Consider the following 56,030-nt stretch of genomic DNA (forward strand, 5'->3'; position numbering starts at 1 on the left):
CCGGGTCGGCCAGCGCATTCTCGCGTTGACCGCCGCGGTCTGGAACAACCACCGCATGGGCCATCCCGTCCTCCGATCACTCACCGGATACGACCATTAACAGCCCTACAAGGAATCACTCGTCTAGGCGAGCGCCCTCCGCCCGCGGGGAAAGGCCGCGGCGCGGACGGCCACTACTGGTCCCGTGATTGATCCTGACCGGAACCACCTGCCATGCGCTTCCCCCTCGTCGGCAATGCGCGGGGCATATCGCGACATTTCCCGCCCTGTCCGACGCCGCGCACCAGGGTGAAAGCAAACCCCAAGTGCGCTGAAAGCCGGATCAGGCAAGCTCTAGTGCTGAGAGCGAGGCACGGCCGGTACTTCCCCGCGGCCGTGCACGCTCACAGCACGCGGGCCGGGTCCCTCCGCGGGTCCCGGATCCCCGGGGGCCGGAGGACGGACGGTCCGCGGGGATAGTGGGGCGAACCCCTCCCGGGGTCGCCGGCGCCTGGCGGGATCGGCGGGGATGGTCACTCTCGCCAGGCGCATCCGCTCGGCGGCGGATCACCGAGCAGGAAGCGCGGGTCGCCGCCCAGCGCAGCGGCCACGCGCTCCACCACGTCGGCCTCGCGGCGGGCCTCAATCTCTGCGGCCAGCTCCGCGATGCCGCTGTCCGGATGGGTCGTCAGCCATGCGGCCACCATCCGGATCGGCAACGGGAGCCGCTCCGCCGCCTCGGCCAGCCGACGTACGGCCCCGGTCTCCGCTGCGGCCCGCCGCGCGCCGACCAGGTCGCGCAGCAGCTCCACCGCCTCTTCCTCGGAGAGCGCGCCGACCGCCAGCGCGGGCATGCCATCGCGCGCGATGAGGTCGGCCAGCCAGTACCTGCTGGTGACGATGACCCCGCATGACGACGCCCCCGGAAGCAGCGGGCGCACCTGCGCCGCGCAGTTCGCGTTGTCCAAGACCATGAGCACCCGGCGCGACGCCAGCACCGAACGCAGCAGCGCCGCGCGCTCGTCCGTGTCCACGGGAACGCCCTCGACCACGCCGAAAGCGCCCAGGAAGCGCCGCAGCACCATCCCCGGCGGCAGCGGTGCCCCGCCCTCCCCGCGCAGGTCGACATAGAGCTGGCCGTCAGGAAAGCTTCGAGCCGCCCCATGCGCCCAGTGCACCGCGAGCGCCGTGCACCCCGCGCCGCGCGGCCCGCTGATCAGTACCCGGCCCGCCGACCGCGGCCCCCCGCCGACCCGCCGCTCCACCTCCACCAGCTCCTCCGCGCGCCCCACGAAACCGTTCGTGTCGGCCGGAAGCTGCGCCGGGACGGAACGCTGCCCGCGCCACGCCCGCCCCCGCACCGCCGTGATCCGCGCCGAACGCTGGCGCGGCACGCTCGGCGCTTCAAGCGTGCCCCGGAGCACGCCGTGGAACGTCTCCCGCAGGCCCCGCCCCGGGTCCACGCCGAGCCGGTCGGCCAGAACCCGGCGCGTCTTCTCGTAGGCCTCCAGCGCCTCACTCTGCCGTCCGCACTGGTAGAGCGCCGTCATGCGCAGCCGGACGAGCTCCTCGCGCTCGGGGTGCCGGGCCGTTACCCCCGCGAGCAGGTCCAGCACCTCCCCCGGCCGCCCCCGTGCTATTTCGGCCCCGCACCGCTCCTCGGTCGCGCGCAGAAGCTCCTCCCGGACCTGGGAGACGTCCTGTTCGTGCAGCGTGTCGGAGGAGATGTCGAGCAGCACCGGCCCCCGCCACAGGTCAACGGCCTGTCGCAGCGCGTCGCACCGGCGCGGGAGATCGCCCTGGTGCTCGGCCTCCCGCGCGGCCAGCATCAGCTCACGGAAGCGCAGCAGGTCGAGCTGGTGGGCGGCGAGTTCGATGCGATAGCCGGACGCCGAACTGGTGATCAGGGGGCTGTCGTGGATCTTCGCCAGTGCCGCTCGCAGCCGTGCCACCTGGACCTGCAGGGCGCCGATGCGGGAGCCCTGAGGTCGCGGGCCCCACATGCGCTCGACGATCTCCTCCACCGGGACGGTGCGATTGGCGCGCAGCAGGAGGGTGGCCAGCAGGATTCGGCGCTTTCCACCCCGGAGGCGGAACGGGGCGTCCGCGACCTGAGCGGTGAGCGGTCCTAGCACTCCGAACGAGATATCCGCCAAGGCGACACCCCCGTAGGCTCGGCTTTTCCCTCCCCTCACATTCCCCCGGGGTGTTGTGGGATCGGTGCAGGCCCTTCTACAGTGCCGGTCGGTCCGGCGGGGTCGCAAACGACACCGCATCACCCCCTCCACTTGTGTCACCGCCGGAAACCACCAAAAATTCATCCGCTTCGTACATTGACTCCGGCGCTGGACCGAAAGAAACTTTCCAACATGGCGAAAAAGGCGAAGCCCTGCCTGGTCCGAACGGCCGCTGCCGGACGGAGCGGCCGACTTCGCCCCATCGCGACAGCCGATTCACGTCGGCCGAGAGGCGAGTGAGGACTATGACGGCGGAGGGCGACGCCACCGCGAACGGCACGGGGAGACCGGACGACGCCACGGCCAAGTCGCCGCCGTCGACAGTACTGCGTGTCAGGTCACTCCTGCCATCCCTCGCACCCGCCGAACAGCGCGTGGCGGAGCGCATCATCGACGACCCCGAGCGCGTTGCCGCCTCCTCCATCACCCAGCTCGCCAAGGACTGCGACACCTCCGAGGCGACCGTCATCCGCTTCTGCCGCACCATCGACTTCACCGGCTACCGCGAGCTCCGACTCACCCTCGCCACCGAGGTCGGGCAGGCCCGGGGCGCGGGCATCAGCGCACGCGAGGTCGCCAGCGATATCAACCCCGACGACACGCTGGTGACCGTCGTGGAGAAGATCGCCTACACCGACGCCCGCGCGGTCGAGGACACCGGGGCGCAGCTCGATGTCGGTACGCTGGAGACCGTCGTCGAGGCGCTGGCGGCGGCACGGCGCATCGACGTGTACGGGGTGGGCGCGAGCGCCTTCGTCGCCGCCGACTTCCAGCAGAAACTGCACCGGATCGGCCTCGCGTCCTTCGCATGGTCGGACAACCACGTGATGCTGACGAGCGCGGCGCTGCTCAGCGAGGGCGACGTGGCCATCGCCATTTCGCACAGCGGAACCACCATCGATACGATCAACGCGCTGGCCGAGGCCAAACGCCGCGGCGCCACAACAGTGGCCATCACCAATTTCCCCCGCTCCCCCATCAGCCAGAGCGCGGATCATCTGCTGACCACCGCCGCACGCGAGACCACCTTCCGCTCCGGGGCCACGGCGAGCCGCCTCGCCCAGCTCACCGTGGTCGACTGCCTGTTCGTCGGTCTCGCCCAGCTGCGCTACGCGGACAGCCGCACGGCCCTGGAGACCACCTACCAGGCGGTACGGGGACTGCGCGTCGGTGAGGCGCGGCGGCAGAGCCGAGCCAGCGACGGCTGATGCGGAGCCGGTCCGACGGCGCGAGGGAGCACGCGCGGCGGGTCCGGACTCCTGACCAACGAAGAGGGGGCCGCCATGAAGTCGGACCACGAGAGCGCCAGCGCGGAAAGGAGCCCACTGGACATGTCAGCCACTCCCGCGGGACACGTGGAGATCGTACGGGCGCCGACCGAGCGCAGGAACTCCGGCACCTACGACATCGACCTGCTGCCGACAATCGACGTGCTGCGGGAGATCAACGCCGAGGATGCGACCGTCGCGCGCGCCGTGAGCGCGGTCCTGCCGGAGGTGGCGCGGGCGGTCGACATGGGTGTCGAGACGCTGCGCGGCGGGGGACGCATTCACTACTTCGGCGCCGGCACGTCCGGCAGGATCGCCAGCATGGACGCGGCCGAGTTGCCGCCCACGTTCGGCGTCGAAGAGGGGCTGGTGGTGGCGCACCACGCGGGGGGCTCACCGGCACTCGGCCACGCTCTGGAGGGCAGCGAGGACGACGCCGACCTCGGCTACGCCGACGCCGCGGATCTCACGCACGGCGACCTCGCGGTCGGGCTGGCCGCCAGCGGGCGCACGCCCTACATCGCCGGGGCACTGCGCCGGGCGGCGGAGGTGGGTGCGCGCACGGTGCTGGTGTCCGCCAACCCCAACGCTCCGCTCGCCGCCCACGCCGATGTGCACATCGGCGTCGACACGGGGGCGGAGGTCATCGCCGGGTCGACCCGGATGAAGGCGGGGACGGCCCAGAAGCTCGTGCTCAACGCGTTCTCCACGGCGATGATGGTGCGGATGGGCCACACCTACTCCAACCTGATGGTGGGGGTGAACGCGAGCAACGCCAAGCTGCGCGGGCGGGTGGTCACCATCCTCACCGAGGCCAGCGGGCAGTCCGAGGAGGCCTGCGCCGAGGCGCTGGCCCGTGCCCAAGGCGACACCAAGGTCGCCCTGGTCGCGCTGCTGACCGGTGTGGACACCCAGCACGCGGCGGCCGAGGTCGTGGCGGCGGGCGGACAGGTCCGCGAGGCGCTGCGCCGTATCGGTTCCGCCGACCCGCGCTAGGAGGGCGGGCCGACACCACAGCACCGCGGCCGACCGCCACGAGAGGAGCGGCAGACAGGCACAGCCGACACGGTCACCACCACGGCCGCCGTCACCGGCACGGCGCCGTCGCACCGAGAGGGGTCTTTCCGATGTCCCATCCGTCGACGACCGTCCCCCACGCTGGCGGGACCGTGCCGCGCGGCGCGCTACGCCCTCGATCGGCCAGCGCCCGCCACCGGTCCCCCCGGCCGATCACGCTCCTCGCCGCCGCCTTGGCGGCGGTGACCGCGCTGACGGGCTGCGCCCCCGGCACCGACGGCGGCCCGGACGGCGACGGAGGCGGGGAGACCACCCTCACCGTATGGAGCTGGCGGCCCGAGGACGCCGCCGGGTACGAGCGGATCTTCGACGCCTACGAAAAACGCCACCCCGGCGTGAAGGTGGAGTTCACCGGCCACAAGAACACCGAGTACCCCGCCATCCTGCAGACCGGCCTCACCCAGCGTTCCGGCGGCCCCGACATCGTCCAGCTCAAGCCCTACGGCCCCGTTCAGGCGTTCATCGAGGCGGGTCAGCTGGCCGCGCTCGACGAGCATGTGGACCTGTCGTCCTGGCCCGACGAAACCGTCGACGCCGCGCGCGGACGCGAGGACGGCCGGATCTACGGCGTCCCCTTCGCCCTGCAGACACTCGGCGTGCTGTACAACCGGGAGATCTTCGCCGAACACGACCTCGAACCCCCGAAGACCTGGGGCGACATGATCGACGCGGCGAAGACGCTGAAGAAGGCCGACGTCATCCCGTTCGCCACCTCCGGGCAGGAACCGTGGGTGCTGGCCCTCCTGCGCGAGACCATGGGCGCCACCCGCGTGGGCGGCGACGCGTTCGCCCAGAAGGTGCTCGACGGGACGACCGACTTCACCGACCCCGACTACGTGGCGTCGCTGCGGGCGGTCGCGGACCTGAAGCCCTACCTGCCGTCCGACGTCACCGCCGTCGGCTACACGGACGCCCAGACCCTCTTCACCAGCGGAAGGGCCGCGATGTACCCGGGCGGCGCCTTCGAACTGGCCCCGTTCCGGCAGGCCAACCCGGACCTGGACATCGGCTACTTCGACGCCCCGGTCGTCCCGGGGTCGCCGGTCGACGCGCCGCTGACCCCCGGCTTCGCCGACGGCTCCTACGGAGTCAACAACGCCTCCGAGAACAAGGACGCGGCGGTCGAGCTCGTGGCGTGGATGGCCACCGAGGAGTTCGGGCGGGCGTTCGCCGAGGAGCTGCAGCAGATCCCGGCCGTTCCCGGCGTGGAACCGGCCGACCCGCTGCTCGCCGCGATGCTGCGGGGGTACCAGGAGCACGGAACGCCGTACATGATGGGCGTGCACTTCGGGTACGGCGATCCCCTGGGCCGCGACGCCGAGGGGATGGCGCTCGCCTCCCTGCTCCTCGGGGAGATCACGGCGGAGGAAGCCGGCAAGCAGGTGCAGAAGGACGTCTCGGCGTGGTTCGAGCCGACGGGGTGACCCCTCTCCCACGTCGGCGACGGGGATTTTGGGCACGCGCCGCTCGGCCGCTCGGCGAGCGACCGCGTCCGGCGCTGTTCCCGCCCGCCGCGCGGGAACCGGCCGCGGGATCCGAAGCGAGAACGGAGGTCGCTGTGCTGATGACGTGGTGCTCGCCCAGCGCGAAGCGGCCCGACCGCACGGCGCTCGCGCGAGCGAGCCGAGCCGCCCGGAAAGCTGACCGGCGCTGCCGGTCCCGCTGGACGGTACGCCGGACTCCTCCCCGCCCCCTTAGCCTGGGCCTACTCCGGGAGACGGGGTGAGCGGCGGCGCGCGGCGGGTGGCGCGCGACCGGCCCCCGTGGTGGGTTCTGGCACTCTTCCTGCTGCCCGCCGTGGCCCTTTACACCCTGTTCGTCGTCTACCCCCTGGTCAGCGCGCTGCAGTACAGCATGTTCTCCTGGCAGGGCACGCAGCGGCTGGGCTTCGCCGGTCTGGACAACTTCGCCCACCTGTTCGGCGGCGTCTACGGCGATCGGCTGTGGCGCGCGTTCGGGCACAATCTCGCGTTCTTCGCGGGCACGATGCTGGTGCAGACGACGCTGGGCCTCGCGTTCGCTGTGCTGCTGCGGCACACCCGCGCGGGGCGGCGGTTCCTGCAGGCCGCCTATGTGCTGCCGCATCTGGTCAGCCCGATCGTCGTCGGCTACCTGTGGAGCCTCATGCTCAGCCCGCAGTTCGGCGCTGTCAACGCCGCGCTGCGTGCGGTCGGCTTGGACGCGCTGGCCCTGCCGTGGACCGGCGATCCGGCGCTGGCACTGCCCACCCTGATCCTGGTGAACGCCTGGCAGTGGATCGGCTTTCCGATGCTGCTGTTCTCGGCGGCGCTGGCCGCGATACCGCCGGAGTACGAGGAGGCCGCGCGGGTCGACGGCGCGTCCGGGTGGCAGGCGTTCCGGACGGTGACGCTGCCGCTGCTGGTGCCCGCCATCGGCATCGTCACGGTGCTGACGTTCATCGGGAACATGAACGTGCTGGACCTCGTCTACGCGATGCAGGGCTCCCAGGGCGCCCCCGCCGGGGCCACCGATGTGCTGGGGCTGCTGTTCTACCGCACCGCGTTCAACAACCCCGATCCGGGTGCCGTCGGCCAGGCGTCGGCGCTGGCCGTGGTGATGTTCGTGTTCATCTTCGGGGTATCGATCGCCGCCACGCGCGTGCTGCGCCGCCGGGAGGCCCAACTGCGATGACGACGACCCTCCGCCCCTCCCCCACGCCCCCCGCCACCACCCGGGCACGACATCCCCGCCGCTCCTCCGGTCCGCCGCTGGCCGACGTCGCGGTGCGCCTGCTGCTGTGGGGTTACGCGGTGGTGGCGCTCGCCCCCCTCGCGCTCATGGTGCTCTCCTCCCTGCGCCCCGAGGCCGAACTGCGCGCCGACCCGCTCGGGCTGCCCACTGCCCCGGCGTTCGACAACTACGCCCGGGCGTGGGTGGAGGCCGACTTCGGCGGCTACTTCATCAACTCGCTGCTGGTGACGCTGGGTGCGGTAGTACTCGGTACAGGCGTGTCGGTGCTCGCGGCTTACGTACTGGGCCGGTACGCGTTCCCCGGTGCGGCGCTGGTGCTGGGCTATCTGGTCGCCGGGCTCATGATTCCCATCCGGCTCGGCATCGTGCCGGTGTTCTACCTGTTCGACTCGCTGGGCCTGCTCGACTCGCGGTTGGGGCTGGTCCTGGTGTACGCGGCCAGCGGCGTGCCGTTCGCGGTGTTCATCCTGACCGCGTTCTTCCGCCAGGTACCGGGCGAACTGGCCGAGGCGGCCCGGATCGACGGCGCGGGCGAGCTCCGGCTGTTCGCCCAGGTCATGCTGCCGCAGGTGCGCCCAGCGCTGGCCACGGTGATGCTATTCCAGAGCATCCAGCTGTGGAACGACTTCTTCTTCCCGCTGGTACTGATCCGGGACAGCGCGAAGTACACGCTGCCCGTGGGACTGACCGCGTTCTTCACCGAGTACGGCCTGAACCAGTCGCTGCTGTACGCCGGGCTGGTCATCACGACGCTGCCGCTGGTGGTGATGTTCCTGCTGGCCACCCGCCAGGTGGTCGACGGACTGACAGCGGGTATCGGCCGCTGAGCGGTCCCTCGCGCGGGTGCGGTGCCTAGTCCGCTGCGTCGGCGCTACCCGCGGGCTTCTCGGCAACGTAGGTGCCCCGTTGTGGGACCACGAACAAAATGCCCTCGTCGACCAGCACCCGTATCGCCTTGCGGACCGTTGGACGCGACAGGCCGAAGTCCTGAACGAGCCGTTCCTCCGATGGGATGGGGCGCCGTGGTTTGTAGTCGCCACGCTGAATCTGAGCGCGCAGGATCGCCGCAAGCTGGCGATAGGGCGGGATGGGGTCGTCGTGCTCAATCTCGTCATCGGGTCCGAAGTCCATGGTCCCGAAGGTAAATGTGAGCTGACCACCCCCCTCTTTCCGTTACGTCTATTCACGTAAACTCACGTTAAGGGTATCCTCGACAACAAGAAGACCCCGGCGAGTCTGGCCGGACTCCCGGGGCACGGCCACCAGCTACCAAGGAGCTGATGACAGATGAAGACTAACCGTGCCCGGCATCGCTGCGCGAGCCGCGTTCGCCCCTACCTCCGTGTGCTGGAACACCAGCGCGTGGTCGAGAACCACCGTTTCCGCCAGTTCGCCCGGCTGGCCGCCCTGGCCGACACGGGGGTCCACCGATGACACGCGACCGCGACCCCCTGCTGAAGCTTCTCCGGGAGCGATACGCCGACCGGTGGACCATCCGCCGCACCCCGCACCTGTGGATCGCGGTCGCTGTCGATCCCGACACCGACCGCGCTCCCACCGTTATGAACGACGACGTCGAAGAGTTCGTACGCGAGCTGGAAGACCCGCCCGCCCGGGTCGGACGCCGGACGTCACTTCTGTCCACCTCATGGGCGGCCGAGAGATTGGAGGAGATCGGAGACGGCGCCTACCGCGAGGACACCCCGCCCATGACGTGACGTTCAGCGATGGATCGGGTCCGGCCGTCAGCGGCTCAGGCCGGACCTGATCAGCCCCTCTCCAACGCGGTGCCTAGCAGGCCGAGTGGCGGGGCGCCCAAGTCCAGCATGGCTTTATGAAAGCGCCCCAGGCTGTAGTCGCTGCCCCAGCGCCGCCGCGCCGCCTCACGCAGTTTGAGGATCTCCAGCTTCCCCCACGTGTAGCGGCCGTACGTCGGGTCGATGGTCGCGCGGCGCGCCTCAGCGAGCGCGGCCGGACCGGCCAGGGCGGTGTCCTCGGCGAAGCGGCGCGCGGCGTCCTCGACCGTCATGGCCCCCGTGTGCACACCGATGGCTGCGGCCAACCGGGTGACCCGGATCAGCGCCAGGATCCAGACACCGGCTTCGAACTGCGCCGCACTGAACCCGTCGCCCACGGCCTCCTCGGCGTAGGCGCCGAAGCCCTCGTCCACGCACAGTTCCTCGCCGTAGTGCGCCCATCCCTCGCAGAACGACAGGGACAGCAGCGTGCGCCGCACCGGTCCGGCGGCACGGCGCAGCGCGCGACCGTGCGAGAAGTGGCCGGGCGCGACCTCGTGCACGCTGATGGCCGGGAGTGTGGTGGGGCTGAACATCTCCAGCCACTCAGCCGACTCCTGCTCCGACCACGCGGGGTCGGGCGGAGAGACGAAGTAGTAGCTGGGCCCTTCCGGGTCGTCCGGCGCGGCCCACACCAACATCGCGGGTGCCCACCTCTGCGACTCGGGGGAGATCCGCACCTCGCACTCCCCGTCGGGGTAAGGGGCCAAGCCGCGGTCGCGGGCGAACGCGATGGCGTGCTCGGTCCACTTCGCCGCCTCGGCCACCACGCTGTCGGGGTCGGGGTGGTCGCGGACGAGCCCACGCACCACGTCCATCGGGTCGCGCCCCGGCTCGATCCGGGCGGTGGTCTCCGCGAGCCGCTCCTTGAGCCGGTCGCGCTCGGTGTCGGCCTGCTCGGCGAGGCTGCCCAGGTCCGCCTCCAGCCCCTCGGACGCGCCCATCAGCCGGGACAGCGCGGGGCCGCCCAGGGCGGCGCTGGGGTCACCGTGCTCCGCCGCCTTCTCCAGGAACTTGACAAGCCGGCGCTGCGCCGTCAGCGCGGCCGTACGCACATTCTCGGGGGCGTCCGCGGGAACGGCGGCCGCCAAGCCGCGCGCGGAGTCCACAAGCGAGGCGGCGACCGGCGCGCTGAGCCGGTCGAGCGTGGCAAGCGCGGTGTCGACCACGCGCGGCCACTCCGCGAGGTGGCGCTCGCGCGCGGCACGGCGCTCGGCCTCGGGGGCGTACTCGTTGTCGTACCCCATGACATCGAGTTCGTCGAGGTGGTAGAGCGGGTTCGAGCGGTGCAGCTCCAGCTCGCCGAATTCGACGCGCAGCCCTCCCTCGACCACGCGGGCGTGCGCCTCGTCGTGGTCGTCGGCGAAGCGGTCGCCCCGACCCAGGCGCGCCAGCTTGTCCCGTATTCCGTCGGGAGACAGGTCCGCCGGAGCGCCGTCGTACTCGTGCCGCCCGCCCTCGTTTCGCATCGTGGCGACTTTCAGGTCGGCGATGGCGCGCAGGCGCGCCGGGAAATCGTCCATGGGCCGGACCCTATACAGCGCCCAAGCGCCGATCCGAAGGGTTTTTCGACCGATACCGCCCGAACTGGCAGAACCGTTCGCGGTCGCGCCGCGTCGAAGAGGACGTGCAAAACGAGTGGTGGACGCAAGGGCGAACGCGGGTACGGCGGCTGTGGCGGGAACGGAAGAGGCCGATCATCGCGGCGGTGATCGCGCTGCTGATCCTGGTTCCGGCCCCCTTCGCCTGGATCACCCTGTCCACGCAGGACCGCAGGGCCGGGGTGGAGGACGTGCCCCAACGGCCTGTGGCGCTCGTGTTGGGCGCCGGGCTGAGTCCCGAGGGGCGGCCGACCACACTGCTGCGACGGCGGCTGGACATCGCCGCCGAGTTGTATCGGCGGGAGAAGGTCGATGCGGTGCTGGTCAGCGGCGACAACAGCTTCGCTACCTACAACGAGACCGACGCGATGCGCGCCTACCTGGTCGATGCCGGGGTTCCGGACGCGAAGATCGCCGGGGACTACGCGGGGTTCAGCACGTGGGAATCGTGCGCGCGGGCGCACGAGATCTTCGGGGTGGAGGCGGCGACGGTCGTCACCCAGGAGTTCCACCTGGCGCGGGCCGTCAGCCTGTGTGACGCGGCGGGGATCGACGTTCAGGGGGTCGGTGACCCGAGCATGCGGATCCGCACGACCGCCACGGTCTACGGCTATGTCCGTGAGGTTCCCGCCGCGTTCAAGGCGGTCCTCACCGGGCTGTTGCGGCCGGAGCCGACCTTCCTCGGCCCGCGGGAGACGGGGGTCGAGGAGGCGCTGACCGCGCCTCGCTGACGGGCATGTGCCGTGCCGACCTGGGCCCCGGGGTCGGCACGGCACCGCCCAGCGTGGTCACGTCACCGGGCGGAGTCTCCGCCGAAGAGCCGACGGAGCAGTCCGCCACCCGAGGGGGCGGCCGGGCCGGACGGGCTCGGCCGCGGCTCCTCGGCCTCGCCCTCGGTGGGCTCCTCGGTGTCGTCCTCGACCCCGGCGAAGGCCAGGAAGTCGGCGCGCCCGGACGGCAGATCCCAGGCCTCCAGGGTGTCGACGAGCTCGCTGTCCTCCCACGCCGCGGCCGGGATCTCCGCGATCGCCCACAGCACCCGCAGCTGTTCCTCACTGAGGTCGGCCGACTCGTCCCGAGACTCCTCCCCGTCGCCCGCATGCTGGGCGCGGGGCCCGAAGGCCATCTCCAGCGCGGCGCCGACGACCACGGCCCGGGAATCGCCCTCGCTGTGGGCGAGCACGTCCGGCAGCAACTCCAGGCGCGTAGCGGTGGTCGTCGTGCCGCCGCGGCCCAGCGCCAGGAAACCCAGGACCTCCGGCTCGATCCGGCCGCAGTGCGGCCAGGAGTCGCCGAACAGGCCGTGGTAGCCCATGCGCGTCCGGCCGCCCTCGGCGATCCTCTCCAGGGCCTCGCCGGGCGTCTTCTCCCCGTGGACCGTCGCCATGGCGACCGCGGCGGCGAAGGCGTTGTAGAGGTGGCCGGAGCCCATCGCGTGCGTCAGCGTGACCGTCACCGAGGGGTCGTCGGCCGGGGCGAGCATGCCCAGCGCGAACAGTTCCGCGGAGATGACCCCGGGGCCGGACGGAGAGGAGCCGGGCAGGGCGGGCGCGGACGGGGCGGTCAGGGGCGACAGCGCTTTCTCCAGCCGGGTCCGCACGCCCTCGGCGGCCTCCGGGACGAACGCGAGGACGTAGGAGGCCCACTCCGCGGGGGCTTCCAGCCCGCGGCGGTTCGACTCTCCGTCGAGCAGGCCGAGCAGGTCCTCGACGCGTTCGCGCACCGTGTCGTGAACGGCGAGTTCGGCTTGGAGCAGCGCGGGGCCGTTGTCGCGGCTGATGGCGTCGAAGCGGTGCCGCATCCGGCGGTACTGCTGCTCGTCCGGGGCCTCACGCAACCAGGCGGCGTACTGTTCGCGCACCTTGTCGAGGTCGGTGGCGGCCGCCCAGGCGACCTCGTCGCTCCACTGGGCGACGTCGATGCGGTGGGGAACGAGCGCGGGGGCGGCCGGGACGAGCAGCTCCAACAGCAGGCTCAGCGGGCGCCACCGCACCGGGGAGGGGGTCGACGGCGCGCAGGCGATGTCGATCAGGAAACCGGCGACCGCCGGGGCAGCCGGGTATCCGGGGCCGGGGAAGCGCACGATGTCGTACAGCGTCGAAAGGCTTTCGCCGGGACCGGTCGTGGTGCCGTCACCGGCGGCGATGTCGCGCAGGAGGGCGGGGATCTCCTCCCCGCGCGTAGGCGCGAGGGCGCGCCAGTCGATGTCGTCTACTCCCCGCAGGGGGCCGTTGTGCGTCGTCGCGTCCATGGTGAGCCATTATCGCGGCACGTGGCTCCGCATTGACACGCCCCTCGGCTCGGCGCGTCCCCCTGCGTTGATCTCGGCGATATCGACCGAATGCGCGGCGGCATAAGGTCGATATCGCCGAGATCAACGCAGAAGGGGCGGGTCAGGACAGTGCGGACCGCAGGTCGTCGACGGGCGGATCCTCTTTCAGGGGCGGCGGACGGAGGACAGCGTCGCGCACCGCCTTCGCGTTGGCGCCCAGCTCGCGTGCGTAGCCGCGGACGATGGACCGCGTCCGCCCGCCGACGCTCGGGTCGCCCACGCCCACGGCGTCGATGCCTGCCGCCCGGCACAGCGCCACCGCGCGGGGCAGATGGAAGGACTGGGTGACGATGATGGCGCTGTCCACGCCGTAGGTGGCGCGCGCCCGGACGCACGTGTCCCAGGTGCGGTAGCCGTGCGGGTCGGCGACGATCGACGTCCGGGGCACGCCTCGCCCGACCAGGTAGTCGGTCATGGCGTCGGTCTCGAAGTTGGACAGCGCCCGGTTGTCGCCGGAGACCAGGATCGCTCGGACCTTCCCACTGTGGAAGAGCCGGGCGGACAGGTCCAGGCGGCGGGCCAGCAGGGGGCAGGGGCCGCTCGGCCAGACCGCGGCTCCCAACACGATGGCGACCGTGCGCGTCGGCGCCTGCTCGGTGTCGAATCTGCGGCGCGCGGTGGCCATAAGCGTCCATGCCGTTGGCGCCACCGCCAGCGCCACCCCCGCACCTGCGACCGCCGTCCACAGTCCCGGATCCACGCGCATATCCCCTTTGTCTCACAGGCCTCCTCGGCCCATCGAGCCCGACCCTAGCGTCCCGTATCGACATCCGCAGCGCCGATGTGAGGATTCGTCGAGGCGGCGGCTGAACGTGGTCGAGGAAAGTCGGCACCCGTCCTCGTCACTCGCGTGTGTTCGGATCACAGAGCTACAGCCGTCCTACCTGGATCAGCCACCCCGCTTCTCATCGGTGATCCACGCACCGAATCCGGGCCGCGCCACCCGCCCGCATTTTCAGGGGCCCGTTATCCCCTTCGAGCGCACCACGTTGAGTTCCCCACCCCGACCCGGATCGTTGCGGCTCCTCCGCGATTGGCCGGTTCCGGTCGTCATTCAATGGTAATGAGGGGCAAGTTAGTGAAATAAGAAAAGAAAGGGCCGATTTCCCTCCGTTCTGTCTTCACCGCCGGGTAGAACAGCAATGGGAAGGGCGGTCAATGCACGGCTCCTCCGCCGTCAGGAGCGCCGAAAGCAAAGGAGGCTCATGCCCCAACTGGCCATCGACGCGACGTGTCTCCCGCAGTACGAGAAACTCGACCGGCCAACCCGTGAACGGCTGCTCGCCGTCACCCGCAAATTCCGCGAGCTGCCGCTGCACGCCGTGCTTTCCCATCCCGACCTGCGCATTCAACCGCTCCCCTCGGGCCAGGATCCGCGTATCCGCACATTCCGCATCAGCGACGCGTGGACCGGGGTGATGCTCGCGCCCGAGTCAGGCGAGACCTTTCTCCTGGTGCATCTGCTGCCGCGCGGCGCCGCCGAGGAATGGGCGGTCGACCAGCGGCACGACGTGAACCAGGTCATGGGCACCCTGGAGCGGCGCGACGCGACCGCGCTGCGGACCCCGGCACCCGACGCCGCCCCCGCTCGGGAGCCGCGTACCAGCGCACCCGCGGAGCGCTCGGCCCCGTCCGCTCCGTCCGCGACCTCGCCGTCTCCCCCGCTCTTCGAGCACGTCAGCGACCGCGACCTGGCGCGGCTGGGAATCGATCCGGAGATCCGTGAGTTCTGCCGTGCCCTCAGTGGCATCGGGGAACTGCGGAACTGGGGTCCGGCACTGCCCCAGGACCAGTACGAGGTGCTCACCGCGCTCGCTGACGGGCACTCGGTGCAGCGCGTGCTGGAGGAGGTGGTGGGCCCGCGGCGGCCTGTCGTAGGCGCCGTCGCCACCGACGACTACGACACCGCGATCCGGCACACCCGCGAGCGCGTCATCGTCGTCAACGACGACCGTGAAGTCGAGGACATCCTCGCCGGTGAGTTCAACGCGTGGCGCGTCTTCCTCCACCCCAAGCAGCGCGCACTGGCCTACCGGCCGCGCTTCAACGGCCCTGCCAAGGTGTCGGGCGGTCCGGGCACCGGCAAGACGGTCGTGGCGCTGCACCGCGTGAAACACCTGGCGGAGAACCTGCCGCTCGACGGCCGCATCCTCCTCACCAGCTTCACCAACGCGCTGGTGGAGTCGCTTAGGCGCAACCTCGGGCTGCTGCTCCCGCCCGAACTGGTCGACGACGTCGACGTGGTCACCACCGACAAGCTCGCGCTGGACGTCGTCAAGGAAGTCCGCCCCGACGTCCGGCTGCGCACCGACACGCGCGGCTTCTTCGCCAACTACACGCGACAGCACCGCCTGCCCTGGCCCGTCGACTTCCTGTTCTCCGAGTACCGGCACGTGATCACGGCTCAGGGGATCAGCACGCTTGAGGGCTACCTCGACCCCGACGCGCGGCGCGGGCGCAGCACCCCGCTGAGCACCGCCCAGCGGCGCGAGGTCTGGCACGCGATCAGCGACGCACGCGCCCAGATGCGCACCAGCCGCCGCCTCCCGGCCGAGGACCTGCACGCCGAGGCGGAGCGCATCCTCCGCAGCCGGGGCGAGCCCCGCTACACCAGCGTCGTCGTGGACGAGGCCCAAGACCTCCACCCCGCCCAGTGGCGCACCCTGCGCGCCGCCGCGGCCCATGGGCCCAACGACATGTTCATCGCGGGCGACAACCGGCAGCGCATCTACGACAACACCGTCTCCTTCAAGCAGCTGGGGATCGAGGTCGTCGGCCGTTCCTACCCGCTGCGCGTCAACTACCGCACCACCGAGGAGATCCTGACCTGGGCCGACGGCATTATCCGCGGCCACACCACCACCGAGCTGGGAGAGCCGGTGGCCCTCTCGCGCGTCACGGCGCCGTCCTCGAACGGCACGACGCCGACCGCGCACGGTACGGCCGAACCGCCCGGCAGCACCCGCTGCGTCCTGAGCGGCCCACCACCCGAACTCCACGGCGCCGCCGACGAACCCGCCGAGCTCGACGCCCTGGCCGACCGCGTCCGCCGCTGGCTCGCCGACGGTATCGCCCCCGGCGACATCTGCGTCACGGCCAGAACCAACCGCCTCCGCGACTCCGTCGCCGCCCACCTCCGCGCCCGCTCGCTCCCCGCCACCGTCTTCAACCCCCGCGACCACGCCGTCACCGACGCCACCGGCTCCGTCCGCGTCACCACCATGCACGGCGTCAAGGGCCTCGAATTCCGCGCTATCGCCGTCACCGGTGTCACCGCCGACGCACTCCCCCAGATGGACCACGTCACCAGCGCGGACCTCGACGAACACCAACACCTCGCCGACCTCGACGCCCAGCGCTCCCTTCTCTACGTCGCCTGCACCCGCGCGCGCGAAGCCCTCTACGTCAGCTGGCACGGCCAACCGAGCCGCTTTCTGCCGCGATGAGCGCCGACGCGGTGATGTCCGCGTATCCACGTCGAGCTGGATTTCCGTACTGAGCCGCTGCCCGGACCGCGCGAGGACGCGGCGGCCACGGCTGGCTCCGATGGCGGATCGCGGTCGGATGCACTGTCGCCGACCGCGCACGGGTGCGTCCGCTCAACCATCGGCCGGGGTCTCCAGGGCGGAGCGGATCATCGCGACGATCTCACGGGGATGTTGCAGGTCGCTCCAGGTGAAGCGGAGGAGGACGAGCCGGTCGGGTGAGCTGACGATCATGTTCTGGCGGTGGCGGTCGGTGAAGAGCGCCCCCGGAAGGGAGTGGGGGTCGCGGCCGTCGGCTTCGACGATGACGCCGTGGCTGGGCCAAGCGAGGTCGGCATGGCCGGCGAGGTCGCCGTGGGAATCGTAGACGGGGTGCTGGAGGGTTTCGGGTGGGATGCCGGCGTCGGTGCAGATGAGTCGGATACGGGTCTCGAAGGTGCTCTGGGACCGACCGTCGGCCTGGCTCCACCAGGAGCGGGTGCGCGAGGCGCCCAGGCGGCCGGCGTTGGCTGCTTCGAGTTCCGCGAGGTCTTCGGGAGTGACCAGGCCCTGTTGCAGGGCGGAGTCGATGACACTGACGGCGGCGTAGCGGTCGGTCAGGAGGACGGTGTCGCGCAGGGTGCGGCCGGGGGTGCTGAGGCGGATGCCCTTGTACAGAGTGGTTTCGCCGGGTGCGACATCCCATCCGTGAAGGCGCAGCCCGATGGGGGTGGCGCTCGAACGGCCCGGAACCGTGACGTGGACGTGTTCGTAGCCGGGACCCGAAAGCAGGCCCTGCATGCGCCAGAGGCGGGCCGCCGTGGGGCCGACGGCCACGGCACGGGGCCCGTAGGCCAGCTGCACCGCCATCACCCGCGCGGCCAGTGCCGGGGCGGGGTCCCCACGCACGAGGTAGATCCCCGTTCGCAAGCGTCTCCACTGGCCTTTGCTGATGAGGGTGGTGATCTGCCTGCTGGTGAGTCCGCACTCCGCTGCCTGGCGGCGGGAGACGACCCCGTGCTGGGAGGCGGCGAGCGCCCGCACGCTGGAGAGATCCGGCATGCCTCCAGGCAAGTGTCCGCGGAGAGGCCGGGGCAAGGCCGCGCGAGTGGCTGTGGAAAGCCGTCCGCGCCCCGGAGAAAAGTTATCCACAGGGGTGCGGAGTGACTCGACACGCCTTGCGGCGCCTGCCTAGCGTGGAATTCCGCGCCGCTTCCCGGCACCGAGACATGCGAACGCGAAGACGGGCGATTCCGCGCGGAACTTCCGCTTCCAGTGATGGGGGATCGCCATGCCTGACACCACCCGAACGCACGTCACCCCACCGCCCGGTGCCGACGTAGCCCCACCCGACCAGCCACGCGCCTCGGAGTTGCGCCGCGTGGCCGAGGGGGCGCTGCTCGTCGCACTCATGTTGGATTTTCTGGCCTGGATCAGCACCGGCAAGGAGGTATCGCGGGAACGGCTGAACCATCCCTACCGCTCCACGCACTACACGCTGGTCACCCTGGGGCGCCACCTCGGCAAGCATGAGGAAGCGGGCGACCATGTCGCCTGCCCGTTCGACCGCGGGGCCGAACTCCTGACGGTCGCGCTGAAGGCCCACATTCTGAAGCTCGTCCCCGAGCGCACCGAGCGGCGGCGCGGTGATGTGGAGCGGCAGCACGGCTGGGTCATCCCGGGCCCCGACTACAGGCGTCTCCGCCACGATGCGCTGCACCTGGTGTGCGTGCTCCTGGACCACGCCCCAACGCTGTGGCGGTTGCAGGACCCGCGCGTTTTCTACGCTCCGGCCGAGCAGGTCATGCGCAAGGTTCTCGCCCGCCTCATGGAGAGCGGTGGGGACCACGTCTCCTCGGATGCGCTGTGGGAGCGGGTGCGGCACGACGGCGTGCCCATCGCCATGTTTCCCGGTGGGATCGGGGTCCTGAGCGCGCTCGGGGTCATCGAACACCGCGAGGTCGCGGAGGCCGCGGAGGGCTGCGAGCGGTCGGCGGGCACAGACTCCGCTTTCAGCCTCGGCGGGTTCAGCTTCGCCCTGACCCCGGTGGGCACCTATGCGGTCGAGCAGGGCGCCCTGGTCGGTGTGCGTCCAGGTCCTGGGCAGCCGGCGACCGGAGGAGAGTCCTGATGCGCCTCGTGTTCACCCACGCCGATGAGGCCACGTTCGCCGTGTACCGGGAGCGTTTCGTGGAGCGGGCGGTCGACTTCGCGCGGCGGACCGGCCGCGATCTCACCCCCGCTGCCCTGCGCGTGGTCCTCGACTACAAGTACGGGGAGCCGGACGCCGGTGGCGACGGGCTCCTGGCCCGGTGGCACACGTGGGACGTCGCCGCCCTGTTCATGGACTGGGTGCGGCGGCGGGGCGGAACGGCGCCGCCGACCGCTGAGGAGGTCGGCGCGGCGGTCCGTGTGTGGTGGTCGATGCTGGCCGATCACGGGTGGCTCGATCCCCGCTGCTCCCACGCCGATGATCTCCATACGGCGGTCGAGGCGTTCGTCGTGTCCCGCCGCGCGGCGTTCGACCAGCCGGTGCTCTTCGCGGGGCCGGGGCGCCACGGATACCGCCAGCGGGCGGCGCGTCTTCCGACCGCCGAACAGCTGGCGGAATCCATCCGCGCGGTGCCGGCGTTCCGCCGCGATGAGGAAGGGGGAGGCGCGGAGCCGGCCCGGGACCGTACCTTCGAGGCGTCGGCGTGGGTCCCCCGCGCCGCCATGCAGCTGTGGCGGGAGTTCTACGAAGCGATCTCGGAGGACCTGGCGGAACGCCTCTACCTGGCCGACCCGGAGACCTTCGAGAAGGAGTACGGCGTCGCGCCCGACGCCTTCGTGGAGGGCGTCGTTTCCGTGCTCTTCGAGGAGCGGAGGCCGGTGGGGATCTCGTTCATCGCCCGATCTATCGTTAGGACGTATCAGCAGGCTACAGACGATGAGCTGCTGGACGACGGTGCGCCGATGCCGCCTGACGCGTCCGCCACACTCCTCATGGCCGTCCATGTCGTGCTCGACGACCTCCAGCGGCTGGGGGCCGTCGCGCGCGCTGAGCCCGGGACCGGCGGGTGCGTGGAGGCGGGCGGGGTGTTCGAGCTGACAGCGATCGGCGAGTGGGCCGCCTATGAGCGGCTGACCGCCGCCGGTCACGCGCTTCGAACCTACAACGCGCTCATGGCCGAGGAGGCCGAGGTCCTCGTCGAACGCGCGGCGAGCGGTGCGCCGGGGACGGTGGCCGACCTCGACGCATGGATCGCCGCACGCGGGACGAAACGGGCCATGCGCGACCTTGTCGATGTCGCCCGCCGCACCGACGACTGCCTGCACAGGGCGCTGGTGGCCTCGGTGACGACCCGGCACCCGCATGCCGCCGCGTCCGCCTATGGGCGCCTAGTAGACGATCCCGATTTCGGCGCGCGGGCGCGGATGTGGCTCCACGACCGAGGTCTTGGCACCGCGGGCGCCCTCCGGCCCGGTGACCGGGCGTGGGTGGCAACCGACCAGATCGCGGAGATGATCCGTCTGCACCTGATGACCGACGACCGCGCCCGCGCGGTCAGCGCTCCGAGGAGCATTGACGGCGTCTCGTTCTTCGACGTCATGGCCGCGATCGAGCATCCCCAGGCGGTCTCCGTGCTCCACTGGTTCGAGCTGAACCACCCCGATCGCGCCGCCCGCCTCCGGGCCCGCGACGCGCTGGGGCGGCTCAGTCCCGCAAGGCACGGACAGTGCACGGCCCACGCGGACCATGGTTCTTCGGTACGGCTCCGGGCCGACGGACCCGGGAGCCGTCACGGGGCGATGGTGCCGAGGGTGAGAGGGGTGATGTGATCTTCGGGGGCGCCCAGGCGCCCCCTCCCCGTCCGTTGCACCGGTGGCGGGCATGTTCGCCGACGTTCGCGTGCCTCTCTGCGCCGCCACCCGCCCACCGGACGCCATCCACACGCTCGGCTCACACCGGGTGGGCAGGTCGGCCCGGCAGGAGTCGCGTGCGCTCAGCTCGCCTCCCGGCTAGGGTCGTGCCTTGTGAGTCACGCCATCCGCGACACGTTCTCTGGCGTCGGCGCCCTGTTCCGTGGGTTCGGGATGGTGCTCCGGCGGCCCAAATTGTTCCTCATGGGGGCGATTCCGCCCCTGATCACCTCGGTGCTGTTCCTCATCGCGCTGATCACCCTGCTCGTGAACATCACCGACCTCGTCACCTGGATGACGCCGTTCGCCGAGGGGTGGGCCGAGGGATGGGCCACCACGCTGCGGATCGCGGTGGGGATCACCGTCGTCGCCGGTGTCGTCCTTGTCATGGTGGTGGCGTTCACCGGGGTCACGCTTGCCCTGGGGTTCCCGCTCTACGACAAGATCGCCGAGGCGGTCGAGGATGAGCTCGGCGGCGCTCCGCCCGAGGTGGATGAGCCGGTGGCGGGGATGGTCGCGCGGGCGGTGCGCCAGTCGTTGACGCTGATTCTGATCTCGGCCGTGGTGACCGTCCCGCTGTTCGTCGCCGGATTCATCCCGGTGATCGGGCAGACCCTGATTCCCGTGGTCTCGGCCCTGTTCGGCGGGTGGATGCTCGGTATGGAGCTCGTCGGCACGGCCTTCGACCGGCGGGGGTTGCGTCGGCTGCGGGACCGCCGCCGGGCGATGGGGCAGCGGCGGGCGCTGGTTCTGGGATTCGCCGTGCCCTCATACCTGCTGCTGGCGATCCCGTTCGTCGCGGTGGTGGTGTTCCCGGCCGCGACAGCCGGAGGCACGATCGTTGCCCGTGAGTTGTTGCCCGCGGTTCCGCCCCGCGATCTGGGGGCGAGTCCGCAAAACGTCCACGAATAGGGCGCTGTCCGAAAGAGTGATATGCCCGCATTCCGGGCACCCGCGTTCGGTTCGGTCGCGGGTGCCCGGGACGGGCGTGGATCACGGGGTCGGACTCAGCGCAGGCCCGGCTGGCGGTGCTGCGCGGTCTGGATCAGCCGGTCGACCAGGGCGGGGTAGTCCACGCCGGTCGCCTGCCACATCTGCGGGAAGGCCGACGTCGGGGTGAAGCCCGGCATGGTGTTGATCTCGTTGACGTAGATCTCGCCGTCGTCGCCGTAGAAGAAGTCGACGCGGGCCAGCCCCTCGCAGCCCAGCACCTCGAACGTGCGCGCGGCCAGCGCGCGGATGTCGGCGATGACCTGTTCCGGCAGTTCGGCGGGGATGGTGAGACTGCTGGTGGAGAGGTACTTGGCCTCGAAGTCGTAGAAGTCGAAGCCGTCGGCGACGTGGATCTCGGCGGGCAGCGACACATCGGGGAGGCCGCCGTCCATCGATTCCAGCACGCCGCACTCGATCTCCCGGCCGACGATCGCGGCCTCGGCGATGACCTTCGGGTCGTGTTCGCGCGCCGCCTCGATCGCGGCGATGACGGTGTCGGTGTCGGCGGCGTCGGCCACCTTGCTGATGCCGACGCTGCTGCCGGCGCGGGCCGGCTTGACGAAGAGCGTGCCACCGAGCTCGGCGATGTCGTCGAGGACGCGCTTGCGCTCGCGCTGCCACTCCCGCTCGGTGATCGGTACGTAGGCACCGGTGCGAATGCCGTTTCCGGTAAGCAGAGCCTTCATGAAGATCTTGTCCATGGAGGCGGCGCTGGCGAAGACCCCGGCACCCGCGTAGCGGGCGCCCATCATCTCGAACAGGCCCTGGATGGTGCCGTCCTCGCCGAAGGGACCGTGCAGCAGTGGCAGGACGACGTCGACCTTGCCGACGCGCCGCGGAACCTGGTCGGGTTCGACGACCATCAGGTCGGTGGCGGAGTCGAAGGGCAGTGCGAGGGTGCTTCCCGCCCCGTCGACGCTGGGCAGCTGGCCGTCGCGGATGGCCAGCTGCTCGCTCTCACCCGAGGTCAGCACCCATCTGCCGTCGCGGGTGATCCCGATGGGCACGATTTCGTAGCGGTCGGTGTCGATAACGGAGAGCACACTGCCCGCCGTGACACAGGAGATCTCGTGCTCGGAACTGCGCCCGCCGAAAACCACGGCGACCCGAATCTTTTGCTGCTCGGTCATGGGCGTGACCCTATCTTGCATTGGTGCAGGACCAGAACCAAGCAATTTCGGTGCCGGTCCCCCATTCTTCATCCGTCGGACGTGCACCGGTCCAAGGCCGACAACGCGTCCTCGATGAGATCGGCCGGATCCTCGACACCGATGGAGAACCGAACGGCCGCCGGTCCGATCCCCGCGGCCTCCAGCGCCTCGTCGCTCATCTGCCGGTGCGTCGAAGATCCTACGTGGCCAGCCAGCGTGTGGGTACCACCCAGCGACGCGGCGACGGTGGCCACGCGCAGCCCGTCGGCGAACGCCATGCCCGCTGCCCGGCCACCATGCGGCGTGACGGTGACGACCGCACCGTAGCGACCGGGGTCGAACAGCTGCCCGGCGAGCTTGTGCCCCTGGTGGCCAGGTAGCCCGGGATAGTCCACGCGCGCGACCGCCGGATGCTCGGCGACGGCCGCCGCGAACTCCGCCGCGGAAGCGCACTGCCGGGCGACACGCAGCGGGAGCGTCTCCAAGCCCCGGTGCAGCAGGAACGCCTCGTCGGGCGCGAGGCACGGCCCCAGGTCGATGCGGGCCGCCCGGATCGCGTCGACCAGCGCGGGGCGGCCGGCCACCGCACCCCCGGTGGCGTCACTGTGCCCGCCGATGTATTTGGTGGCCGAATGCAGCACCAGGTCGGCCCCGTGCTCCAGCGGGCGGCAGACGGCGGGCGAGGCGAACGTGGAGTCCACGACGAGTACCGCCCCCGCCTCGGCGGCGATTTCCGCGAGCCCGGGGATATCGGACACGGTCATGGTGGGGTTCGACAGCGTCTCGGTGAAGATCACCGCCGTTTCCGGCCGGACGGCGGCGCGGACCGCGTCGAGATCGGTGATGTCGACGAAGTCGGTGCTCACCCCGAACCGGCGCAGGAGCCCGTCCAGCAGCGAGTAGGTGTTGCCGTAGATCGAACGGGCGGCCACCACGTGGGCGCCGACCGAGGTCAGCGCGAGCAGGGTGGTGCTGATCGCCGCCATGCCCGAGGTGAACGCCTGCCCGCGCACTTCGCTGTCCAGGCCTCGGCCCTCCATCGCGGCCAGGGCCCGGGCGAACGCCTCGCTCGTCGGGTTGTCGATCCGGGCGTAGGAATAGCCTTCGCGGCCGCCATCGAGCACATCCGCGTACTCCCGCGAGGTGGCGAACGCGTAGGTGGTGCTGCGGTGCACCGGCATCCGCAGCGGCCGCTCGGCCGGTGCCGGGCCGGTGGGCAGACCAACGGCGCGGGTGTTCTCCCCCTGGTCGGGTCGGCCCGTCATGCGCGGTTCTCCCAAGCTGTAGATCGAATGTCGCCAACGCTGCCACCGCCGCCCACGCAAACCCCTGGTCGACCGCGTGGACGCGCCGGCCGCGCTTCCCGCCCCGGAACGGCGCTCACACGCCGTATCTCTCCGGTTTGGTGCTGCGCGCCATGAACGCCTGCAGCGCCTCCGCCGGGCTCAGGTCGTGGTGCATCATCCCGACCACGGCCTCGGTGATCGGCATCTCGACGCCGTTGGCCCGGCCCAGCGCCAGGATCGACTCCGAGGACTTCACCCCCTCCGCCGTCTGGCGGGTCGCCGCCACGACCTCCTCGACGGTCATGCCCGACCCCAGCTTCTCGCCGAAGGTGCGGTTACGCGACAGCGGGGAGCTGCAGGTGGCGACGAGGTCGCCCAGTCCGGCCAGCCCGGCGAGGGTGTGCTCGTCGGCGCCCAGCGACACCGCCAGCCGCACCGTCTCGGCCAGACCGCGCGTGATCAGCGACGCCTTGGCGTTGTCGCCGAGCCCCATGCCGTCGGAGACGCCGACGGCCAGCGCGATGACGTTCTTGACCGCGCCGCCGAGCTCCGCGCCGACCAGGTCGGTCGTGGTGTAGGGCCGGAAGTAGGGGGAGTTGCAGACTCTCTGCAGCCGCACGGCGGTCGGCTCGTGCGGGCAGGCGAAGGTGGACGTCGCGGGCTGGCGCTCGGCGATCTCGCGAGCGAGGTTGGGGCCGGAGACAACGGCGATCTGCTCGGCGGGCAGCTCCAGCACCTCGGCGATCACCTCGCTCATCCGCAGCGACGTACCGAGCTCGATGCCCTTCATCAGGCTGACGATGACCGCGTTGGCCGGGATGTGCTCACGCCAGGCGGCGAGGTTCGCCCGCAGCGACTGCGAGGGCACGGCGATGACGACGAACTCGGCACCGTTGAGGGCCGTGGCCGCCTCGGTCGTCGCGGTCAACTTCGGGTTCAGCTCGATCCCCGGGAAGTAGTCGGGGTTCTCGGACCGCTGCTGGATCGCGTCGACCACGTCTGCGCGTCGGCCCCACATCTCGACCTCGGCGACGCCGGCGTCCGCCACTACATTGGCGAACGCCGTACCCCATGAGCCGCAGCCCATGACGGCGACCTTCATCGTCTCTCCCATCCCTCATGCGTCCAGATCGGCTGCTACGCCGACCTAGGACGCGTCGTCGTTCTTGCCACCCGCGCCACCGCTGGTGGCGGCGTTCTCCGCCTGTGCCGGCTTGTTCTTTTCGGGCGGCGCGGCGGGGCCGGCGTCCTCCCGACCGTTCTCGGCCGCGTCCGCCGCGCCCTCGGTGAGCTGGTCCTGGCGTGCCGCCTTGGGGTCGAAGGGGATCGCGGGCGGCACCTCACCGCGGATCTCCGCCTGCAGGTCGGTGATGGCCCGCATGATGTCGGCGGTCGCGTCTTTCAGCAGAGACGAGGTGATCGGCTCACCCCGGTACTTGTCCAGGTCCACCGCCGGACCCGCCAGGTACTGGACGCGCTTGCGCGGGAAGGGCCGCACCTTCGTGGTGCCGTACGGCAGCAGCTCCTGCTCGCCCCAGTGGGCGACCGGGACGACGGGCGCGCCCGTGGTCAACGCGAGCCGCGCGACGCCGGTCTTGGCGACCATCGGCCATCCGTTCGGGTCGCGGGTGCAGGTGCCCTCGGGGTAGAAGATGACCGAGCACCCGTCCTCGGTCAGCGCCTTCTCTGCCTCCTGCAGTGCCTTGATCGCCTCGGTGCTGCCCCGCTTCACGCCGATCTGCCCGGTGCTCCGCGCCACGAAGCCCACCACGGGGATGCGGAAGACGCTGTCCTTCGAGGTGAACGTCGGCCACCGGCGCCCCGCCACGTACAGGTAGTGGGCGACGGTCAGCGGATCGGCCAGGGAGAGGTGGTTGGAGGCGACGATCACACCGCCCTTACGCGGGATGTGGTGCTGCCCGCGCCAGTCGACTTTGGTGATGGCCGCCATGATCGGACGGACGATGCTGGCCACGACGAGCTTCACCCAACGCGATTCCCGTTGCTTTGCCACGGACTCCTCCGGATTCGACCCTGGGCACGGCGCGTCCAGGCGACGACGTGCCGACAGTGGGAGGCGCCCGAAACGACCCCCGGGCGCGCGATCGCCCCAGTCTAGGCGGCCACCACGATCACCCACGTCGCACCCTGGGGGGAACACGCCTGGACGGCGCTGTGTTGCGCTTGGTCATACCCTTTCTACGTCCTGGCCGCCATCGGAGTCGAGAGGTGTGCGTGAGCACGAGCAGAGGCGGAGCCGATCACCGGTGGTCGCTCCTCGTCCCGGTGAAACGCCTGGTGGGCGCGAAGACGCGGCTCGCGGGCCTCGCCGGACCGCACCGGGCCGACCTCGCGCTCGCCATCGCCTGCGACACGGTCATGGCGGCCGTCGACTGCCCGGCGGTCGCGTCGGTGTTCGTGGTGACCGACGACGCCCGCGCCTCTGCGGAGCTGCGCGGGCTGGGTGCGCGCGTCATCGCCGGTGAGCCCGGAACCGGGTTGAACCCCGCGCTGGTGCACGGCGCTGCCGAAGCCGCGCGGCGGGAGCCGGGGCAGGGGCTGTGCGCGCTGTCGGCGGACCTTCCGGCGCTTCGCCCGACCGAGCTGGGTGCGGTGCTGGCGGAGGCGGCGCCACACGAGCGCGCGTTTCTCGCGGACGCGCCCGGCATCGGCACCACGCTGTACGCGGCGGCCCCCGGTGCGGCCTTCACCCCCGCGTTCGAAGGGGCATCGCGGCGGCGCCACCTCGACGACGGCGCGGTCGAACTGGCCCCTGCCGGCGTACCGACCGTCCGCAGGGACGTCGACACCCCTGAGGACCTGCGCGGCGCCGTCGATCTCGGCGTCGGCCCGCACACCGCCAAGCTGCTGGATCTGGTGGGACTGCTGGACGCGCCGGGGCGGTGACGACGCTCAGCACGGCGGGCGACGCGGAGTACACCGTGGGGGCGCGGGGCCGGAACGCGCGGTTTAGCCTGTCTCCCGCGCGCAAACACCCCGCCCGGCCCCGGACATAGCGCTGCCCGGGTCTCCGGTGGGAGAACCCGGGCAGCGCCGTGACTGGTCAGGCCCGATAGGCCAGGGCCCTACTTGCCCTTGTTGACCCGCTCCTTGAAGTCAGCGCCAGCGCGGAACTTCGGTACCTTGCTCGCGGGGACGTTGATGGTGGCCCCGGTAGCGGGGTTGCGGGCGGTGCGGGCGGCGCGGTCGGACTTCTCGAACACACCGAACCCAGTGATAGCGACCTTGTCGCCTTTGGCGACGGTCCGCTGGATGGTCTCCAAGATGGCGTTGACGGCCTCGTTGGCCGTCTTCTTGTCTCCCCCCATCTCCTTGGAGACGGCGTCGATCAGGTCACGCTTGTTCATTGTTTCCTCCGGTTCCCCCTTGCCCGCACGAAATTAGGGGACACACGGCCTCCAGCACAAACACCTAGGCCGGGAAATTCAGCGTGTCGGGGGCTCGTCCACCTGCGGAGGAAGCTCCTCAAGCATCCGATCGAGACGTCGGGAGGCGCGAACAGGATCCCTTTTGACCGCTTCCGTAACCGTCAAAAGCCTACGAATAACCGGAATCCGGACGCTCTCGGGGAGCGCGTTCGCCCGGCGATGGGCGTCCCGAAGTCGCTCAGCCAAATCCAGGTAAAATTCCGGCGTCTCGGCCGGATCCGCGCCGGATCCGGCCTCGTCACCGGGGCGCGCGGGCCCTAGCTCGTCACCGGGAGCCATGGCTTGCGCCGCTTCTCGAAGTCGTCGATCGCGTCGGTCCGCCGGAGGGTCAGAGCGATGTCGTCCAACCCCTCCAGCAGCCGCCAGCGCGTGTAGTCGTCGAGTTCGAACGGAACGGTGACGCCCGGCGCGCGCACCTCGCGCTCCACCAGGTCGACCGTGATCTCGGTCGCGGGGTCGGCCTCGACCAGCTCCCACAGCCGCTCGATGACCTCCTGCTCCAGCGCGACAGTGAGCAGCCCGCCCTTGAGCGAGTTCCCACGGAAGATGTCGGCGAAGCGCGGCGCCAGCACGGCCTTGAAGCCGTAGTCCTGCAGCGCCCACACCGCGTGCTCGCGCGAGGAGCCGGTGCCGAAGTCAGGGCCCGCGATCAGCACGGTGCCGTTAGCGAACTCGGGCTTGTTCAGCACGAACTCGGGGTCGTTGGCGCGCCACGCGGCGAATAGGCCGTCCTCGAACCCGGTCCGGCTGACCCGCTTGAGGTAGACGGCGGGGATGATCTGGTCGGTGTCCACGTTGCTGGCGCGCAGCGGCACGGCGCGTCCGGTGTGGACGGTGAACTTCTCCATGGCGGTGTGATCCCTCGTGATGTCGTCGGGGTCCGTGGGGGCTCTGGTTCTACAGGTCGGCCGGGGAGGACAGCGTGCCGCGGACCGCGGTCGCCGCGGCGACCAGCGGCGACACCAGGTGCGTGCGCCCGCCCTTGCCCTGCCGGCCCTCGAAGTTCCGGTTGGACGTCGACGCGCTGCGCTCGCCCGGCTTGAGCTGGTCCGGGTTCATCCCCAGGCACATCGAGCATCCGGCCTCGCGCCACTCGGCCCCGGCGTTGGCGAAGACCTCGCCCAGGCCTTCGGCGTTGGCCTGTTCCTTGACCCGCATCGAGCCGGGGACGACGAGCATCCGCACGCCGTCGGCGACCTTCCGGCCCTTGATGACCTCGGCCGCGGCCCGCAGGTCCTCGATGCGGCCGTTGGTGCAGGAACCGAGGAACACCGTGTCGACGGAGACCTGCCGCAGCGGCGTGCCGGGGGCGAGGTCCATATAGGCCAGCGCCTTCTCGGCGGCGGCGCGCTCGGTGGGGTCCTCGATCTCGTCGGGGACCGGCACCGCGGCGTCCAGCGGCGCGCCCTGCCCGGGGTTGGTTCCCCACGTGACGAACGGGCTGAGCTCGGCGGCGTCGAGCACGACCTCGTGGTCGAAGACGGCGTCGTCGTCGGTGCGCAGGCTCGTCCAGTGCTCGACGGCGGCGTCCCACTGCGCGCCCCGCGGGGCGTGCGGGCGGCCCTTGATGTAGTCGAACGTGGTGTCGTCGGGGGCGATCATCCCGGCGCGTGCGCCCGCCTCGATCGACATGTTGCAGATGGTCATCCGGGCCTCCATCGACAGGGACCGGATGGCCTCGCCCCGGTATTCGATGACGTAGCCCTGGCCGCCGCCGGTGCCGATCCGGGCGATGACGGCGAGGATGATGTCCTTGGCGGTAACGCCCGGCTCCAGCGTGCCGTTGACGGTGACCGCCATGGTCTTGAACGGGGTCATCGGCAGCGTCTGCGTGGCCAGCACGTGCTCCACCTGGCTGGTGCCGATGCCGAACGCCAGCGCGCCGAACGCGCCGTGCGTGCTGGTGTGGCTGTCGCCGCAGACGATGGTCATGCCCGGCTGGGTCAGCCCCAGCTGCGGCCCGACCACGTGCACGATGCCCTGGTCGATGTCGCCCATCGGGAACAGGCGGACCCCGAAGTCCTCGGCGTTGCGGCGCAGCGTCTCGATCTGGGTGCGCGAGACCTTGTCGGCGATCGGGCCGAGGATGTTCTCGGTCGGGACGTTGTGGTCCTCGGTCGCGATGGTGAGGTCTGGGCGGCGCACGCGGCGGCCGGCCAGCCGAAGCCCCTCGAAGGCCTGCGGGCTGGTGACCTCGTGCACGAGGTGCAGGTCGATGTAGAGCAGGTCGGGTTCTCCCTCGGCACGTCGGACGACGTGCTCCTCCCAGACCTTCTCGGCCATCGTGCGAGCCATGTGCGACGCCTCCTAGCGTCTCGATGTTGCTGTTCCCGCGCTTTCTCACCGGCGGGGCCGACGGTGGCGCCGGTGGCGCCGGTGGCGCCCGATCCTCGCGCCCGACGCCCGACATGCGGGGTTCAAGCAGATTTGCATTCCAAATAGCGAGACGGCAATATCAAGCCATGGACAACTCTAGCTCATCCAGTGGCGTCGGTGTCCTGGACAAGACAATGTCCGTCCTCGACGCTTTGGAGTCCGGGCCGGCATCACTCGCCCAGCTCGTACAGATCACGGGACTGGCGCGCCCGACAGCGCACCGCTTGGCGGTCGCGCTCGAACGCCACCGCATGGTCACCCGCGACAGCCAGGGCCGGTTCATCCTCGGCCCGCGCCTGGGTGAGCTGTCCATCTCCACCGGCGAGGACCGGCTGCTGGCCGTCGCCACCCCGGTTCTGACCCAGCTGCGCGACCTGACCGGGGAGAGCGCCCAGCTGTACCGCCGCCAGGGGGATGTGCGCGTGTGCGTGGCCGCGTCCGAGCGCGCCAGCGGGCTGCGCGACACCGTGCCCGTCGGCAGCGAGCTGCCGATGAACGCGGGGTCGGCCGCGCAGATCCTGCTGGCGTGGGAGGACAGCGAGCGCATCCGGCGCAGCCTGCGCGGCGCGCCCTTCACCGCGGCGACGCTGTCGCAGGTGCGGCGACGCCGCTGGGCGCAGAGCGTCGCGGAGCGCGAGCAGGGGGTGGCATCGGTCTCCGCGCCGATCACCGGCCCCGGCGGCCGGGTGATCGCCGCCGTCTCGATATCCGGACCGATCGAACGCCTGGGCCGCTCGCCCGGCCGCCTGCACGCCCAGGCCGTGACCTCGGCGGCGGAGAAGATCAACGAGGCGCTGCACAGCAACGAGGGCCAGACGAGGTAGCGCGGCGAGCGGACGACTGAGGAAGAGGGGCCCGGGCGGTGGAACGCCGTCAAGCGTCCGCGGGCACGCGCAGGACGCGGTCGTCGCCGGAGACGGGCGACCCGCGTCCGTCGCGGTTGCTCGTCCCGACCCAGAGCTCCGTACCTCCGGGTGCGGTGGTGACGGAGCGCAGGCGGCCGTAGCGTTCGACATACAGCGCCTCGGGCTCCCCGACCGGGTCGTCGGCGTCGCCGGTGAGCAGCGGGACCTTCCACAGCCGCTCCCCGCGCAGGGCGGCCACCCACAGCGCGCCTCCGGCGATCGCGGCGCCGCTCGGCGAGGCCTCGGCGGGCCGCCAGACCACGACCGGCTCGGTGAAGCGGTCGTCGCCGCCGATGCCCTCGACCTCCGGCCATCCGTAGTTGCCGCCGGGCTCGATCACGTTGATCTCATCGTAGTCGTCCTGGCCGAACTCGGTGGCGAACAGCCGTTGGTTGTCATCCCACGCCAGGCCCTGCACGTTGCGGTGGCCGTAGCTGTAGACGAGGTTGCCGAAGGGGTTATCGTCCGGCGCCTGCCCGTCGGGGGTCATCCGCAGGATCTTCCCGCCGAGCGAAGCGGTGTCCTGCGCCGTCGACTGCTCGGCCGCGTCGCCGGTGGACGCGTACAGCAGGCCGTCGGGGCCGAAGGCGATGCGCCCGCCGTTGTGGACGGCGGCCTTGGGGATACCGTCGAGGACGACCTCGGCGTCCCCGAGCCCGGAGTCCTCCGTATAGGACATGCGCAGGATGCGGTTGTCGGCGGAGGCGGTGACGTAGACGTAGATGACGGGCTCGCTCGGGTAGTCGGGGTGGACGGCGAGGCCGAGCAGCCCGCCCTCGCCGCGCGGCGCGGCCGCGTCGACCGTGCCGACCTCGGTGACCTCGCCACCGGGTGTCACCCTGACGATCCGAGCCGAGTCACGTTCGGTCACCAGCGCCGCTCCATCGGGCAGGAAGGCGATGTCCCACGGCACCTCCAGATCCGTGGCGACGTCCACCGGCCCCGTGAGCCTCTCCAGCCCCTCCACCGTGGCGGTCGCCCCACCCCCCTCTGATGTTTCCGCTGGTCGTCCCGTAGTGTCAGGACGCCCGGACTCATCGGCGGCACACGCCGCGGCAAGCATCAGCGCCACCGCCAGCAGTGCGGCGCGCCAGCGGGTGCGGTCGAAGGCGCGAGGCATGCCCCTGTTGTGCCCCGCCGTCGCATGATCCTCACTCTGGCCGTGCGCGCCGGAAATGGTGACCCAGGGTAGTAATCGCTTTCGACCCCTGGATCCTTGTTGACACTTTGTTTAACATGACGCCATGTCTCACACTACTGTGACGAACGCCACCGACATGGCGTGCTTTCGTGAGCTGCAACAGCTCGCCTACGCGGCCGCCGCATCGGTCGCGGCCACCCTCGAACCAGGGGACACCGAACGCGAGGCCGCCCGCCGCATCCGCACCTGGCTGGAGGAGCGGGGCGTGCAGGACTGGTTCCACACCCCGTTCGCCTGGTTCGGCGACCGCACCGCCTTCCGCAACTTCCGGGTCCCGCTGCAGTTCTTCCCCACCGGCCGCCGCCTGGAGGAGGGCATGCCCTTCATCCTCGACTGCGCGCCGGTCCGGGACGGCTACGTCGCCGACATCGGCTTCGCGGGATGCCTCGGTGACAACCCCGTCCACGACAAGCTGATGGACGACCTCGCCGCCTACCGCGAACTGATCCTTTGCGAAGTGCGCGCCCAGCGCCCGCTGCGCGAGATCTACCAGGAGGTCGACGCCCTGATCACACGGCAGGGCTACGACAACCGGCACCAGGTCTACCCCGGCCGGGTCATCGCCCACCAGGTGGCCAGGGTGCACTCGCGCCTGCCCAAGGCGATCGTCGCCGGGTTCGGCATCCGCTCACTGCAGACCCTGTTCGGCGACCTCATCGTCGAACGCATGCACCACCGCTCCCCACTGTGGGCCGACGGGAAGATCTCGCAGTACCCGGCGACCCCCGGCCTGTGGGCGGTCGAACCGCACATCGGCTTCCGCGGCGTCGGTGTGAAGTTCGAGGAGATCCTCGTGGTCACCGAGGACGACACCTACTGGCTGGACGACGACCTGCCGCACGTCCGTCGCTGGGCGGGAACCCGCGCCACAGCGGAGCCCGCGGAGGCGGGACCGCTGGAGACGGCTAGCACGGGCGCGTCTGGGGGAGCGGCCGAGAAGAAAGAGGCCACGCCATGAGTATCCACGACAATGTCCAGTACGTGTGGACCGCCGACGGCCTGCGCCTGGCCGTCTACCCCCACGGCGACCCCGCCGCCCCCACCGTGCTGTGCGTGCACGGCTATCCCGACAACGCCTCGATCTGGGACGCCGTCGCCGAACGGCTGGCCGACCGGTACCACGTCGTCACCTACGACGTGCGCGGCGCCGGGGCCTCGACCGCGCCGCGTGAACGCTCCGGGTACCGGATGGAGCGGCTGGCCGATGACCTCGTCCGGGTGGCCGACGCCGTCAGCCCCGATCAGCCGGTGCACCTCCTCGCGCACGACTGGGGGTCGCTCCAGTCCTGGCACGCCGTCACCGACGAGCGCCACGCCTCCCGGTTCGCCTCCTACACCTCGATCTCCGGCCCGTGCCTGGACCACGTCGCGCACTGGATCCGCTCCGGCCTGCGCTCCGGAAACCCCGGACGGCTGCTCAGCCAGAGCGCGCACTCCACCTACATCGGCTTCTTCCACCTGCCGGTGCTGCCCGAGCTGTCCTGGCTCACCGGCATCGGCGGCCTGGTGGTCGGAGCGGCCGAGCGGGTCGGCGAGTCCGGACGGCCGCGCGTGCGCGCCCGGCGCGGAATGCGCGACTTCCTCAACGGCCTCAACCTCTACCGGGCCAACATGCGCGATCACCTGCGCGCCCCGGGCCGACGCCGCACCTCGGTACCCGTCCAGGTCCTCGCCCCCACCCGCGAGGCCTTCATGCCCGACGGCGCGCAGACGGCCGCCGCCGAATGGGTCCCCGACTTCCGCTTCCACCGGCTCAACGGAGGCCACTGGGCGCCCCGCACCCGCCCCGATGTCGTCGCGCGGCGGGTGTGTGAACTCATCGAGGAGGTCGAGGGCGGGCGCGCTCCGGCTACCCGCGCCACCCCGCGTCCACGCCGGTTCGCCGGGCAGCTGGCGGTCGTCACCGGAGCGGGCGGCGGCATCGGCCGCGCCACCGCCTTCGAACTGGCCGAACAGGGTGCTCGGATCATCGCCGTCGACATCAACGAGGAAACGGCCGCGCGCACCGCCGAGCTCGCCGCCCTGCTCGGCCCCGGCGCCGCGTCCTACCGGCTCGACGTCGCCGACGGCACGGCCATGGACCGCTTCGCCAAGTGGGTGCGTTCGGAACACGGGGTCCCCGACGTCGTCGTCAACAACGCCGGGATCGGCATCGGCGGATCGTTCATCGGCACCACCCCGGCCGACTGGGAGCGCGCCATCGACGTCAACCTGTGGGGCGTCATCCACGGATGCCGCGCGTTCGCCCCGATGATGGTGGAGAACGGCGGTGGCGGGCGGATCGTCAACACCGCGTCGGCCGCGGCTTACCTGCCCTCCCGCGCCTACCCCGCCTATGCCACCACCAAGGCGGCGGTGCTGATGCTGAGCCGCTGCCTGCGCGGGGAACTCGCCGGCCACGGCATCAAGGTCACCGCCGTGTGCCCCGGCCTCATCAACACCGGGATCATCGCCGCCACCCACTTTGCCGGCACCGACGACTCCACCGCCACGGCCGCCCGCGAACGCCTCGCGCGCCTCTACCAGCTCCGCGGCTACACCCCGGAGCGGGCGGCGCGGCGCATCGTGACCGCGATCGACCGCGGCCCGGAGCTGCTGCCGATCACGAGCGAGGCCCACGGCGGCCTTCTGCTGTCCCGCCTGGCCCCGGCGGTGCTGCGCGCGACCGCCCGGGTAGCACCCCCGATCGAATGACGCGCCCTATCAACCCTCCCCCACCTCCTTCATCTCTCTGTCTGTCCGACCTTCCGAGCCGCACCGGAGGACCCGCCATGACGATCGACGCCCCCGCACACAGAGATCCCGACCCCGCTGCGCGGCCCGCCACAGACGCGCAACCGCACGCGCACGCCCCCGCGCCCGTCGACGAGCCGGACAACCTCGTCCTGTACCCCCGCGACGTGCACTTCGACTGGTCCAAGCTGGACCTGCACTGGATCCCCGGCGAGCCGTTCGCCACACACGTCATCAACGTGCTGCACCTGCTCCTGCCCGAGGGAGAGCGCTGGTTCGTCGAGGTCTTCAAGGAGGCGGTACCGCTCATCCGCGACGAGAAACTGCGCGAGGAAGTGCTCGGCTTCATCGGCCAGGAGGCCGTCCACGCCGAGGCGCACGCCGGGGTGCTGGACCACATGGACGCCCACGGGCTCGACCCCGAGCCCTACGTCAGCCAGATCGCCTGGATGTTCCGCAAACTCCTCGGCGACCGCGGCCTGACCGGCGCGCGGGCGTCGGCGTGGCTGCGATCACGGCTGGCCCTCATCGCCGGGATCGAGCACATGACGGCCGTCCTGGGCCAATGGGTGCTCGACGCCAAGGCGCTCGACCGGGCGAACGCCGACCCCACCATGCTCGACCTGCTGCGGTGGCACGGCGCCGAGGAGGTCGAGCACCGGGCTGTCGCCTTCGACCTGTTCATGCACCTGGACGGCCGGTACAGCAAACGCGCCCTCGCCATGGTCGTCTCCACGATGACGCTGGGGGTGCTGTGGGTGCGCGGCGTGCGCTTCCTGATGGCCAACGACCCGGTGCTGCGGGGGAGGGTCAAGCCGCGCTGGCGCGACATCCTGCGCAGCGGCCGCATGGGGCTCACCCCCGGCCTGTGGCAGCTGGCGCGGTCGGTCCCAAGCTACTTCCGGCCCGGCCACCACCCCTCGCAGCACGGGTCCACCAGTCAGGCGGTGGCCTATCTGGCCAGCTCACCGGCGGCTCGCGCCGCCGAGCACTGAGTACCGAGGGCGCCGAGCGGCACAGCTTTGGACCCCGCACAGCACCAGCACGAACCAGGAAGACGCACCCGACGTGAAGCACAGCGAAGAGAAGTACGCCGACCCGCCCTTTCCGCGCGACCCGCGCGGGCGGCCGGACCGGTTCTACCGGACCCTCGAACGGATCGTTCCGGCCCTGGAGCGGTTCTCCGCGATGATCGGCACGATGTCGCCACCGCCACCGGTCGACCGCGACCTTGACGTCACCGTCGCGCGCGTCGACCGGCCCGCCGAGGGCGTGGCCGCCCTGACACTGCAGCGGGTCGGCGGCGCTCCCCTGCCCGCGTGGCAGCCGGGCTGCCACGTGGACGTCGTGCTGCCGTCCGGACAGGTCCGCCAGTACTCGCTCTGCGGGGATCCGGCCGACCGCGGCCGGTACCGGATCGCGGTGCGGCGCATCCCGGACGGGCGGGGCTCGGGGGAGGTGCACGCGCTCACCGCAGGAGCCCGGCTGACGCTGCGGGGGCCGCGCAACGCCTTCCCCTTCGCCCGGCGCGAGCGCTACCTGTTCATCGCGGGCGGCATCGGCATCACCCCGATCCTGCCGATGGTCCGCGCGGCGGCGCGCCACCACACGGAGTTCCGCTTCGTCTACACCGGGCGGTCCCGCACCACCATGCCGTTCCTCGACGAGCTGTCGTCGCTCGCCAGCGGCGCCCCCGGCTCCCGGATGGACATCCGCCCGGACGACGAGTTCGGCCCACCCAGCGCCGAGACCCTGGTCGGGGACGTCGCCCCGGGGACGGCGGTCTACGTGTGCGGCCCGCCGCCGCTCATCGCGGCGGTGCGGGACGCCCTTCCCGACCGCCCGGACGTCGCCCTGTTCTGGGAGCGCTTCTCGCCGCCGCCGATCGTGGACGGGACCGAGTTCGAGGTCGAGCTGGCGCGCTCCGGCCGGGTACTGCGGGTCCCGGCCGACCGGAGCGCGCTGGACGTGATCTCCGAGGCCCGGCCCGACACCCCCTCCTCCTGCCGCCAGGGCTTCTGCGGCACCTGCCGGGTGCGGCTGCTGTCCGGCCCGGCGGATCACCGCGACAGGCCGACCGGGGGTTCCCCGCGCCGGGAGGAGATCGCGATCTGCGTGTCCCGCAGCCTGGGCGGGCGGTTGCGCCTGGACATGTGAAGAAAAGGGGTGGGGCTCCCCGGTGTCCGCCGGAAGCGGATACCGTGCCAGAAGGCAGGCGGAATCACAGCACGGCCACGACGCACAAATGCGTCCGGTCACCGAGTGGGGCAGGGGTAGTGGCGACGACATGGTGAGGCACGAGGCAACGGAGGCTAGAGCACCCCAGGGACGCCGCCCCCGCCGCATGTCCCCCCACCAACGCCGGGAAGACCTGATCGCGACGGCGCTGCGCGTTTTCGCCGAGCGCTCCCCCGACAGCGTGACCCCGGAGGACATCGCCGAGGCCGCCGATGTGTCGCGCACCCTGGTCTACCGCTATTTCCCGAACATGACCGAGCTGCGCACCGCCGCACTGCGCAGCGCCATGGACGAGCTGGCCCCGATGCTCGTCCCGCCCTCGGACCTGCCGCTGCTGGAACAGCTCCGCACCGCGCTGCGGGCCTTCATCGAATTCGCCGACCGGTACGCCCCCGCCTATGTGGCCCTGCTGCGCGGCGGTTCCAAGGTCGCCAGCGATCACACCGAATCCGTCATCGACGAGGTCCGCGACCAGGTGCTGCGTCTGCTCCTCCAGCGCTCGGGCATCGAGCACCCCTCGCCGCGTGTGCTGCTGGCGATGCGCTGCTGGATCTCCTCGGTGGAGTCCGCCCTGCTCATCTGGCTCAAGGAACGCCCGATGTCCGAGGCGGAACTGGCCGACTGGCTTCTCGATCAGCTTCTGGCCATGCTCGGCGCCTCCGGCGCCGGGGAGGTGGAGCTGGAGGCTCTCTCCGCCGGCCTGGACCCGGCGAACACCTAGGGCACGTGGACAGCATGGCGATCCTGGCTGTCGTGTCCACACCACGCCTGTTGCGTCGTGTCCACACCTGCCAGGGTCGGGCCCGTCCCGGCATTGACGCGGGACGGGGAAAGGGCTGCCCAGCCGCCAGCAGTGCCGTCCTCACGGGACGGTCCTGTCGTGGGTGCGGCCCGCGCCGCGGAAGAGGCGTTCGGGAGCGGTGCGGGACATGCGGGTGATGGGCCGGGTGCCGAGGGCCGCGCCGAGGCCCAGGGCCGGGACATCGCCGTAGATGGCTTCGAATCCTCGGCTACCGTCGTCGCTCTGGGGTGCGCCGATCTCGTAGGTCTCGTGCCAGATGCCGACAGCGCGGTCGTGGTCGCGGTAGAAGTCGCGCCAGATGCTCGTGTGGGTCGCGGCGTGGGCGTAGCGCATCAGGGCGGCGGTGCTCTCCCAGTACTGGATCACGGTGACGCCGCTTGGGCTGAACAGGTTCCGGGAGTGCAGGAGGCCCAGGGCGGGGTCGGCCTCCAGTTCGGCGAGCATCTGGCGGAAGTGTCTGGCGGCGCGAAGCCAGCGGTGCGGTTTGTGCCAGGCGTTCACGTGAAGGCCGAGCACGAAGACGGTGAGGTTATCGCGCGGCTGGTTGGTCGTGCGGTCGGCCCTCGTCGTTTCTCCGTGGCCGTGTCGCTGCTCGGTCCGGGTGTCCCGCGTGGCGCACCGGTGGTGGCGCCTGCTGTTCGCGCTGCTCACGTCAGGCCTCCCCTGCGGCGCTGGCGTTGTCAGCGGGGCGAAGAGGGCGGTAGATGGGGATTCCGGCGGCGGCGAGTTCGTCGCGCAGGGCGAAGTAGGCGTCGCCGAAGGGGTCGTCGCCGCGCAGGCTCATCAGGCCGCGGCGGATGGTGACGTCGTGCGGGGCGAGATCGGCGGCGCGGCGGTAGTGGCGTTCGGCGCCCTCGGTGTCGCCGCGGCGGTACAGCTCGACGGCGATCCGGGCGTGCCCGCGGGCCTCCTGTTCGGAGCGGCCGGGCACGCGGAAGCGGCGTCGCGTCTCCTCGTCGGACAGGCCGGTGTCGCCTTCGTGTACCCAGCGGCGCAGCGCCCGCAGCGACTCCTCGGCGCTCAGCCCGTTCATGGACGCGAACAGGTCGGTGGCGACCTGGCTGTCCTGCGGTCGGGCGATGCGCCCGGCCTCGTCGATCCAGACCACCGTGGGCACGTTGATGATGTCGTAGAGGGCCGCGACCTCGCCGGCGGTGTCGATGAGCGCGGGGTGGGTGGCCCCGGCCTGTTCGATCCAGGGGCGGGCGTCGTCGGCGCTGCGGTCCATCGCGACGCTGATCACCGTGAATCCGGCGTCGGCGAGTTCACGGTGGCGCTGCTCCCACGCGGGCAGGTCGTAGCGGCATCCGCACCACGAGGCCCACATGACCAGGGCGATCTTGCGCCCGCGGTAGTCGCTCAGCCGGTGGGGCGTGCCGTCCGCGTCGGCGAGTTCGGCGTCGGGAGCGGTCCCGGCGGTCGGCCCGCGGTCTTCGCCGGGGAGGACGGCGAGCAGGCCGGCGTCGTGGTCGGCTACGGCGATGCCGCCCTGGGCCTCGGCGAACGCCAGGACATCGACGCGTCCGTCCTCTTCGATGCCGGCGACGGCCGCGGCGGGGACGCACGCGTCACCGCGGCACCATCCGTGGGGCGCGCGCTCCCACCCCAGCACGGGTGCGGCCACCGACGCGAGCAGCCGCCCGTCGGCGGTCGCCTCGGCTTCGATGGACGTGGGGTGTCCGTTGGTGAGTACCGCGTAACGCATGCCCAACCCTCAATTAGATAGTACTACTCTCCAATATTGGAGAGTAGTACTATCTAATTGACCGAGGCAAGGCGGGTGCACGTGCGGATTTCCGAACTGAGTCGACGCAGCGGCGTTCCGGTGGCGACGATCAAGTACTACCTACGCGAGGGGCTGCTCCCTAAAGGCGAGGCGACCTCGTCGACACAGGCGACCTACGGCGCGACGCATCTGCGGCGGCTGCGGCTGATCCGGGCGCTGGTGGAGGTGACCGACGCCCCGCTGGTCAAGGTCCGCGCGGCACTGGACGCGATCGACGACCGCGGCATGGACGTGCACGACCTGCTCGGCTCCGCCCAGCACGCGTTCTTCGCCGACGCGAAGGCGGCCAAGGCCGACGACACCGGCGAGCGTGAGGCCGAGGAGCGGGCCGCCGCGCTCCTCGCCGAGCTCGGCTGGAGCGTGACCGACCACTCCCCGGCCCGGGACCAGCTGGCCCGTGCCATCGCGACCATGGACCGGCTGGGGCGGCCGGTGGGAGACGAGATGCTGCGGGTCTATGCCGCGGCCGCCCGCATGGTGGCCGAGGAGGACCTGCGCTGCCTCGACCCGGAGGCGCCCCGGGAGGAGATGGTGGAGTACGCGGTGGCGGTCAGCGCCGTGATGGAGCGGGCGCTGATGGCGTTGCGCCTCCTCGCCCAGGAAGACGCCTCCGCTCGGCGCTTCGACGGGGACCGCCCGGCCGAAGGGCGGCCCCGCCGCATGGACGACTAACCGGTCAGGATCGCCGTGCCGGCTGGTGCCCCGTGGAGACGGCGACGCGGTTGAAGAAGTTGATCAGGCAGATCGCCGCGATGAGGGCGGCGATCTCGCGGTCCGAGTAGTGCTGGGCGACGGCGGCGTACACCTCGTCGGAGACACCGCCGTCCAGCTCGGTCACCTCGTCGGTCAGCGCCAGCGCCGCCTGCTCGGCCTCGGTGAAATGGTCGCGCGCCTCGTGCCAGGCCGCCACCAGGAACATCCGCTGCTGGCTTTCGCCCGCCTTCATCGCGTCGAACGCGTGCATGTCGATGCAGAACGCGCACCCGTTCACGTACGAGGCCCGCAGCTTGACCAGTTCGTAGGTGGTGTGGTCGAGCGTTTCGCGCAGCCCCGCGCCGATGTCGAGCAGGCTGGTGTAGACATCCGGCAGCTCACCGAGGACCGTGGCCCGTGCGCGTGCTTCGGTCGGGGACATAGGGGTGCTCCTCCGTGCTCGTTGTTGTCTCGCCCCGGTCAACGGGGTCTCGCGCACAAGGACCCCGCACCGGACGGATTCGTGACAGCCGAGCGTTGTGACCGCCCCCACAGCGCGCCCGACCCAGAGGAACCGCATCACCGATCAGCGGCGAGACGCTCCGATTCCCCGCGCACCCCCGCGGCCTCGCTGTGGAACCCGGCCTCCTCGAACACCGCGACAGCCATCCGCCGACGTTGCTCAGCCTCCGCGAGCCTCCCGGCGCGGGCCAGGGCCCGCCCCTGCTGGCGAAGGGCACGCGCGTACTCGTGCGGCAGACCCAGGTCGGCCGTCGCCGCCACCGCCCGCTCGGCCAGCTCCAGCCCGGTGTCGGTGTCCCCGGCCACCAGTGCGGCTTCGGCGAGCAACCGCCACGCCCACGCGCTGCCGGCGCGCTCGCCCATCTCATCGAAGAAGTCCAGCGCTTGATCGATCTGTTCGCGGGCCGCCTCGGTCCTCCCCGTCACGAGCTGGATGTCGGCGAGAAGCAGCCGGATATTGGAGGTCATGTCGGGGTCGTGGAGTTCCTGGGCCATCGCCAGGCTCTCTTCGATGAGCCGGCGTGCCTCCGCCAACTCGCCCATGGCCTGGTGAAGGCGCCCGCGCTCCAGGACGGCCGCCAGCCTGGCCTGCCCGTCCGACGCGCCCTCCGCCAGCCGACACGCCCGGTCCAGAAGGTCAGCGGCCACGTCGAACGCCCCCGAGCGGCGCTCGATCGCACCGAGCGAGCACAGCACGTCCAGCTTTCCCCGCGGATCGTCCGCCTCCACCAGGTCGGCCATCGCCCGTTGATGGCACAGACGCGCCGCGTCCTGGCGCCCCTGCCACTCGTGCATCCACCCGATGCCGTGCCAGGCGTGCCCGGCCCCCGCGATGTCGCCCGCGCGCGTAAAGCCGTCCCGGGACCGCTCGAAGTCCGCGGCCGCCTCACCGAACCGGTGCTGGCGGCCGCGCAGCAGGCCGCGTTGCAGAAGCAGCACCGCCTCGGCCCGGGGGTCGGCGTCGCCGCTGCGGCGGAGCTCGGCCAGACCGATGTCGTTGACCCGGTCCCAGTCGTCGAAGCGGGCGCGCAGGTCGCAGAAGGCCGCCGAGGCGGCGGCGATCCGCGCGGCTTGGTCGTGCAGCCCGAGGTCCACGCTCTGCTCCACCACCGCCCGAAGGCTGTGCCACTCCGCGTCGAACCAGGTGGTTTCGTTCCCCTCCACCAGCCGGGACCCCAGCGTCCGCGCCGCCCAGCTGATCACCTGCGGTGCGCCGTGCAGCAGCGGCCCCTGCTGGGGCAGGGCGGCGTTCGCACGCTCGGCCAGCTCGCGCCACACCTCGAAAAGGGCACCGATCCGGCTCCCGGGGTGCTCGGCGTGCTCACCCTCGGCCGTCTCCCGCCCGAAGACCCGAAGGAGGTCGTGCAGCCGGTACCGGGCCTGGCCAAGGGCGTCCCTCCCCACGTACTCGACGAGGCGGGCGTCCACCAGCGTCTCCACTATGTCCTCCGCCCTCTCCAGCCCGACGCCGAGCAGGGGCGCGGCGACCCACGACGGGAAGTCGGGGGCGTCCTGGAGGGAGAGCAGCCGGAACGCGCGGCGCTCACGGGCCTCCAGCCCGTCGTAGCTGGAGGCGAGGCTGGCCCGCACGTCCAGGTCGCCCACCCGCAGCTCGTCGAAACGGCGGCGCTCGTCGGAGAGGCGCGCGGCCAGCTGGGCCAGCCGCCAGTGCGGCCGCGCCACCAGGCGCGCCGCCGCTACGCGCAGAGCCAGGGGGAGGCACCCGCAGTACTCGGCGATCTCGGCCGCGGCGTCGGGCTCGGCCGCCACGCGCGCCTCGCCGACGGCCCGGCGGAGCAGCTCCAGAGCGTCATCCAGCGGCAGCACGTCGAGGCGCACCACCTGCGCCGCTTCCAGCCCGGCCAGGACACCGCGGCTGGTCGCCACCACCGAGGACGCGGACGTCCCCGGCAGCAGCGGCCGGATCTGGGCTTCGTCGGCGGCGTTGTCCAGGATGACCAGTGCCCGTCGGTCGGCCAGCCGCTCCCGATACAGGTCGATGCGGTGGTCCAGGGACGGGGGGATGGCGGCGCCGGGAGTGCCGAGCCCGCGCAACAGCCGGTCCAGTGCTTCCGCCGGGCGCACGGGGCTCGGCCCGGTTCCGCGCAGGTCGAGGTAGAACTGGCCGTCCGGATGGTGTTCCCGCACGAGGTGGGCGACGTGCACGGCGAGGCTTGTCTTCCCAGCGCCGCCCTGGCCGGTGATCATGTGGACACGGGAACACCGACCGTCGGCGGCGAGGGCCGAGCGCAGCAGCGCCACGTCCGCCTCGCGTCCGGAGAAGTCGGCCACGGCGGGCGGAAGGTGGCAGAGCCCCTCGCGCACCGGCTCGCTCGCCGACTCGGTCGGCGCCGGGCGCGCAGGGGCGCTGACCGGCTCGGTCGAAGCGGCGAGGACGGCCAGGTGCAGCTCGCGGAGCTCCGCGTTGGGGTCTACGCCGAGCTCCTCCGCGAGGATTTCGCTGGCCCGGCGATAGGCATCGAGGGCTTGCGCCTGCCGTCCGCTCAAGTGCAGGGCGCGCATCAGCTGCGCCCAGAACCGCTCGCGCAGCGGCTGTTCGGTGACGAGCACCCCGAGATCGTCGACGATTTTGTCGTGCCGCCCCAGCTCCAGCTCCAGATCGTTGCGGCGCTCGGCCGTCGCCCAGCGCTGCTCGTCCAGCCCGGCCGCGACCGCGCACAGCCGATCGGACTCCACCCCGGCGAGGGCGGGGCCGCGCCACAAGGCGAGCGCCTCGTTCAGCAGCCGCGCTTCCCGCGCCCGGTCCCCGGTCTCCGCGACCGTGGCCGCCTGCCCGCGCAGCTCGTGGAACTTGGCGAGGTCGAGGTAATGGGGATCCACACTGATCGCGTAACCGCTCTGGGCCGTGCAGATGAGGTCGCCACCGCCGCGCAGGGAGCGGCGCAGCCGCATCACGTGCGCCTGCAGTGTCGAGCGGGCACCTCCGGGTGGGCGCTCGCCCCAGAGGGTGTCGATCAGCTCATCGGTCGCCACCACGTCACCGGCCCGCAGCAGCAATGCGGCGAGTAACACCTGCTGCTTGGCGGATCGGAGGGCGACGTTTCGGCCAGCGCAATCCACGCGCAGCGGACCGAGCAGACGGAACTCCCAGCGGTGGTCCACGCCCATCGTCCAGGTCACGCTCCTTACGGCCACCGACGGTCGCCACCTCGCCCCGAAACCGCGGAACCGGCGGAGCCACTGGGTGTACTGGCGGGTAGAACTCTAACGGAGTTCCCACCGGGCCAGCAGACCCGAGTCAGCGATGAGTCAGCGATGCCTGCTACCGGCTCCGGCCCGAAGGCCGGACGCTCCACCGCGCCGGGCGGCCTTCGGCTGGTGGCACGGGTGACCCGCATGATTGACGACCGCTCCGCGCGTGCGGCCGGTCCACGGTCGGCAGGACGGAGACCCCAACGCGGGTGGTCGACCCATGGCCTTTCAGCGACTGTTCAGGGGCGAGTCAGCGCCTCGCGGAAAGCTCATCGGCGCGGGGCAGCCGTCCCGTCCGCGCAGCCCCACTCGCGCGGTGGTATCCGACACGGAAAACGCACATGAAGAAGTTCCTCGCCACCCTCGGTGCTGCCGGCACCCTGCTCACCGGCGCGCTCGCGTTCGCCACCCCCGCCGAGGCCGCCTCCAACCCCTACGGCCCCAAGGCCGCCTGCGGCTCCGGCTACGTCCAGGTCGACAAGCACACCGACCGGGGGTCGGTCGTGTACCTGATGTACAACGGTTCCTCGAACTGCGTCGCCACCATCAAGACCAGCAACATCGGCAGGGCCACGGACACCTTCGCCCGCCTCGACGTCAAGGATTACGGAACCTTCCACGACAGCGGCGACTTCAAGTACTACGCCGCCGTGAAGGCCCCCGCCAAGAACACGTGCGTCAAGTGGGGCGGCGGCCAGGGCACCGCCTGGGTCAGCCCCAGCTGGGGCCACTGCGGCTGAGCGGGGACGCATCCACCCCGCTATTTCTTGGGGCGTCGCCCGACGCCCGCCACTCTGACAGGTGCACCGCCGCGCCCGGCATGGGCGCCGAAGTGCCGAGGACGGACCTGCGCGGAACATGAAGAACTCCCTGCGAACCCTGCTGGTCGCCACGATCGCCTGCGCCGGGCTCGGCGCCGGGGCCGTGGCCTCCCCCGCCGTCGCCGCCGCCAACCCCTACACGGCGCAGAGCGTGTGTGGTTCGGGCTACTACCAGGTAAACCAACACCGGGCGCCGAGCGGCAGATCGACGACGTACCTGATGTACAACGGCAGCTCGAACTGCGCGGTCACCATCAAGAACCGCGACATCGGCACGCCGACCCGCGTGTGGGCGTCACTGCAACGCCAGTCCCCCTCCGCGACCGCCGCGGACGATGGCGGCCCCTACGCCTACTACGCCGGGCCGGTACGCCTGTGGGCCAAGGGCACGTGCGTGAAGTGGGGCGGCGGCCCGGGCAGCACCAGCGGCTCGCGCGGCGACCTCTTCATCAGCGGCTGGGGACACTGCGGCTGACGCCGCGGACGCCCCACCGCCCTCCGCTGATCCGGGTGCCGTATCCCGCGGCACCTCCCCCATCGGATCGACGCCGCCCCTAGCGGGCGCGGCGCTGAAAGGACAACGACACCACCATGAATCTCGCGAAAGCACTGCGGACGGCGCTCGTGGGAGCCGTCGCCTGCGCCAGCCTCACCGGAGGGCTCGCGCTCACCGAAAGAACGGCCAGCGCGGCCGTGAAGACCTTCACCGCGTCGGCTAACCTGGACGGCCGAACCGTGAAGAAGGTCGACATCAAGGTCGGCAAGCAGCGCGTCTCCGACATGTACCCCAAGGGCTCCTCGGTCTCCATCGTCTGCCAGTCCCCGGGCGAGGACTACGCCGGGAACAACATCTGGGACCTCACCACCGATGGCGTGTGGGTGCCCGACAAGTACGTCAAGACCGGTTCCAGCGGCTACGTCATGGGCAAGTGCAGCATCCCGAAGTCCTACAAGGCCAAGGCCGACCTCAACGGCCGCCAGAAGAAGGGGCAGGACAACAACGCCCCCGGCGCCGTCGTCGACAAATACAAGGCCGGCCAGAGCGTCAAGGTCACATGCCAGGCCACCGCCAAGGGCGCCATCTGGGACAAGACCACCGACAACCTCTGGGTCCCCGACAAGTACCTCAAGACCGGCACCGATGACTTCGTCCAGGGCCTGCCGCGCTGCGACACCGACGGTGTCTCCGCCGGCGGTGGCGGCGGAGACGACAGCGGGTCGGCCAGCAACCTGCGCACCCCGTTCGACTGCGGCCAATCCTGGACCGCCAAGACCTACAGGAAGCACAGGCCGCAGAACGCGGTGGACTTCCAGGCCCCGAACGCGCACGGCAAGAACGTCCGCTCCAGCGCCCCCGGCACTGTGGTCACGGTGGCCAACCGCGGTAGCACCAGCTACGGCAGGTACATCGTCATCGACCACGGCAGCGGTGTCCGCACCCTGTACGCCCACCTGAGCTCGCAGAACGTGCGCAAGGGCCAGCGGGTCAAGACCGGGACCATCATCGGCAAGGTCGGCAACACCGGCGGCTCCTCCGGTCCGCACCTGCACTACGAGCAGATCAAGAACGGCACCCCCGTTCGCGTCAAACTCAACGGCCTGGCGATCGCGTACTACGGCGCCACCGGCATCAAGAGCAGCACCGGCTGCTAACGCGTGGACACGCCACGGGGGCGGGGGCGCGGCCTGCCGCCCCCGTTCGGCTGGGCGCACGACGACGTTCTTCCATCCGCCTTTCCCCCACCCGATCCGGGCGCCGCGACGACCGCGACGCCTCCCCCATCGGATCGACGCCCTGTCACCGCGTGGCACGGCACCGAGAGGACACATCTCTTGTCTCTGAAGAAGACCATGGGGGCGCTGCTCGTTGGCGCCGTCACCTGCGCCAGCCTCACCGGAGGGCTCGCGCTCACCGAGGGAACGGCCGCCGCGGCGGTCACGACGTTCCCCGTCAAGACGGCCCTGGACGGGCGCACCGTCAAGGACCCGAACGTGAAGGTCGGCGAGCACCGAATCGCCGACATGTACCCCACCGGCTCGATGGTGTCCCTCGTGTGCCAGGAGGAGGGCCCCAGCTACGGGGGCAGCACCATCTGGGGCCTCACGACCGACGGCTACTGGGTACCGGACGCCTACATCAAGACCGGATCCGACGGCTACGTCATGGGCAAGTGCAGCATCCCGAAGTCCTACAAGGCCAAGGCCGACCTCAACGGCCGCCAGAAGAAGGGGCAGGACAACAACGCCCCCGGCGCCGTCGTCGACAAGTACAAGGCCGGCCAGAGCGTCAAGGTCACATGCCAGGCCACCGCCAAGGGCGCCATCTGGGACAAGACCACCGACAACCTCTGGGTCCCCGACAAGTACCTCAAAACCGGCACCAACGGCTTCGTCCAGGGCCTCCCGCGCTGCGACACGGGGGCGGGTGACACCGGAGGGGGTTCGCGGGTCCACGGGCGCAACAACGGCCCGGCCGGACCGACGTCCGGCACCCGGCAGCAGAAGATCGAGCGGGTGATCTCCGCCGCCACGTCGCAGACCGGGAAGGGCTACGACTACGCGTGGGGCGGCGGCGGCAAGGGCGGCCCGTCCTACGGCATCCACCACTTCCCCGACGGCAACCCGGCCAACGGGGACGACTACAACCGCTACGGCTACGACTGCTCGGGGCTCACCCTCTACGCGTTCTGGAAGGGTGCGGGCATCGACATCGGAAGCTGGACCGGCGCGCAGTACCGCTCCGGCACCAAGATCCCGGTCAGCCAGATGCGCCGCGGCGACATGATCTTCTGGGGCAAGGGCGACGACGCGGGCACCACGACGCACGTCGCGATCTACCTGGGCAACAACAAGCTCATCGAGGCCGCCCCGCCGCGGGACGGCAACAGCGTGCATGTGCGTTCGCTCTACGAGCGCTCCGCCTGGACCAAGCACGTCATCCGGGTGATCTGACGACCGACCCGTCCGGTGCTCATGGACACCCCGGAACGACCAAGCGGGGCCGCCCACGCCGTGGGGGGCGGCCCCGCTGCCGTTCCACGCGACTCGTGGCAAGGAGAGAGATCGCGAGAAAAGCACCCGCCAAGAATGGAAAAAGGCCCTCACCCGAGAATCGGGTGAAGGCCTTCCGTACCCCCGAGCGGATTCGAACCGCCGTTACCGCCTTGAGAGGGCGGCGTCCTAGGCCACTAGACGACGGGGGCCTGGACATCGTGGGAACCCACCTTATCGGAACCCGACGGGTGGATCGCCCCGATTCGACCGGCCGCTGACGCGGCCGATGCCAGAAAAAATGCCCCCACCTGGGTGGGAGCTTCTCCCTGTGCGTACCCCCGAGCGGATTCGAACCGCCGTTACCGCCTTGAGAGGGCGGCGTCCTAGGCCACTAGACGACGGGGGCCTATCCGGGCCGGAGACCCGGCCCGCCGCGCCCCCGGATATCCGGAGGCCGCTTGCTGGGGTACCAGGACTCGAACCTAGACTAACTGAACCAGAATCAGTCGTGCTGCCGATTACACCATACCCCAGTGCTTTCGTCGGGGGCCTGGTCCCTTTCGGGCCCTGCTCCCCTCGGCGCAGTGACTACATTAGCGGACATCTGGAGCGCTCGCGAACTGAAAGCGGGGGCGGCCGAGTGTGCGCCCGGCCACCCCGGTCCGCGCGAGTGCGCCTACTCCCCCGCGGTGTCGGCCGCGGCGTCCTCCGCGGCCTCCAGCTTCGCCAGGGCGGCGCGCAGACGCTCCTGGACGCGCTCGCGGCCAAGCAGCTCCAGCGACTCGAACAGCGGCAGCCCGACAGTGCGCCCGGTAACCGCGACGCGCACCGGCGCTTGGGCCTTGCCGAGCTTGAGCCCGAGCCCGGCGCCGGTCTCCTCCAGCGCGGCCTTCAGCGCCTCGGCCTCCCAGGCCAGGTTCGCATCGGCGAAGCGCTCCAGCGCGGCGGTGAGCATCTCGGCGCCCACACCGGGCTTCATCGCCTTGTTCCAGCTCTTCCCGTCCTCGACCGGCTCGTCCAGGAACAGGAAGTCCACGTTCGGGACGATCTCGCTGAGCACCGCCACCCGGCTCTGCGCCAGCGGGGCGATCGCCCGAAACACCTCGTCGTCGTAGTTCTCGGCCGGCCACGGCACCCGATCCGGCGTCAGGTAGGGGCGGCAGCGCTCGACGAAGTCATCGACGCTCAGAGCGCGGATGTACTCGCCGTTGAACGCCCGCAGCTTCTTCTCGTCGAAGAAGGCGCTGGAGCTGTTCACATCCGAGATCCTAAACAGCGGCTCCATCTCGGCCCACGGCATGATCTCCCGGTCGTCGCCCGGCGCCCAGCCCAGCAGCATCAGGTAGTTGACCATCGCCTCGGGCAGGTAGCCCTCCTCCTGGTAGGACTCCAGGGCCACCTTGTCGCGGCGCTTGGACAGCTTCTGCCGCTTCTCGTTGACGATGACGGGCAGGTGCGCCCACACCGGCGGGGTCTGGCCCAGCGCCTCCCACAGCAGCTGCTGCTTGGGGGTGTTGGACAGGTGCTCCTCGCCGCGGATCACCTCGTTGATGCCCATCTCCACGTCGTCGACGACGTTGGCCAGGACGAACAGCGGGGAGCCGTCGGCGCGGGCGATCACGAAGTCCTCGATCGAGCTGTGCTCGAACTCCACCCGCCCGCGGATCTGGTCGTCGACCACCGTGGGACCGCCGTCGGGCACGCGGAACCGCAGCGCGCGCCCGGGGCCGGGCTCCAGGCCGCGGTCGCGGCAGAAGCCGTCGTAGCCCAGGTGGGGGTTGTCCCGGCGCTCGACCACCTGGTCGCGGGTGCAGTCGCAGTAGTAGGCCCGCCCCTCCTTGAACAGGGTCTCGGCGGTCTCGCGGTGCTTGTCGGCGTAGGCCGACTGGAAGTAGGGCCCCTCGAAGTGCGGGTCGTCCTGGTGGATGCCGAGCCACTCCAGGGCGCGGATGATGCCCTCGGTCCACTCGGGCTTGTTGCGCGCGGCGTCGGTGTCCTCGATGCGCAGCACGAACTTGCCGTCGGATTGCTGGCGGGCCAGTGCCCAGTTAAAGAGCGCGGATCGCGCGCCGCCAACGTGGAACATACCGGTGGGGGACGGCGCGAAGCGCACACGAATCGAAGTCTCAGTCACGCTCACCAGCCTAATGGCGACGCGGCCGGGGAACGGTGGATCGGCAGCTCACCGAGGGTGCCCGGACTGGCTTCGCACCCGCGCCGACATCAGCCGCACCGTGAGCCTGTCCGGCCCCGCAGGCAGGCGACCATCGGACGGATCCCGATCAGGGCATCTCGATCAGCACGTCAGAGAGCGGCTTGCGGACCAGATCCGGCACCTCAGCGTCGTCGGCTGCATACCCGACCGGAAAGAGGATGTAGGGCCGCTCGTTGGACGGACGCTCACAGATCTCGGTGAGGAAGGCCATGGGGTTAGGCGTATGGGTGAGCGTCGACAACCCCATGGTGTGCAGGGCGGCGATGAACATCCCGCAGGCGATGCCCACACTCTCATTGACGTAGTAGTGCTTGCGCTTGCCGCCGCCGGGGCGCGGCTCGTACTTCTCCGCGAAGCACACGACGAGCCAGGGCACCGTCTCCAGGTACGCCTTGTCCGACGTCGTCTCCAACGGCGCCAACGCCTCCCGCCAGTCCGCAGGCAGCCGCCCACCCTCGTAGTTCTGCCGCTCCTCCGCCTCGGCGGCCTCGCGCACCCGCTTCTTGGTCTCGGCGTCGCCGATCACCACGAACTTCCACGGCTGCTGATGCGCCCCAGACGGCGCCGTGTTGGCCGTCCGCACCGCCAGCTCCACGCACTCCCGGGGAACGGGTTCGTCACTGAAAAACCGCACGCTCCGACGCTGATCCATGAGCTCGTAGAACTCCCGCCCGCGCCGCAGCATCTCCTCCTCGGGATACCGCTCCGGCCGATACGGAATGAAGGGATAGGAGTGCTCTCGCGTCACCATCGACCTCCAGCGGACCACCACCGTCAAGACGCCCATAGTCTCGTTCGTCCGGCACCAGGGGGCAAGAAGCCTCCGAGGAATCCACCACCCGTCTCTTTTCCTACTTGCTTTGATAAATTAGAGCCATGTCCGATCCAGAGCACCCCATCGGCAGCGGCCCGTCAGTCAGAGTCAGCCTGTCACTCCCGGAAGGGACGGCCGAGGCTGTTCGAGCAATCACCGGGAAGCGCGAGTTTTCGGCCTACATCGCCGAGGCCGTGGAACACCGGCTTCGGGCGGAACTGATCGCACAGGACATCGCTGACTACCAGGAGCGGTACGGTTCCTTCTCCGACGAGGAGCGAGCGTGGGCACGCCGTGCTCTCTCTGGGGAGGGCGACACCTCCGGTTCCTCCGACCACGGAGCGGCGGCGTGAGGGGCACGCTGGTCCTCGATTCGGCTGGACTCTCCGGATATATCGAAGGCAGCCGTAAGGTCATGCTGCTGATCGATGCCGCTCACGAGGAGGATCGCGGCCTGGTGATCTCGGCCGCGACCATTATCGAGGCTCAGCACGCGAAGGTCAGTACAGCGCGTATGAACTGGGTCCTCTCACGTATACGAGTCGAAGACGTGACGAAGGAGAGTGCGCGGGCCGCGGCTGCGCTTCTCAAGGAGGCGGACCTCCACGGCCACCGATGCGCCATCGACGCGATGGTCGCCGAAGCAGCGTTGCGTCAGCCCCGGCCCGTCGCGCTCATCACCTCTGACCCGGATGACATGTCCCGGCTCTGCGGGCGGAGTGTCGACCTCGTCGCGGTGTGAGGCCGTGGCCGCCGCCGGGTCAGTCGCGCGTTGTGACGCGGTTGGTCAGGTCGCCGATCTTGTCGATGGAGACAGTGACCTGGGAACCCACCTCGACGGGGCCGACGCCGGCCGGGGTGCCGGTGAGGAGGACGTCGCCCGGGAGGAGGGTCATGAAAGAGGTGACGTAGGAGATCAGGGACGGGATGTCGTGGATCAGCTGGGAGGTGCGGCCCTCCTGCTTGGTCTCGCCGTCGACGGTGGTGGTGAGGCGGAGGTCGGCGGCTTCCTCCAGGGACAGGCCGGTTTCGATCCAGGGGCCGATGGGGCAGAAGGAGTCGAAGCCCTTGGCTCGGGTCCACTGTTTGTCGGTCTTTTGGAAGTCCCGGGCGGTGACGTCGTTGGCGCAGGTGTAGCCGAAGATGACGTCCTTGGCGCGCTCGCGGGGGACCTCGCGGCAGACGCGGGAGACGACGATGGCCAGTTCGCCCTCGTAGTCGACGCGCTTCGAGGTCGCGGGGTAGAAGATCGGTTCGCTGGGGCCGGTGACGGCGGTGGACGGCTTGAGGAAGACGGCCGGTTCCTCGCTGGCTTCGCCCGTGATCTCCTCCATCTCGGCTATGTGGTCGGCGTAGTTCTTGCCGATGCACACCACCTTGCTGGGCAGGACCGGGGAGAGCAGGCGCACGTCCTCCAGTTTGGCGCGCTCGCCGGTCATCTGGACGTTCCCCAGCAGGGGGTGGCCCTTGAGTCGGGAGATGAACTGCTCTCCGGTGTCCTGATCGGTGTCGATCAGGCCGAACCCGACCTCGTCCTCGACCGAGTACCTCGCGATGCGCACGGCTTCCCTATCTGTTCCGCGGACGTTTTCCGGCGTCCAGGTTATCCGTGCGTGAACCCATGGCATGCGTGCGGACACGAGGGAGACGGCACACCGAGGGGCGGCTGACCATCCTGGTCAGACCGCCCCTCGTCGCTGCGCACCCGGGTTAGCAGCAGTGCGGTGAGGTCCGTTCGGACGCGCCGTGCCACCACTCGGCGGGTGAGGTGACCGAGTCGAGTGGAGGTCGCTTCGCGGTGGCCGCCGCAGCGCCGACGGCCGTGGCCGCGGGTGCCGCGCGCCCGGATGGCTCCGTCCGCTCGGTCACCGATGCCACCAGGTCATCGACGGAGTGCACCTCGCCGTTGCGCACCACCCAGCGGACCGCCGCGGCGTCGGCGATGTCGGTCAGGGGGTCGCCGTCGACGATCGCGAGGTCGGCGAGCCTGCCCGGCTCGACGGTGCCGAGGTCGTCGCCGAGGCCGAGCCACTCCGCGGCCGTGCGGGTGGTAACCGTCAGCGCCTCATAGGGGGTGAAGCCGTGGAGCACCATGGCCCGCATGTTCTGGTGCAGGCTGATCGCGACGTTGTCCAGCGGCGCGTCCGTGCCGCCGATCAGCGTGCCGCCGCCCCGGTGGATCTCCCGCAGCATGGCCACATTGCCCTTCAGCATCTCGCGGGCGCGGCGGGCGGAGGGGGCGTCGCTCGCCATCAGCTTGGCCTTGTCCTCCAGCGCCTCGTATTCCCACGCGGGGAACAGGGCGCGGGTGCGCTCGTCGTCGATCAGGGACCGGTCCTCGCCGTACAGCGCCCCCGACGAGAACAGCGTCGGGGTGAGCGGCATCCCCGAGGCGGCGAACAGCCGGGTGGCGTCGCCATAGGAGCGCCCGAGCCGACTCACCGTGTGCGAGTAGCCGAGGCGGTTGGTGGCCCCGGTGTGCTCCATCCCGTCCATGCCCAGCTCGACCGCGGGATAGAGGTAGTGCGACGACAGCGGGATGTCTTCGGCGTGCGCTTTCGCGATCGCGGCCCGCTGCATGGTGACCGGCAGCCGCACGTAGGTCTTGACCATGTCGTAGTCGAGCGCGAAGGCACGTTCGAGCTCCAGGTCGAGCTGCTCGCCGTCGAGGGTCGGCCGCATGAAGTTGTAGTAGATCCGGCTCCCGTCGATCGCCTCGCCGGTGGCGAAGTAGCGCGGTCCGAGCTGCTTGCCGGCGTCGAGTGACTCGCGGGTCTCCAGCATCTGGTAGGCGGGGTCGCCCGGCGAGCGCGTGGTGGTGATGCCGTAGGCGAGGAACAGCGGCCCGGTGCGCGATCCCCAGGCGCGGCCGCGCAGGTGCCAGTGCACGTGCGCGTCGATCAGGCCGGGCATGACGGTCTGACCGGTGGCGTCGACGATCCGGGCGTCCTCCGCCGTCTCCTGCTCGCCGCCCGACGCCCGCACCCGGATCTGGGCGATGCGGTTGTCTTCGATAACGATGTCGACGTCGCGCCGGAGCTGCTCCGATGTGCCGTCCCACAGCGCCCCGGCCCGGATGATGGTGCGCCCGCTGGGGCGGGACCGCGTCCAGAACATCCTGAGGGGGACGGTCCTGGGCCGCCCACCCGACGCGGGGATTCGTCGGAGCCGGCCGTTGTTCAGGTAGAGGAGCGTGCGGGAGTCCCCGCTCCAGCTGGGCGCGTCCGTCACCTCGGAGGTGAGCTGTCGCGCCTCGCTCCGGAAGGTTCCGTCGGCGGCGACGTCTACCACCCACAGCACGCTCTCCATCACGAACGCCATCCGCGTTCCGTCGGGCGACCAGACCGGGCCGTCGTCACCCCGCGTGGACAGCGAGCGGAACGGGGCCGGCTCGGTGTAGCGCGTGCTCCCCGTTTCGAGGTCGACCGTCAGGATCTGGCTGGTCCCCTCGCGGAACCGGTCCGAACGGGGCCGCACCGCCGCGAGGGCGAGCGTGGTGCCGTCGGCCGACCAGGTGGGGCGTCCGGGCATGAACAGCTTGGGCAGCACCTGCCGTGCGGAACCGTCGCTGAGGTCGAGGACCCACGTCGCCCCGTCTTCGTCCTGGTAGGCGATACGCTCGCCGTCCGGCGCCCATCTGGGGGTGAGCTGGGCTCCATCGAGCCGCGTCAGCCGCTCGTCCGTCCCGTCGTCGAGGTTGTGCCGCCACAGCGCCGGTGTGCCCTCGCGGTCGCTGGAGTAGACGAGCGAGCGGCCATCGGGGTGCCAGTCGGGGTCGGAGCTGAAGGAGCCGTCGTCGACGACGGCGCGCGGCTTGTGGCCGATCCGCATGACCCACAGCGCCCCCAACGCGCGGAAGGCGACCCGCTCGCCGTCGGGCGACAGCACCGGACCGGCGATCCCGCGGACCGGGTGGCGGTCGCGGTCATCGGGGTCCCGGCGCGGCCCCCGCGTCCTGTGGTCCCGATAGGAGACCCCGGCGCGGAAGTCGATATCGGCCACCTCGCCGGTGGACAGGTCACGGCTGCGCACGCGCCCGTCGGCCGTGTACAGGACGCGGTCGACGCCCAGCCAGGAGACGGCGCCGAGGAACACGTCCTCCGCACCGCTGACCTTGGTTCCGTCGACCATCAGGTGCACCGAGTCGGCGTGCGCGGCGACGTAGGCGAGCGTTTCGCCGTCTCCGGCCAGCGCGGGAGCGTAGACGGTGGTGTCGTCCTGGGCCGCGACCAGCTCCCGGGTCTCCCCGCCGAGGGTGGTCTCGTGCACACTCTCCCGGCCCTGGACGTAGACCACGCGCTCGCCGTCCGCCGACCAGCTCGGCTCGGCCTCGTCGACGTCGCTGTCGGTGAGCGCGGCCAGCTTCTCTGAGTCGATGTCGTAGAGCCAGATACCGTAGCCGTTCCCCCGGTCGCTGGCGAGGACGATCGTCCGGCCGTCGGGGGAGAAGCGCGGTTCGCGGTGGTCGTGCGGTCCGTCGGTGAGCTGACGCGGCTCGCCTCCGGCGATGTCGATGACGTGGATGTGGAAGTTGTTGTCGGTGTAGGCCTGGAAGACGATGCTCGCGGAGTCGGGCGCGAAGTGCGGCCGCGTGGCGTCGACGAGGGGGCCGGTGAGGCGGCGCGCCGGGCCGCCGCCCGCCGGTGCCACCCAGATCGAGGTGTAGAGGTCGAACGCGATCCATTTCCCGTCGGGAGAGGCCGCCGCCGAGATGTTGGTGCCCTCGGTGACGGTCACGCCCGGCCCGCCCCCGCCCGGACGGGCCCGCGCCTCGGGCGTCGCGACCACGGACGGGCCGAGCAACCAGACGGTGCCGCCGGCCAGTGCGACACGCCCGGTCGCGGCGAAGAGTTCGCGGCGGTCGAGGGAGGCTGCGGCAACGTGGTCCGGGAGGGGTGCGGGGGCGTCGGGGGTGAGGGGAGATGATGGGAAACGGCTCATTCCAGGCTCCGGATGTCGCTTGGTGACCGAGTGTTGTGCGGAGGCAACTCTTCTCCACGTCCCCAGGGGAATCAAGGCTCTCGGAAACCGCGCATGTCACGGGGCCGCGGTGCGATGAAAGGTGACCAGTGGCTTCTGTCGTGAAATTCAACGTACTGACCGTTCCCGAGGGGTCCGGGGCGACGCTGGAGGAGCGGTTCGCCAACCGCGCGGGGCTTGTCGAAGGGCAGCCCGGCTTCGAGGAGTTCCAGCTGCTCCGCCCCGTCGAGGGAACCGACCGCTACATCGTCTACACCCGGTGGAAGGACGAGGAGTCCTACCAGAACTGGCTGCAGAGCCGGTCGTTCCAGCACGGCCACGCCCAGGCCGCGGCCGAGGCCGAGAAATCCGGTCACGGCCACGGTCACGGCCATGGCCAGGGAGGCCTGGCCGCCATCGACAGCGAGCAGTGGGGGTTCGAGGTCGTCCAGCACGTCACGGGCGAGGGGTGATCAGGGGTCATCGGCGCGGGTCGGCTTTCAACGTTCT

General features: G+C 70.8%; 50 protein-coding genes, 3 tRNA genes and 1 pseudogene. 28 read left to right on the plus strand and 26 right to left on the minus strand.

Going from position 1 to position 56,030, the window contains the following annotated elements; all coding sequences use genetic code 11:
- A pseudogene (locus ABD259_RS25910) lies at positions 1–100 on the plus strand (IS982 family transposase); the annotation flags it as partial.
- A gap of 412 nt (positions 101–512) precedes the next feature.
- On the opposite strand, the gene ABD259_RS17695 reads toward ABD259_RS25910, so the two are convergent.
- Positions 513–2,114, minus strand: coding sequence for an AfsR/SARP family transcriptional regulator (locus tag ABD259_RS17695; protein WP_344102781.1), 1,602 nt, complete (start codon positions 2,112–2,114; stop codon positions 513–515).
- A 347-nt stretch (positions 2,115–2,461) separates the two neighbouring features.
- On the opposite strand from ABD259_RS17695, the gene ABD259_RS17700 reads away from it, so the two are divergent.
- The 5 genes from ABD259_RS17700 to ABD259_RS17720 all read left to right on the plus strand — a co-directional run bounded on the left by ABD259_RS17700 (position 2,462) and on the right by ABD259_RS17720 (position 8,100).
- A complete protein-coding gene (locus ABD259_RS17700; protein WP_344164006.1) occupies positions 2,462–3,424 on the plus strand; it encodes a MurR/RpiR family transcriptional regulator in 963 nt (320 codons plus the stop codon).
- A gap of 123 nt (positions 3,425–3,547) precedes the next feature.
- A complete protein-coding gene (locus tag ABD259_RS17705) occupies positions 3,548–4,480 on the plus strand; it encodes an N-acetylmuramic acid 6-phosphate etherase (protein ID WP_344164009.1) in 933 nt (310 codons plus the stop codon).
- Between the two features lie 131 nt (positions 4,481–4,611).
- Positions 4,612–5,985 (plus strand): extracellular solute-binding protein, encoded by a 1,374-nt coding sequence (locus ABD259_RS17710; RefSeq protein WP_344164012.1) that lies wholly within the window; start codon positions 4,612–4,614, stop codon positions 5,983–5,985.
- A 298-nt stretch (positions 5,986–6,283) separates the two neighbouring features.
- The gene (locus ABD259_RS17715) at positions 6,284–7,213 is read left to right on the plus strand and encodes a carbohydrate ABC transporter permease (protein WP_344102773.1); all 930 of its coding nucleotides are present in this window, start codon (positions 6,284–6,286) and stop codon (positions 7,211–7,213) included.
- Complete coding sequence (locus tag ABD259_RS17720; protein WP_344102770.1) at positions 7,210–8,100, plus strand: carbohydrate ABC transporter permease; 891 nt, start codon at positions 7,210–7,212, stop codon at positions 8,098–8,100. Before ABD259_RS17715 ends, ABD259_RS17720 begins: the two co-directional genes overlap by 4 nt.
- Positions 8,101–8,125: 25 nt before the next feature.
- Here ABD259_RS17720 and ABD259_RS17725 read toward each other — a convergent pair whose 3' ends face one another.
- Positions 8,126–8,404 (minus strand): GntR family transcriptional regulator, encoded by a 279-nt coding sequence (locus ABD259_RS17725; RefSeq protein WP_344102768.1) that lies wholly within the window; start codon positions 8,402–8,404, stop codon positions 8,126–8,128.
- 156 nt (positions 8,405–8,560) lie between these two features.
- On the opposite strand from ABD259_RS17725, the gene ABD259_RS17730 reads away from it, so the two are divergent.
- Both ABD259_RS17730 and ABD259_RS17735 read left to right on the plus strand, forming a co-directional pair.
- On the plus strand, positions 8,561–8,707 hold the full coding sequence (locus ABD259_RS17730; protein WP_344102766.1) for a hypothetical protein: 147 nt from the start codon (positions 8,561–8,563) through the stop codon (positions 8,705–8,707).
- Positions 8,704–8,991 (plus strand): hypothetical protein, encoded by a 288-nt coding sequence (locus ABD259_RS17735; RefSeq protein ID WP_344102764.1) that lies wholly within the window; start codon positions 8,704–8,706, stop codon positions 8,989–8,991. Before ABD259_RS17730 ends, ABD259_RS17735 begins: the two co-directional genes overlap by 4 nt.
- A gap of 50 nt (positions 8,992–9,041) precedes the next feature.
- Here the strand turns inward: ABD259_RS17735 and ABD259_RS17740 are convergent, their stop codons facing one another.
- Entirely contained in the window at positions 9,042–10,592 is a 1,551-nt protein-coding gene (locus ABD259_RS17740; protein WP_344102762.1) for a DUF885 family protein, read from the minus strand.
- 185 nt (positions 10,593–10,777) lie between these two features.
- Here ABD259_RS17740 and ABD259_RS17745 point away from each other — a divergent pair, with 185 nt between their 5' ends.
- The gene (locus ABD259_RS17745) at positions 10,778–11,401 is read left to right on the plus strand and encodes a SanA/YdcF family protein (protein WP_344102760.1); all 624 of its coding nucleotides are present in this window, start codon (positions 10,778–10,780) and stop codon (positions 11,399–11,401) included.
- Positions 11,402–11,463: 62 nt separating this feature from the next.
- On the opposite strand, the gene ABD259_RS17750 is transcribed toward ABD259_RS17745, so the two are convergent.
- Both ABD259_RS17750 and ABD259_RS17755 read right to left on the minus strand, forming a co-directional pair.
- Complete coding sequence (locus ABD259_RS17750) at positions 11,464–12,921, minus strand: hypothetical protein (RefSeq protein WP_344164015.1); 1,458 nt, start codon at positions 12,919–12,921, stop codon at positions 11,464–11,466.
- Positions 12,922–13,063: 142 nt separating this feature from the next.
- A complete protein-coding gene (locus tag ABD259_RS17755; RefSeq protein WP_344102756.1) occupies positions 13,064–13,708 on the minus strand; it encodes a SanA/YdcF family protein in 645 nt (214 codons plus the stop codon).
- Positions 13,709–14,207: 499 nt separating this feature from the next.
- Here ABD259_RS17755 and ABD259_RS17760 point away from each other — a divergent pair, with 499 nt between their 5' ends.
- Positions 14,208–16,448, plus strand: coding sequence for a UvrD-helicase domain-containing protein (locus ABD259_RS17760; protein WP_344102753.1), 2,241 nt, complete (start codon positions 14,208–14,210; stop codon positions 16,446–16,448).
- Positions 16,449–16,601: 153 nt separating this feature from the next.
- Here the strand turns inward: ABD259_RS17760 and ABD259_RS17765 are convergent, their stop codons facing one another.
- A complete protein-coding gene (locus tag ABD259_RS17765; RefSeq protein ID WP_344164021.1) occupies positions 16,602–17,528 on the minus strand; it encodes a type IV toxin-antitoxin system AbiEi family antitoxin domain-containing protein in 927 nt (308 codons plus the stop codon).
- 229 nt (positions 17,529–17,757) lie between these two features.
- Between ABD259_RS17765 and ABD259_RS17770 the strand changes: the two genes are divergently transcribed.
- From ABD259_RS17770 to ABD259_RS17780, 3 genes are all read left to right on the plus strand, one after another.
- Entirely contained in the window at positions 17,758–18,597 is an 840-nt protein-coding gene (locus ABD259_RS17770; protein ID WP_344164024.1) for a hypothetical protein, read from the plus strand.
- Complete coding sequence (locus ABD259_RS17775) at positions 18,597–20,288, plus strand: hypothetical protein (RefSeq protein WP_344102747.1); 1,692 nt, start codon at positions 18,597–18,599, stop codon at positions 20,286–20,288. The genes ABD259_RS17770 and ABD259_RS17775 overlap by 1 nt, the downstream gene beginning before the upstream one ends.
- A 195-nt stretch (positions 20,289–20,483) precedes the next feature.
- Complete coding sequence (locus tag ABD259_RS17780) at positions 20,484–21,281, plus strand: EI24 domain-containing protein (protein WP_344102745.1); 798 nt, start codon at positions 20,484–20,486, stop codon at positions 21,279–21,281.
- A 95-nt stretch (positions 21,282–21,376) separates the two neighbouring features.
- Here the strand turns inward: ABD259_RS17780 and ABD259_RS17785 are convergent, their stop codons facing one another.
- The 4 genes from ABD259_RS17785 to ABD259_RS17800 form a co-directional block, all read right to left on the minus strand.
- Positions 21,377–22,492 carry a D-alanine--D-alanine ligase family protein gene (locus tag ABD259_RS17785; protein WP_344102743.1) on the minus strand — a complete coding sequence of 372 codons (1,116 nt, stop codon included), beginning with the start codon at positions 22,490–22,492 and terminating at the stop codon, positions 21,377–21,379.
- A 68-nt stretch (positions 22,493–22,560) separates the two neighbouring features.
- Positions 22,561–23,778, minus strand: coding sequence for a trans-sulfuration enzyme family protein (locus tag ABD259_RS17790; RefSeq protein WP_344102741.1), 1,218 nt, complete (start codon positions 23,776–23,778; stop codon positions 22,561–22,563).
- A gap of 115 nt (positions 23,779–23,893) precedes the next feature.
- A complete protein-coding gene (locus ABD259_RS17795; protein ID WP_412759376.1) occupies positions 23,894–24,901 on the minus strand; it encodes an NAD(P)H-dependent glycerol-3-phosphate dehydrogenase in 1,008 nt (335 codons plus the stop codon).
- Between the two features lie 45 nt (positions 24,902–24,946).
- Positions 24,947–25,813, minus strand: coding sequence for a lysophospholipid acyltransferase family protein (locus ABD259_RS17800; protein WP_344102737.1), 867 nt, complete (start codon positions 25,811–25,813; stop codon positions 24,947–24,949).
- Between the two features lie 215 nt (positions 25,814–26,028).
- Between ABD259_RS17800 and cofC the strand changes: the two genes are divergently transcribed.
- Entirely contained in the window at positions 26,029–26,706 is a 678-nt protein-coding gene (cofC, locus tag ABD259_RS17805) for a 2-phospho-L-lactate guanylyltransferase (protein ID WP_344102735.1), read from the plus strand.
- A gap of 179 nt (positions 26,707–26,885) precedes the next feature.
- Here cofC and ABD259_RS17810 read toward each other — a convergent pair whose 3' ends face one another.
- From ABD259_RS17810 to leuC, 4 genes are all read right to left on the minus strand, one after another.
- Positions 26,886–27,167 carry an HU family DNA-binding protein gene (locus ABD259_RS17810; RefSeq protein ID WP_344102733.1) on the minus strand — a complete coding sequence of 94 codons (282 nt, stop codon included), beginning with the start codon at positions 27,165–27,167 and terminating at the stop codon, positions 26,886–26,888.
- A gap of 78 nt (positions 27,168–27,245) precedes the next feature.
- The gene (locus tag ABD259_RS26050; protein ID WP_461786979.1) at positions 27,246–27,527 is read right to left on the minus strand and encodes an SCO5555 family protein; all 282 of its coding nucleotides are present in this window, start codon (positions 27,525–27,527) and stop codon (positions 27,246–27,248) included.
- On the minus strand, positions 27,506–28,096 hold the full coding sequence (gene leuD, locus ABD259_RS17815; protein WP_344102731.1) for a 3-isopropylmalate dehydratase small subunit: 591 nt from the start codon (positions 28,094–28,096) through the stop codon (positions 27,506–27,508). Before leuD ends, ABD259_RS26050 begins: the two co-directional genes overlap by 22 nt.
- A gap of 49 nt (positions 28,097–28,145) precedes the next feature.
- Positions 28,146–29,543 carry a 3-isopropylmalate dehydratase large subunit gene (gene leuC / locus ABD259_RS17820; protein WP_344102728.1) on the minus strand — a complete coding sequence of 466 codons (1,398 nt, stop codon included), beginning with the start codon at positions 29,541–29,543 and terminating at the stop codon, positions 28,146–28,148.
- 215 nt (positions 29,544–29,758) lie between these two features.
- On the opposite strand from leuC, the gene ABD259_RS17825 reads away from it, so the two are divergent.
- On the plus strand, positions 29,759–30,448 hold the full coding sequence (locus ABD259_RS17825; RefSeq protein WP_412759375.1) for an IclR family transcriptional regulator: 690 nt from the start codon (positions 29,759–29,761) through the stop codon (positions 30,446–30,448).
- 49 nt (positions 30,449–30,497) lie between these two features.
- Here ABD259_RS17825 and ABD259_RS17830 read toward each other — a convergent pair whose 3' ends face one another.
- Positions 30,498–31,649: a PQQ-dependent sugar dehydrogenase gene (locus ABD259_RS17830; RefSeq protein ID WP_344102724.1), complete on the minus strand. Its 1,152-nt coding sequence runs from the start codon at positions 31,647–31,649 to the stop codon at positions 30,498–30,500.
- A 124-nt stretch (positions 31,650–31,773) separates the two neighbouring features.
- Between ABD259_RS17830 and ABD259_RS17835 the strand changes: the two genes are divergently transcribed.
- From ABD259_RS17835 to ABD259_RS17855, 5 genes are all read left to right on the plus strand, one after another.
- Positions 31,774–32,688, plus strand: coding sequence for a M24 family metallopeptidase (locus tag ABD259_RS17835; protein ID WP_344164027.1), 915 nt, complete (start codon positions 31,774–31,776; stop codon positions 32,686–32,688).
- Entirely contained in the window at positions 32,685–34,424 is a 1,740-nt protein-coding gene (locus tag ABD259_RS17840) for an SDR family oxidoreductase (protein WP_344164030.1), read from the plus strand. The genes ABD259_RS17835 and ABD259_RS17840 overlap by 4 nt, the downstream gene beginning before the upstream one ends.
- 77 nt (positions 34,425–34,501) lie before the next feature.
- A complete protein-coding gene (locus tag ABD259_RS17845) occupies positions 34,502–35,458 on the plus strand; it encodes a metal-dependent hydrolase (RefSeq protein WP_344164033.1) in 957 nt (318 codons plus the stop codon).
- Between the two features lie 73 nt (positions 35,459–35,531).
- A complete protein-coding gene (locus ABD259_RS17850; protein WP_344164036.1) occupies positions 35,532–36,620 on the plus strand; it encodes a PDR/VanB family oxidoreductase in 1,089 nt (362 codons plus the stop codon).
- Positions 36,621–36,807: 187 nt separating this feature from the next.
- Positions 36,808–37,422, plus strand: a complete 615-nt coding sequence (locus ABD259_RS17855) for a TetR/AcrR family transcriptional regulator (RefSeq protein ID WP_344102711.1) — start codon at positions 36,808–36,810, stop codon at positions 37,420–37,422.
- Positions 37,423–37,563: 141 nt separating this feature from the next.
- Here the strand turns inward: ABD259_RS17855 and ABD259_RS17860 are convergent, their stop codons facing one another.
- Together ABD259_RS17860 and ABD259_RS17865 are read right to left on the minus strand one after the other, a co-directional pair.
- On the minus strand, positions 37,564–38,154 hold the full coding sequence (locus ABD259_RS17860) for a DUF4188 domain-containing protein (protein ID WP_344102709.1): 591 nt from the start codon (positions 38,152–38,154) through the stop codon (positions 37,564–37,566).
- Position 38,155: 1 nt separating this feature from the next.
- On the minus strand, positions 38,156–39,208 hold the full coding sequence (locus ABD259_RS17865; RefSeq protein WP_344102707.1) for a redoxin domain-containing protein: 1,053 nt from the start codon (positions 39,206–39,208) through the stop codon (positions 38,156–38,158).
- Between the two features lie 81 nt (positions 39,209–39,289).
- Here ABD259_RS17865 and ABD259_RS17870 point away from each other — a divergent pair, with 81 nt between their 5' ends.
- Complete coding sequence (locus ABD259_RS17870; protein ID WP_344164039.1) at positions 39,290–39,961, plus strand: MerR family transcriptional regulator; 672 nt, start codon at positions 39,290–39,292, stop codon at positions 39,959–39,961.
- Between the two features lie 4 nt (positions 39,962–39,965).
- Here the strand turns inward: ABD259_RS17870 and ABD259_RS17875 are convergent, their stop codons facing one another.
- Both ABD259_RS17875 and ABD259_RS17880 read right to left on the minus strand, forming a co-directional pair.
- On the minus strand, positions 39,966–40,424 hold the full coding sequence (locus ABD259_RS17875) for a carboxymuconolactone decarboxylase family protein (protein ID WP_344102703.1): 459 nt from the start codon (positions 40,422–40,424) through the stop codon (positions 39,966–39,968).
- Positions 40,425–40,561: 137 nt separating this feature from the next.
- Positions 40,562–43,645, minus strand: a complete 3,084-nt coding sequence (locus tag ABD259_RS17880) for an AfsR/SARP family transcriptional regulator (protein ID WP_344164042.1) — start codon at positions 43,643–43,645, stop codon at positions 40,562–40,564.
- 413 nt (positions 43,646–44,058) lie between these two features.
- On the opposite strand from ABD259_RS17880, the gene ABD259_RS17885 reads away from it, so the two are divergent.
- The 4 genes from ABD259_RS17885 to ABD259_RS17900 all read left to right on the plus strand — a co-directional run bounded on the left by ABD259_RS17885 (position 44,059) and on the right by ABD259_RS17900 (position 47,490).
- The gene (locus ABD259_RS17885) at positions 44,059–44,457 is read left to right on the plus strand and encodes a hypothetical protein (protein ID WP_344164045.1); all 399 of its coding nucleotides are present in this window, start codon (positions 44,059–44,061) and stop codon (positions 44,455–44,457) included.
- Positions 44,458–44,575: 118 nt separating this feature from the next.
- A complete protein-coding gene (locus ABD259_RS17890) occupies positions 44,576–45,013 on the plus strand; it encodes a hypothetical protein (RefSeq protein WP_344102697.1) in 438 nt (145 codons plus the stop codon).
- Between the two features lie 116 nt (positions 45,014–45,129).
- Positions 45,130–46,191, plus strand: coding sequence for a M23 family metallopeptidase (locus tag ABD259_RS17895; RefSeq protein ID WP_344102695.1), 1,062 nt, complete (start codon positions 45,130–45,132; stop codon positions 46,189–46,191).
- Between the two features lie 180 nt (positions 46,192–46,371).
- Positions 46,372–47,490, plus strand: coding sequence for a C40 family peptidase (locus ABD259_RS17900; protein ID WP_344102693.1), 1,119 nt, complete (start codon positions 46,372–46,374; stop codon positions 47,488–47,490).
- 178 nt (positions 47,491–47,668) lie between these two features.
- Here the strand turns inward: ABD259_RS17900 and ABD259_RS17905 are convergent.
- From ABD259_RS17905 to ABD259_RS17925, 5 genes are all read right to left on the minus strand, one after another.
- Positions 47,669–47,741 (minus strand) — tRNA-Glu (locus tag ABD259_RS17905).
- A 124-nt stretch (positions 47,742–47,865) separates the two neighbouring features.
- Positions 47,866–47,938 (minus strand) — tRNA-Glu (locus tag ABD259_RS17910).
- Between the two features lie 55 nt (positions 47,939–47,993).
- Positions 47,994–48,065: transfer RNA gene (locus tag ABD259_RS17915), tRNA-Gln, on the minus strand.
- 143 nt (positions 48,066–48,208) lie between these two features.
- The gene (gene gltX, locus ABD259_RS17920) at positions 48,209–49,666 is read right to left on the minus strand and encodes a glutamate--tRNA ligase (protein WP_344164048.1); all 1,458 of its coding nucleotides are present in this window, start codon (positions 49,664–49,666) and stop codon (positions 48,209–48,211) included.
- Between the two features lie 148 nt (positions 49,667–49,814).
- Positions 49,815–50,534, minus strand: a complete 720-nt coding sequence (locus tag ABD259_RS17925) for a nitroreductase family protein (RefSeq protein ID WP_344164051.1) — start codon at positions 50,532–50,534, stop codon at positions 49,815–49,817.
- 89 nt (positions 50,535–50,623) lie between these two features.
- Here ABD259_RS17925 and ABD259_RS17930 point away from each other — a divergent pair, with 89 nt between their 5' ends.
- Positions 50,624–50,914, plus strand: coding sequence for a hypothetical protein (locus ABD259_RS17930; RefSeq protein ID WP_344164054.1), 291 nt, complete (start codon positions 50,624–50,626; stop codon positions 50,912–50,914).
- Positions 50,911–51,303: a DNA-binding protein gene (locus ABD259_RS17935; protein WP_344164057.1), complete on the plus strand. Its 393-nt coding sequence runs from the start codon at positions 50,911–50,913 to the stop codon at positions 51,301–51,303. The genes ABD259_RS17930 and ABD259_RS17935 overlap by 4 nt, the downstream gene beginning before the upstream one ends.
- A gap of 19 nt (positions 51,304–51,322) precedes the next feature.
- On the opposite strand, the gene ABD259_RS17940 is transcribed toward ABD259_RS17935, so the two are convergent.
- Positions 51,323–52,123, minus strand: coding sequence for a fumarylacetoacetate hydrolase family protein (locus ABD259_RS17940; protein WP_344106527.1), 801 nt, complete (start codon positions 52,121–52,123; stop codon positions 51,323–51,325).
- A 148-nt stretch (positions 52,124–52,271) separates the two neighbouring features.
- The gene (locus tag ABD259_RS17945; protein WP_344164060.1) at positions 52,272–55,502 is read right to left on the minus strand and encodes an amidohydrolase family protein; all 3,231 of its coding nucleotides are present in this window, start codon (positions 55,500–55,502) and stop codon (positions 52,272–52,274) included.
- Positions 55,503–55,630: 128 nt separating this feature from the next.
- On the opposite strand from ABD259_RS17945, the gene ABD259_RS17950 reads away from it, so the two are divergent.
- On the plus strand, positions 55,631–55,993 hold the full coding sequence (locus tag ABD259_RS17950; RefSeq protein WP_344106523.1) for an antibiotic biosynthesis monooxygenase family protein: 363 nt from the start codon (positions 55,631–55,633) through the stop codon (positions 55,991–55,993).
- The last annotated feature ends 37 nt before the right edge of the window (positions 55,994–56,030 follow it).

Source organism: Nocardiopsis rhodophaea (assembly GCF_039530945.1).
GTDB classification, from domain to species: domain Bacteria; phylum Actinomycetota; class Actinomycetes; order Streptosporangiales; family Streptosporangiaceae; genus Nocardiopsis_C; species Nocardiopsis_C rhodophaea.

What these genes read in the sequence shown, in the direction of transcription:
- ABD259_RS17700 (WP_344164006.1), top strand. Translation starts at nt 2,462, where the DNA reads ATGACGGCGGAGGGCGACGCCACCGCGAACGGCACGGGGAGACCGGAC.
- ABD259_RS17705 (WP_344164009.1), top strand. Translation starts at nt 3,548, where the DNA reads ATGTCAGCCACTCCCGCGGGACACGTGGAGATCGTACGGGCGCCGACC.
- ABD259_RS17710 (WP_344164012.1), top strand. Translation starts at nt 4,612, where the DNA reads ATGTCCCATCCGTCGACGACCGTCCCCCACGCTGGCGGGACCGTGCCG.
- ABD259_RS17720 (WP_344102770.1), top strand. Translation starts at nt 7,210, where the DNA reads ATGACGACGACCCTCCGCCCCTCCCCCACGCCCCCCGCCACCACCCGG.
- ABD259_RS17725 (WP_344102768.1), bottom strand. Translation starts at nt 8,404, where the DNA reads ATGGACTTCGGACCCGATGACGAGATTGAGCACGACGACCCCATCCCG.
- ABD259_RS17730 (WP_344102766.1), top strand. Translation starts at nt 8,561, where the DNA reads ATGAAGACTAACCGTGCCCGGCATCGCTGCGCGAGCCGCGTTCGCCCC.
- ABD259_RS17735 (WP_344102764.1), top strand. Translation starts at nt 8,704, where the DNA reads ATGACACGCGACCGCGACCCCCTGCTGAAGCTTCTCCGGGAGCGATAC.
- ABD259_RS17740 (WP_344102762.1), bottom strand. Translation starts at nt 10,592, where the DNA reads ATGGACGATTTCCCGGCGCGCCTGCGCGCCATCGCCGACCTGAAAGTC.
- ABD259_RS17750 (WP_344164015.1), bottom strand. Translation starts at nt 12,921, where the DNA reads ATGGACGCGACGACGCACAACGGCCCCCTGCGGGGAGTAGACGACATC.
- ABD259_RS17755 (WP_344102756.1), bottom strand. Translation starts at nt 13,708, where the DNA reads ATGCGCGTGGATCCGGGACTGTGGACGGCGGTCGCAGGTGCGGGGGTG.
- ABD259_RS17760 (WP_344102753.1), top strand. Translation starts at nt 14,208, where the DNA reads ATGCCCCAACTGGCCATCGACGCGACGTGTCTCCCGCAGTACGAGAAA.
- ABD259_RS17765 (WP_344164021.1), bottom strand. Translation starts at nt 17,528, where the DNA reads ATGCCGGATCTCTCCAGCGTGCGGGCGCTCGCCGCCTCCCAGCACGGG.
- ABD259_RS17770 (WP_344164024.1), top strand. Translation starts at nt 17,758, where the DNA reads ATGCCTGACACCACCCGAACGCACGTCACCCCACCGCCCGGTGCCGAC.
- ABD259_RS17775 (WP_344102747.1), top strand. Translation starts at nt 18,597, where the DNA reads ATGCGCCTCGTGTTCACCCACGCCGATGAGGCCACGTTCGCCGTGTAC.
- ABD259_RS17785 (WP_344102743.1), bottom strand. Translation starts at nt 22,492, where the DNA reads ATGACCGAGCAGCAAAAGATTCGGGTCGCCGTGGTTTTCGGCGGGCGC.
- ABD259_RS17790 (WP_344102741.1), bottom strand. Translation starts at nt 23,778, where the DNA reads ATGACGGGCCGACCCGACCAGGGGGAGAACACCCGCGCCGTTGGTCTG.
- ABD259_RS17795 (WP_412759376.1), bottom strand. Translation starts at nt 24,901, where the DNA reads ATGAAGGTCGCCGTCATGGGCTGCGGCTCATGGGGTACGGCGTTCGCC.
- ABD259_RS17810 (WP_344102733.1), bottom strand. Translation starts at nt 27,167, where the DNA reads ATGAACAAGCGTGACCTGATCGACGCCGTCTCCAAGGAGATGGGGGGA.
- ABD259_RS26050 (WP_461786979.1), bottom strand. Translation starts at nt 27,527, where the DNA reads ATGGCTCCCGGTGACGAGCTAGGGCCCGCGCGCCCCGGTGACGAGGCC.
- leuD (WP_344102731.1), bottom strand. Translation starts at nt 28,096, where the DNA reads ATGGAGAAGTTCACCGTCCACACCGGACGCGCCGTGCCGCTGCGCGCC.
- leuC (WP_344102728.1), bottom strand. Translation starts at nt 29,543, where the DNA reads ATGGCTCGCACGATGGCCGAGAAGGTCTGGGAGGAGCACGTCGTCCGA.
- ABD259_RS17825 (WP_412759375.1), top strand. Translation starts at nt 29,759, where the DNA reads ATGTCCGTCCTCGACGCTTTGGAGTCCGGGCCGGCATCACTCGCCCAG.
- ABD259_RS17830 (WP_344102724.1), bottom strand. Translation starts at nt 31,649, where the DNA reads ATGCCTCGCGCCTTCGACCGCACCCGCTGGCGCGCCGCACTGCTGGCG.
- ABD259_RS17835 (WP_344164027.1), top strand. Translation starts at nt 31,774, where the DNA reads ATGTCTCACACTACTGTGACGAACGCCACCGACATGGCGTGCTTTCGT.
- ABD259_RS17840 (WP_344164030.1), top strand. Translation starts at nt 32,685, where the DNA reads ATGAGTATCCACGACAATGTCCAGTACGTGTGGACCGCCGACGGCCTG.
- ABD259_RS17845 (WP_344164033.1), top strand. Translation starts at nt 34,502, where the DNA reads ATGACGATCGACGCCCCCGCACACAGAGATCCCGACCCCGCTGCGCGG.
- ABD259_RS17855 (WP_344102711.1), top strand. Translation starts at nt 36,808, where the DNA reads ATGTCCCCCCACCAACGCCGGGAAGACCTGATCGCGACGGCGCTGCGC.
- ABD259_RS17865 (WP_344102707.1), bottom strand. Translation starts at nt 39,208, where the DNA reads ATGCGTTACGCGGTACTCACCAACGGACACCCCACGTCCATCGAAGCC.
- ABD259_RS17875 (WP_344102703.1), bottom strand. Translation starts at nt 40,424, where the DNA reads ATGTCCCCGACCGAAGCACGCGCACGGGCCACGGTCCTCGGTGAGCTG.
- ABD259_RS17885 (WP_344164045.1), top strand. Translation starts at nt 44,059, where the DNA reads ATGAAGAAGTTCCTCGCCACCCTCGGTGCTGCCGGCACCCTGCTCACC.
- ABD259_RS17890 (WP_344102697.1), top strand. Translation starts at nt 44,576, where the DNA reads ATGAAGAACTCCCTGCGAACCCTGCTGGTCGCCACGATCGCCTGCGCC.
- ABD259_RS17895 (WP_344102695.1), top strand. Translation starts at nt 45,130, where the DNA reads ATGAATCTCGCGAAAGCACTGCGGACGGCGCTCGTGGGAGCCGTCGCC.
- ABD259_RS17925 (WP_344164051.1), bottom strand. Translation starts at nt 50,534, where the DNA reads ATGGGCGTCTTGACGGTGGTGGTCCGCTGGAGGTCGATGGTGACGCGA.
- ABD259_RS17930 (WP_344164054.1), top strand. Translation starts at nt 50,624, where the DNA reads ATGTCCGATCCAGAGCACCCCATCGGCAGCGGCCCGTCAGTCAGAGTC.
- ABD259_RS17945 (WP_344164060.1), bottom strand. Translation starts at nt 55,502, where the DNA reads ATGAGCCGTTTCCCATCATCTCCCCTCACCCCCGACGCCCCCGCACCC.